The sequence below is a fragment of the Amycolatopsis sp. NPDC033938 genome (assembly GCF_055575975.1).
Map to the genome: position 1 here is coordinate 17976 of NZ_JBVIRO010000027.1, position 57671 is coordinate 75646.

The 57671-nt window shown below is 69.4% G+C and carries 40 protein-coding genes and 1 pseudogene; 16 read left to right on the forward strand and 25 right to left on the reverse strand.

Going from position 1 to position 57671, the window contains the following annotated elements:
• Positions 1-130: 130 nt before the first annotated feature.
• The 4 genes from ACZ5ZX_RS38480 to ACZ5ZX_RS38495 form a co-directional block, all read right to left on the reverse strand.
• A complete protein-coding gene (locus ACZ5ZX_RS38480; RefSeq protein WP_465506922.1) occupies positions 131-2014 on the reverse strand; it encodes a serine/threonine-protein kinase in 1884 nt (627 codons plus the stop codon).
• A 47-nt stretch (positions 2015-2061) separates the two neighbouring features.
• Entirely contained in the window at positions 2062-4296 is a 2235-nt protein-coding gene (locus tag ACZ5ZX_RS38485; RefSeq protein ID WP_465506923.1) for a heavy metal translocating P-type ATPase, read from the reverse strand.
• A 148-nt stretch (positions 4297-4444) separates the two neighbouring features.
• Positions 4445-5566, reverse strand: coding sequence for a DUF6801 domain-containing protein (locus tag ACZ5ZX_RS38490; RefSeq protein WP_465506924.1), 1122 nt, complete (start codon positions 5564-5566; stop codon positions 4445-4447).
• Between the two features lie 67 nt (positions 5567-5633).
• Positions 5634-6863, reverse strand: coding sequence for a DUF6801 domain-containing protein (locus tag ACZ5ZX_RS38495; protein WP_465506925.1), 1230 nt, complete (start codon positions 6861-6863; stop codon positions 5634-5636).
• Between the two features lie 497 nt (positions 6864-7360).
• Between ACZ5ZX_RS38495 and ACZ5ZX_RS38500 the strand changes: the two genes are divergently transcribed.
• The 3 genes from ACZ5ZX_RS38500 (at position 7361) to ACZ5ZX_RS38510 (ending at position 9673) form a co-directional block, all read left to right on the forward strand.
• Entirely contained in the window at positions 7361-7930 is a 570-nt protein-coding gene (locus ACZ5ZX_RS38500) for a hypothetical protein (protein ID WP_465506926.1), read from the forward strand.
• Between the two features lie 35 nt (positions 7931-7965).
• Complete coding sequence (locus ACZ5ZX_RS38505) at positions 7966-9180, forward strand: lipase family protein (RefSeq protein WP_465506927.1); 1215 nt, start codon at positions 7966-7968, stop codon at positions 9178-9180.
• Positions 9181-9256: 76 nt separating this feature from the next.
• A complete protein-coding gene (locus ACZ5ZX_RS38510) occupies positions 9257-9673 on the forward strand; it encodes a GtrA family protein (protein WP_465506976.1) in 417 nt (138 codons plus the stop codon).
• Between the two features lie 192 nt (positions 9674-9865).
• On the opposite strand, the gene ACZ5ZX_RS38515 is transcribed toward ACZ5ZX_RS38510, so the two are convergent.
• Positions 9866-11062, reverse strand: coding sequence for a PucR-like N-terminal domain-containing protein (locus tag ACZ5ZX_RS38515; RefSeq protein ID WP_465506928.1), 1197 nt, complete (start codon positions 11060-11062; stop codon positions 9866-9868).
• Between the two features lie 338 nt (positions 11063-11400).
• Here ACZ5ZX_RS38515 and ACZ5ZX_RS38520 point away from each other — a divergent pair, with 338 nt between their 5' ends.
• The 4 genes from ACZ5ZX_RS38520 (at position 11401) to ACZ5ZX_RS38535 (ending at position 16788) form a co-directional block, all read left to right on the forward strand.
• The gene (locus tag ACZ5ZX_RS38520; RefSeq protein ID WP_465506977.1) at positions 11401-12588 is read left to right on the forward strand and encodes a PucR-like N-terminal domain-containing protein; all 1188 of its coding nucleotides are present in this window, start codon (positions 11401-11403) and stop codon (positions 12586-12588) included.
• Between the two features lie 382 nt (positions 12589-12970).
• Positions 12971-13981, forward strand: coding sequence for an alpha/beta fold hydrolase (locus ACZ5ZX_RS38525; protein WP_465506929.1), 1011 nt, complete (start codon positions 12971-12973; stop codon positions 13979-13981).
• Positions 13982-14320: 339 nt separating this feature from the next.
• On the forward strand, positions 14321-15511 hold the full coding sequence (locus ACZ5ZX_RS38530) for a PucR-like N-terminal domain-containing protein (protein ID WP_465506978.1): 1191 nt from the start codon (positions 14321-14323) through the stop codon (positions 15509-15511).
• Positions 15512-15543: 32 nt separating this feature from the next.
• On the forward strand, positions 15544-16788 hold the full coding sequence (locus ACZ5ZX_RS38535) for a PucR family transcriptional regulator (RefSeq protein WP_465506930.1): 1245 nt from the start codon (positions 15544-15546) through the stop codon (positions 16786-16788).
• Positions 16789-17380: 592 nt separating this feature from the next.
• On the opposite strand, the gene ACZ5ZX_RS38540 is transcribed toward ACZ5ZX_RS38535, so the two are convergent.
• From ACZ5ZX_RS38540 to ACZ5ZX_RS38595, 12 genes are all read right to left on the reverse strand, one after another.
• Positions 17381-18037: a hypothetical protein gene (locus ACZ5ZX_RS38540; protein ID WP_465506931.1), complete on the reverse strand. Its 657-nt coding sequence runs from the start codon at positions 18035-18037 to the stop codon at positions 17381-17383.
• 11 nt (positions 18038-18048) lie between these two features.
• Positions 18049-18552: a hypothetical protein gene (locus ACZ5ZX_RS38545; protein WP_465506932.1), complete on the reverse strand. Its 504-nt coding sequence runs from the start codon at positions 18550-18552 to the stop codon at positions 18049-18051.
• A 5-nt stretch (positions 18553-18557) separates the two neighbouring features.
• Positions 18558-19658, reverse strand: a complete 1101-nt coding sequence (locus ACZ5ZX_RS38550; RefSeq protein ID WP_465506933.1) for an MCE family protein — start codon at positions 19656-19658, stop codon at positions 18558-18560.
• Positions 19658-20641, reverse strand: a complete 984-nt coding sequence (locus ACZ5ZX_RS38555; protein ID WP_465506934.1) for an MCE family protein — start codon at positions 20639-20641, stop codon at positions 19658-19660. Before ACZ5ZX_RS38555 ends, ACZ5ZX_RS38550 begins: the two co-directional genes overlap by 1 nt.
• Positions 20638-21642: an MCE family protein gene (locus ACZ5ZX_RS38560; RefSeq protein ID WP_465506935.1), complete on the reverse strand. Its 1005-nt coding sequence runs from the start codon at positions 21640-21642 to the stop codon at positions 20638-20640. Before ACZ5ZX_RS38560 ends, ACZ5ZX_RS38555 begins: the two co-directional genes overlap by 4 nt.
• Positions 21642-22652, reverse strand: a complete 1011-nt coding sequence (locus ACZ5ZX_RS38565) for an MCE family protein (protein WP_465506936.1) — start codon at positions 22650-22652, stop codon at positions 21642-21644. The genes ACZ5ZX_RS38560 and ACZ5ZX_RS38565 overlap by 1 nt, the downstream gene beginning before the upstream one ends.
• A complete protein-coding gene (locus ACZ5ZX_RS38570) occupies positions 22649-23662 on the reverse strand; it encodes an MCE family protein (protein ID WP_465506937.1) in 1014 nt (337 codons plus the stop codon). The genes ACZ5ZX_RS38565 and ACZ5ZX_RS38570 overlap by 4 nt, the downstream gene beginning before the upstream one ends.
• A complete protein-coding gene (locus ACZ5ZX_RS38575) occupies positions 23659-24882 on the reverse strand; it encodes an MCE family protein (protein WP_465506938.1) in 1224 nt (407 codons plus the stop codon). The genes ACZ5ZX_RS38570 and ACZ5ZX_RS38575 overlap by 4 nt, the downstream gene beginning before the upstream one ends.
• Complete coding sequence (locus ACZ5ZX_RS38580) at positions 24879-25718, reverse strand: MlaE family ABC transporter permease (protein WP_007033208.1); 840 nt, start codon at positions 25716-25718, stop codon at positions 24879-24881. Before ACZ5ZX_RS38580 ends, ACZ5ZX_RS38575 begins: the two co-directional genes overlap by 4 nt.
• Before the next feature lie 4 nt (positions 25719-25722).
• Positions 25723-26526 (reverse strand): MlaE family ABC transporter permease, encoded by an 804-nt coding sequence (locus ACZ5ZX_RS38585; RefSeq protein WP_465506939.1) that lies wholly within the window; start codon positions 26524-26526, stop codon positions 25723-25725.
• A 2-nt stretch (positions 26527-26528) separates the two neighbouring features.
• Positions 26529-27305 (reverse strand): hypothetical protein, encoded by a 777-nt coding sequence (locus tag ACZ5ZX_RS38590; protein WP_465506940.1) that lies wholly within the window; start codon positions 27303-27305, stop codon positions 26529-26531.
• Positions 27306-27507: 202 nt separating this feature from the next.
• The gene (locus ACZ5ZX_RS38595; RefSeq protein WP_465506941.1) at positions 27508-29103 is read right to left on the reverse strand and encodes a DUF6801 domain-containing protein; all 1596 of its coding nucleotides are present in this window, start codon (positions 29101-29103) and stop codon (positions 27508-27510) included.
• 356 nt (positions 29104-29459) lie between these two features.
• On the opposite strand from ACZ5ZX_RS38595, the gene ACZ5ZX_RS38600 reads away from it, so the two are divergent.
• Positions 29460-30404 (forward strand): ATP-binding cassette domain-containing protein, encoded by a 945-nt coding sequence (locus ACZ5ZX_RS38600; RefSeq protein WP_465506942.1) that lies wholly within the window; start codon positions 29460-29462, stop codon positions 30402-30404.
• The gene (locus tag ACZ5ZX_RS38605; protein ID WP_465506943.1) at positions 30401-31252 is read left to right on the forward strand and encodes an ABC transporter permease; all 852 of its coding nucleotides are present in this window, start codon (positions 30401-30403) and stop codon (positions 31250-31252) included. Before ACZ5ZX_RS38600 ends, ACZ5ZX_RS38605 begins: the two co-directional genes overlap by 4 nt.
• A 763-nt stretch (positions 31253-32015) precedes the next feature.
• On the opposite strand, the gene ACZ5ZX_RS38610 is transcribed toward ACZ5ZX_RS38605, so the two are convergent.
• The 5 genes from ACZ5ZX_RS38610 to ACZ5ZX_RS38630 are packed head-to-tail and all read right to left on the reverse strand — an operon-like array spanning position 32016 to position 44632.
• Complete coding sequence (locus ACZ5ZX_RS38610) at positions 32016-33146, reverse strand: glycosyltransferase (protein ID WP_465506944.1); 1131 nt, start codon at positions 33144-33146, stop codon at positions 32016-32018.
• Positions 33143-33928, reverse strand: coding sequence for an alpha/beta fold hydrolase (locus ACZ5ZX_RS38615; RefSeq protein WP_465506945.1), 786 nt, complete (start codon positions 33926-33928; stop codon positions 33143-33145). Before ACZ5ZX_RS38615 ends, ACZ5ZX_RS38610 begins: the two co-directional genes overlap by 4 nt.
• A gap of 4 nt (positions 33929-33932) precedes the next feature.
• Positions 33933-34232 (reverse strand): phosphopantetheine-binding protein, encoded by a 300-nt coding sequence (locus ACZ5ZX_RS38620; RefSeq protein ID WP_465506946.1) that lies wholly within the window; start codon positions 34230-34232, stop codon positions 33933-33935.
• 15 nt (positions 34233-34247) lie between these two features.
• Positions 34248-38303: a beta-ketoacyl synthase N-terminal-like domain-containing protein gene (locus tag ACZ5ZX_RS38625; RefSeq protein WP_465506947.1), complete on the reverse strand. Its 4056-nt coding sequence runs from the start codon at positions 38301-38303 to the stop codon at positions 34248-34250.
• An 8-nt stretch (positions 38304-38311) separates the two neighbouring features.
• Positions 38312-44632, reverse strand: a complete 6321-nt coding sequence (locus tag ACZ5ZX_RS38630; RefSeq protein ID WP_465506948.1) for an SDR family oxidoreductase — start codon at positions 44630-44632, stop codon at positions 38312-38314.
• Between the two features lie 302 nt (positions 44633-44934).
• Between ACZ5ZX_RS38630 and ACZ5ZX_RS38635 the strand changes: the two genes are divergently transcribed.
• The 3 genes and pseudogenes from ACZ5ZX_RS38635 to vanA all read left to right on the forward strand — a co-directional run bounded on the left by ACZ5ZX_RS38635 (position 44935) and on the right by vanA (position 48068).
• A complete protein-coding gene (locus ACZ5ZX_RS38635; protein ID WP_465506949.1) occupies positions 44935-45735 on the forward strand; it encodes an SDR family oxidoreductase in 801 nt (266 codons plus the stop codon).
• Between the two features lie 2 nt (positions 45736-45737).
• Positions 45738-46703, forward strand: a complete 966-nt coding sequence (locus ACZ5ZX_RS38640) for an aldo/keto reductase (RefSeq protein WP_465506950.1) — start codon at positions 45738-45740, stop codon at positions 46701-46703.
• 331 nt (positions 46704-47034) lie between these two features.
• Positions 47035-48068 (forward strand): annotated as a pseudogene (vanA, locus tag ACZ5ZX_RS38645) (D-alanine--(R)-lactate ligase).
• Positions 48069-48191: 123 nt separating this feature from the next.
• On the opposite strand, the gene ACZ5ZX_RS38650 reads toward vanA, so the two are convergent.
• Positions 48192-49610, reverse strand: a complete 1419-nt coding sequence (locus ACZ5ZX_RS38650) for an FAD-dependent monooxygenase (RefSeq protein WP_465506951.1) — start codon at positions 49608-49610, stop codon at positions 48192-48194.
• 81 nt (positions 49611-49691) lie between these two features.
• On the opposite strand from ACZ5ZX_RS38650, the gene ACZ5ZX_RS38655 reads away from it, so the two are divergent.
• The gene (locus tag ACZ5ZX_RS38655; protein ID WP_465506952.1) at positions 49692-50357 is read left to right on the forward strand and encodes a TetR/AcrR family transcriptional regulator C-terminal domain-containing protein; all 666 of its coding nucleotides are present in this window, start codon (positions 49692-49694) and stop codon (positions 50355-50357) included.
• On the opposite strand, the gene ACZ5ZX_RS38660 is transcribed toward ACZ5ZX_RS38655, so the two are convergent.
• The gene (locus ACZ5ZX_RS38660) at positions 50320-50940 is read right to left on the reverse strand and encodes a TetR/AcrR family transcriptional regulator (RefSeq protein ID WP_465506953.1); all 621 of its coding nucleotides are present in this window, start codon (positions 50938-50940) and stop codon (positions 50320-50322) included. The two genes, ACZ5ZX_RS38655 and ACZ5ZX_RS38660, sit on opposite strands and share 38 nt — an antisense overlap.
• A 115-nt stretch (positions 50941-51055) precedes the next feature.
• Here ACZ5ZX_RS38660 and ACZ5ZX_RS38665 point away from each other — a divergent pair, with 115 nt between their 5' ends.
• On the forward strand, positions 51056-52255 hold the full coding sequence (locus tag ACZ5ZX_RS38665; RefSeq protein ID WP_465506954.1) for an oxygenase MpaB family protein: 1200 nt from the start codon (positions 51056-51058) through the stop codon (positions 52253-52255).
• On the opposite strand, the gene ACZ5ZX_RS38670 is transcribed toward ACZ5ZX_RS38665, so the two are convergent.
• Positions 52256-55096: a helix-turn-helix transcriptional regulator gene (locus tag ACZ5ZX_RS38670; protein ID WP_465506955.1), complete on the reverse strand. Its 2841-nt coding sequence runs from the start codon at positions 55094-55096 to the stop codon at positions 52256-52258. It abuts the gene before it with no gap.
• A 74-nt stretch (positions 55097-55170) separates the two neighbouring features.
• Here ACZ5ZX_RS38670 and ACZ5ZX_RS38675 point away from each other — a divergent pair, with 74 nt between their 5' ends.
• The gene (locus tag ACZ5ZX_RS38675; RefSeq protein ID WP_465506956.1) at positions 55171-56337 is read left to right on the forward strand and encodes an MFS transporter; all 1167 of its coding nucleotides are present in this window, start codon (positions 55171-55173) and stop codon (positions 56335-56337) included.
• Positions 56334-57671 carry a M20/M25/M40 family metallo-hydrolase gene (locus ACZ5ZX_RS38680; RefSeq protein WP_465506957.1) on the forward strand — a complete coding sequence of 446 codons (1338 nt, stop codon included), beginning with the start codon at positions 56334-56336 and terminating at the stop codon, positions 57669-57671. Before ACZ5ZX_RS38675 ends, ACZ5ZX_RS38680 begins: the two co-directional genes overlap by 4 nt.

Sequence of the window (57671 nt, forward strand, 5' to 3'; positions counted from 1 at the left end):
TTTTGGTTCTTTGTTGGTGGGGGGGGGCGGGGGGCGGGGGGGGGGGGGGGGGGGTGGGGGTTGTGGGGGTTTGGGGTTTACCCCCTTAACGCCCACACACGACCAACCGGACCGGCTCGCCATCCCGGCCCTACGGTTTCGGAAGTTTCTGGATGAGCACTCCGGCGAAGTTCTTCGCCTTCTCGCAGGCCAGTTCGGCGTTCGTCTCCGCGCCGCTGGTGCCGACGGTCAGTTCGACGTTCTCCCCGACCCGGTCATTGATCGACCGATGCAGCCAGATCAGCGAGCAGGTGGAGCGGGCGGCGCCGTCGTCCGACCTCGCCAGATACACCTTGGTACCGCCGATATCCAGGGTGGCGGTGGTCGCGTAAGCCGAGTACGTCGCCTCCGTCGGCGGGGCTCCCCGCCCGAAGCTCAACCGGACACTGCCCGTCGCGTCGTACCGGCATTCGTGCAGATGCTCGCGGACGGTCTCCACCACCGGGCCGATGAGCCGGTCCACGGTCGCGGGGCCGACCAGCGCGCACGGGTCCAGCGGCGCCAGCGTGCCCGCCGCGAGATCGTGCTCGTGACCACCGGCCCGGATCCGCTTGACCGCGTCGGCGAGGGCCGCCTTGGCCACCGAGCAAGCCTCGTCCTTTGTGGACAACGAGTCCGCGCGGGCGGTGAGATTGGTGTGCAGCAGCCCGGTGACGGGGACCGCCACCTCACACGAGCTACCGGACCCTTTGACGGCCAGAGGAAGCCCCTCCAGTTCGCCGCCCGCTTCGGCTTGGAAGAGGTCGCCGGCGATCCGCAGGTCCAGCCACTTGCCGGCGGACGAGGAATACGTGCACCAATCGAACTGGGTGCCGTTCTTCGTGCTCAGCTTGCCGAAACCGGGTATCTCGCGGCCTTCGAGCACCTTGCACAGGTCCACCTTGCGCAGGTTGTCCGGGCCGAGCGGATCCGGGTTGACCGGGGTGGCGACGGGCTCGTCCGGCGGCGGTGACGCACTCGGTGCCGCGACGGCGGGAGGCGGATCGTCCTTGTTCAGCGAAACCGCGGCGACGACGCCACCGGCAAGCAGCACGACGGCGGCCGCGGCGGCCCCCGCGTAGAGGCCACGACGGGACCGCTTCGGTGGGGGCGGGTTCAGCAACCGTCGGACTTCGGCCTGCTGCCTCTCGATGAGGTGTGGCACCACCGGCGGCCAGGGACTGGTCGTCGGCGGGATCGGGCCCAGTCGCTCCAGCACCCAGGCGGGGGACGGCCGGTCCGCCGGGTTCTTCGCCAGGCACGGCTCGGCGAGCTGCCGGACTTCCGGGGCGAGCCGACGCAGATCGGGCTGGACGTGCACGACGTTGTAGAGCGTGTGCGGCGTGGACGTACCCGTGAACGGGCTGGTCCCGCTCGCGGCCATGACGAGCAGGGCGCCGAACGCGAACATGTCGCTCGCCGGGGTCAGTGGCTTGCCTTCGGCCTGCTCCGGCGACATGAACCCGGGCGAGCCGATGACCGCGCCGGTGTGCGTGAGCTCCGAGTCGCCCTCGGCGGCGCGGGCGATGCCGAAGTCGATCACCCGGGGGCCGTCACCGGTGAGGATGACGTTGCTCGGCTTCAGATCCCGGTGGATCAGCCCGGCGCGGTGGATGTCGCCGAGCGCCAGCGCGAGCCCCGCGGCGAGATACCGGATCGACGTCGGCGGCAGCGGACCGCCGGCGGCGACCGCTTCGGCCAGCGACGGCCCCGGTACGAACACCGAGGCCAGCCACGGTGTCGGCGCGTGCGGATCCGCGTCCATCACCGGAGCGGTGTACGCGCCGGACACCAGGCGCGACGTGGCGACCTCGCGGCGGAACCGTTCGCGGAAGCCGGGATCGTGCGCGAAACCCGGATGGACCTGCTTGATCGCGACCAGCCGTCCGTCGGCGGAGACGCCGAGCAGCACCCGGCCCATCCCGCCTTCCCCGAGCGCGGCGAACACCCGGTAACGCCCCACGCCGGTGGGTTCGCCGGTGTTCAACGGCTTCACGAAAGGCCCCCTTGTCCGGGGCGATGGTACAAAACCACCGGTAAGTGTCACTCAGCGCGTCGGTCCACCCGGCCGAAGTCCTTCAGTCGGAGGCTGTTGGACACCACGAGCACGGACGACAGCGACATCGCCGCCCCGGCGATCAGCGGGTTCAGCAGTCCCAGCGCGGCCAGCGGGATCGCGGCGACGTTGTAGCCGAACGCCCAGGCCAGGTTTCCCCGGATGACGCGCAGAGTGCGGTCGGCGAGCCGGATGGCGTCGGGGACCACCCGCAGGTCTTCGCGGACCAGCACGATGTCGGCCGAACGCAGCGCGATGTCGCTGCCCTGTGCCATCGCCATCCCGAGATCCGCGGTGGCCAGCGCCGGACCGTCGTTGATCCCGTCGCCGACCATCGCCACCCGCGCGCCTCCCGCCCGCAGTTCGTCGATGACCTCGGCCTTCTCCGCGGGCAGGACCCCGGCGCGGACGTCGGAGATGCCGACCTCGTCCGCGACCGCGCGGGCGGTGGCCTCGTTGTCACCGGTGAGCAGGACGGTCCGCAGACCGAGCGCGTGCAGGGCGTCGACAGCGGCCCGCGCCGACGGCTTGACGACGTCGCGGATCACCAGCCGCCCCGCGATCCGGCCGTCCACCGCGACCAGGATCGCCGTCGCTCCGTCCCCTTCGGCGGCCGCGAACTCGTCCGGGACGCCGATCCCCCGCTCGGCCAGCAACCGCGTGTTGCCGACGAGGACTTCGTGCTCCTCGACCTCGCCCCGCGCACCGAGTCCCGGCAGCGCGCCGAACCGCTCCACCGGCGGCAGATCGGGAAGTTCGGCCAGTGCGGCGGTGACGACGGCGGCCGCGATGGCGTGCTCCGAACCGGCCTCCACCGCGCCGGCGAACCGCAGCACCTCCGCCGTGGTGAACCCGTCCGCGGGACGGCAGGCGAGCACGGTCATCTTTCCGGTGGTGACGGTGCCGGTCTTGTCCAGCACCACGGTGTCCACCGAACGGCCGGCTTCGAGCGCGTCGGGGCCCTTGATGAGAATGCCCAGCTGGGCGCCGCGGCCGACCCCCGCCATGAGCGCCGTCGGCGTCGCCAGCCCGAGCGCGCACGGACAGGCGATGATGAGGACGGCGACGGCCGCCGCGAAACCGTCGCGAGCGGATGCGCCGCTGAGCAGCCACCCCGTCAGCGTCAGCGCGGCCACGCCGAGCACCACGGGGACGAAGACCGCGCAGATCCGGTCGACCAGTCGTTGCACGGCGGCCTTCCTGGCCTGCGCGCGTTCGGCCAGCGCGGTCATCTGCGCCAGCTGGGTGTGCGCGCCGACCGCGGTCGCCCGCACCACCAGCCTGCCGTCCCGGTTCACCGAGGCCCCGACGACCCGGTCACCCGCACCGGCCTCCGCGGGCACGGGCTCGCCGGTCACCGCGCTGACGTCCACTGTAGACAGTCCACTCTCGACGACGCCGTCCGCGGCGATCGACTCCCCCGGTTTCACCACGAACAGGTCTCCGGTGACCAGCTCGCCGATCGGGACCATCCGCTCGGCTCCGTCACGCAGTACCCGGACGTCCTTGGCCGCCAAGGCGTCCAGTGCCGCGAGCAGCCCGGCCGCGCTCCGCCGCGACCGGCTTTCGAAGTACCGGCCCGCCAGCAGGAAGGTGGTCACCCCGGCGGCGACGTCGAGGTAGATCGCGTCCGCGCCCGCCGCCGTGGGACCGAAGCCGATCCAGTAGCCGGGTTCGGCGCCGCCGTCGAAGGCCGACCAAGCGGACCACGCGAACGAAGCGAGGACACCGAGCGAAACCAGAGTGTCCATACTGGACGAACGGTGCCGGAGGTTCCGCAGCGTGGCGCGATGGAACGGCAGCGCGGACCAGAACACCACCGGAACGGCCAGAACCAGGCAGAGCAGTTCCCAGCCGGGGAACTGCAGCCGCGGCACCAGCGCCAGGGTGATCGACAGATTCCCCAGCGGGATCGCCAGGAGGGCGGCCACGACCAGCCGCCGGCGCAGATCGCGGACCCGCGCGAAGCCGGTGTCCGGATCCTCTTCGCCGCGGAGCTCCGCCGTGTAGCCCGCTTTGCGGACCCGTTCGATCAGGACGTCCTCGGCCAGCGCCTCGGGCACCTGCACGGTGGCACGTTCGGTCGCGTAGTTCACCGACGCGCGGACGCCGTCCAGTTTGTTCAGTGTGCGTTCCACCCGCGCCGAGCAGGCGGCGCAGGTCATCCCCGACACGGTCAGTTTCACCGTGCGGACGGCGGCCTCCGGCGCGGAAATCGTCATTTCGTGGCACTCCCAGGGATTCACCAGTGGTTCCGGTGGTGGTGGAACAGGTGTCCCGAGAGGTGACGCGAAGCAGATTACCGCCGCCGGGAACCGGGCCCGCCGTCGGCCCGACTACTGCGGTGGTGGTGGAAACAGGTGTCCTGGGTCAGGGCGTGCGCGGGGTCAGCACGAGATCGAACGTGTTGCCCTCGCCTTGGACGAACGTGCTCAGGTACGGGGTGAACGCACCGCAGCCGGTCAACGGCGCGAGCGCGTAGCCGCCGGTGAGCGCGCCGCCGCCCGCCATCGTGAAACCGTCCCCGGTACGCAGTTCCGCCGTCGACGGGCTCGACGTCCGGCAGCCGGGGCCGCTGCTGACAGGCATGCCGAGGAGGGTGACGAGCGGCAGCACGGTGATGAACCGCGGCCGGGCGACGAAGCCCGTTCCGGTGAGGTCGCCGCCTTGCGGTCCGTCGGCGACGAACTCGAGATCGGCCATGCCCGGCACGAAACCGAACAGCCGGAAGTCGGTGTGCGCCTTGTCGAACACCGGAGCGCCGGAGAAGACCGTGGTCGAGGTGGCGCTCAGGTCGAACGCGCCGGTCAGCGGCGCGGTGGCGCCCAGTGCCTTGACCGCCGTCTTCCCGGTGACGGCGTAGTGGCGTCCCGCGGGGGTTCCGCCGAGGTCGAAGGAGAGCAAGACCGCGTCCTGCCCGGGGTCGAGTGTGCAGTCCGAGGTGAACGAACCGATCCCGGTGAAGGAGCCATCGGCCTTCTTCGGGGTCAACCGGGTGGTGAAGTCACCGATGGTGAGCGTGGTCTTGCCCGGCTTCGCCAGCGTCACCGTGGGAACGGAACCCGTCGCCACCGTGCTGAACGAGCCGGACGGCGGGAGGTCGGTCTTGGCGACGTTCAGCGGGATGCGCACCGGGAGCGGGTTCGCGTCACCGTTGACAAGCGTGACGCCCGCCGCCGCGGTGCCTTCGACGGTGGCGGCGCCGACGAGGTTGAGGCCACGCGCCGCCTTGTCCGGCACGGTGACCGTGATGGTCAGGCCGGAGGTGGTGAGCGTGCCACCGGGCGCCGTCGGGACTTCGAAGTCGGCCTTGATCACCGCGTCGAGCTTCTGCAGCCCGATCAGCGGGAACGGACAGGTGAACGACAGCTTCTTCTCGACCGGTGTGCCCGCCGCCGCGCTGTGGACCGCCACGAACACCAGGCAACAGGCGGTGAGCAGGACGATGAGGCCCGACGCGAGCAGCATCCGGACGTTGATGCGAAAGGGCATGGTCGCCTTCCCTGTGACGGCACGGCACCGGCCCCGCCGCGGGAGGCGACGGGGCCGGCTTGCCTGGTTACTTCTTGGTGAGGTTCAGATCGAGCGTGTTGCCGTCGCTCTTGGCGAACATGCTGATCATGTCGTTGAACGAACCGCAGTTCTGCAGCGCCGACAGCGAGTAGGTGCCGGTCAGCTTCCCGCCCTTGAGCAGGTCGAAGTCCGGTCCGGTGGTCATCTCGCTGGTGGACGGGCTGACCGTGCCGCACTTCGGGTCACTGCTGATCGGGATCCCGAAGACCTGCACGCTCGGCAGGAACACGTTGAACTTGATGTGCGCCTTGAAACCGGTGCCGACGAGCTCACCGGTCTGCTTGCCGACCTGCTCGACCTTGATCTCCGAACGGCCGTCGACGAACCCGAACAGCTTGAACTGGGTGGACGACGGGTCGAGCTTCAGGTCGCCGGTGAAGGTCTTCGAAGCGAGATCCACGTCCGCGTCGAAGCCGCCGTTGATCGGCGCCGTGCTGCCGAGCGCCTTCAGCGAGGTCTGGCCCTTGATGCCGAAGGCGTACTTGATCCCGCCACCACCGGGGGTGGTGGTAGCCGGCGGGGTCGTCGTGGAGCTCGGCGGCGGGGTGGTGCTGGACGGCGGCGGGGTGGTGGTGGTCGTCCCGGTGGGGGTCGGACCGTCACCGATCTTGATCGTGGCCAGCGTGTTGTTCTGGCCCGGATCCTGCGTGCACGGCGCGTCGATCGTGCCGTCCGGGGTGATCCCGGTGACCGAACCGTCGGCCTTGCGCGGGGTGACCTTCAACTGCAGGTCGCCCACGGTGATCTTCGCCTCGCCGGGCTGGTTGAAGGTCAGCGAAGGCGTCTTGCCCGCCGCGTTGACCGTCATCTCGCCCGAGGTGGGGATGTTCTGCTTGGCGATGTCGTTGGGCACCTTGACCGGGAGGTTGAGTCCCGGCGCCGCCACGGTCGCCGCCGCGATGGCCTGACCTTCCAGCGTGGTCGCGCCGATCAGGTTCAGCCCGCTGACCGTGTCCGCGTTGATCGTGGAGACGGCCTTGATGTCGAACGTGCCGGTCGGCTGCCCGGTCTTGACCGAAAGCGGCAGATCGGTGTTGATCACCACCTTCAGCGACTGGGAACCCACGAGCGGGAAATTGCAGTGGTAGTTGAGCGGGAGCGAAATCGGGTCGGCGGCACTGGACTGTGCCCCGACCACGAGTACCGCGGTGGCAAGCCCCACGGCACCGGCCGCGGCGGCGGCGACCGCCTTCTTGGTTCCTCTACGGTGACTCACGATCGTCCTTCCGTGGTATCAACGATGATACGAAACGGCGTACAATTCCCCAGAGCAATGAATATCGGCCCGAGAGAATTCTCCGGGTAGCGACGATGTCTGACGGATCGCAACCGAACAGTAAACTAACGACGCTTCCACACCGCTATCAAGGGCTTCCCCGGAAAAGTTGACGCGTCGCCGGTAAATTGTCACCCTGGCACGGTGCGCCCGTCCGGTTCCTAGTAGCGGCACATGGGTTTCCCCAGCACAGAGCCACTTGAGGCGGTCGCGAGAACTGCTGACGCGGGTGACAATCGCACCGGACGAAACTATCTCACGCATGCCAATCAGCGCTTTCCCTGCTTCTCTCGCCCGGTGCCCTGCTTGCCTGACGGAATCATTCGTGAGTAACCTCGCGGTTCAGCAAGCCGGTCACCGCAGACTGCGCGGATTCCCGCTCCTCGTGCCGCGGCCGGCCCTCTTTCGCCGAATTCGACGGGGAAACCATGAAGAGAATGCGCCGCACGGCAGCGAGAATCGCTTTCGCCACCGTCTCCGTGACCGCCTCGGCGGTCCTGCTGAGCGCCTGCGGGTCCGACGATCCCGCCGACGCCGGCCGTCACGCCGACCCCGCCGCGCTCGCCTGGGCGGACAAGGTGTGCTCCGGAGTCGCGGCAGGCTCGGCGAAGCTGTCCCAGCCGCCCGCGTTCGACCCCGACAACCCGCAGGGGGCGAAAACCGCCATGGTGGGCTTCCTGAACTCGCTCACCGTGGCGCTCGACGACATGGCGGGCGGGATCCGCAACGCCGGTGTGCCGCCGGTCCCGGATGGACAGTCCGCCGTGGACAAGGCGACCACCACGCTGGACGAGACCAAGTCGAAGGTGACGGCCACCCTGGCGAAGATGCGGGATGCGAAGGTCACCGACAAGGCCAGCCTGGAAAAGGTCGTCGCCGACGCCGACACCACGATGAGCGGGTTGAGCGAGCCGGAGGGCCCGATCAAGCATCTGCGCGCCAACTCGGAACTGAACCTCGCCTTCACCGAATCCTCGACCTGCCGCCAGGTCTACGGCATGTCGTGAGTGATCCCCGACCCGCGCTCTCTGGAGGCCCGGCCGTGCCGATCTCGTTCCCCCGCCCCTCCCGCCGGACGCTCGCCGCCGCGCTGGCGATCGTCCTGTCCGCCGGTGTGCTGACCGCGCTGAGCGTGACGCCGGCGAACTCCGCCGCCACCGCGGCGTCCGACGACTCGTTCTACACCCCGCCGTCCCCGCTCCCGGCGGGCAAGCCGGGTGACATCATCCGCTCACGCGTCTCCAAAGCGGGACCGCGTAAGGATTCCGTCAACGCGTGGCAGGTGATGTACCTGTCCACCGACGCCCTCGGGCGGCCGGACGCGGTGACCGGGACGGTGCTGGTGCCGAAGAACGCCGATCCGGCGAAGGCACCGATCGTCTCTTTCGCCGCGGGCACCCACGGCCCGGCGTTCGACTGCACGCCGTCGAAGATGATCGACATCGGCGCGTTCTACGAACAGTCCGGTCTCGACGACCTGCTCGACGCCGGGTACGCCGTCGCGCTCACCGACTACGAGGGCTACCGCCAGGATCCGAAGACGACCTACGTGGTCGGGCGTTCGGAAGGCCCCGCGGTGATCGACGCGGTCCGCGCCGCGCAACGCCTGCCGGAGGCGAAACTGTCCGCCGACGCGAAGGTGCTCTTCCGTGGGTACTCGCAGGGTGGCGGGGCCGCGGCCTGGGCAGCCGAACTGCAGCCGACCTACGCCCCGGAGGTGAACCTCGCCGGCGTCGCCGCCGGTGGTGTCCCCGCCGACCTCGTCCAGGTCACCCTGCAGCTCGACGGGAAGTTCGGCTTCGGCGTCTTCGCCTACGCCCTCGTCGGCCTGGACAACGCCTACCCCGAGCTGAAACTGGATTCGTTCCTCAGCGACAACGGCCGCGCGAAACTGGCGGAGATGCAGAAGAGCGCGTGCACGTTCGAACTGCTCACCACCTACGCGAACCAGAAGATCGCCGACTACACGACCAGCGCGGGCTACGTGCGGCCGGAATGGGTCAAGCGGCTCAACGAGAACAAGCTCGGCGGCACCCCGATCAAGGCCCCGCTGTTCCTCTATCACGCCACCGGCGACCAGCTCGTGCAGTTCGCGCAGGCCGACGCACTGCACAAGACCTACTGCGCCGCCGGGGTCAAGACGACCTGGAAGACCTTCGACACCGACCACATCACGGCGGTCTACACCGGTAACGCGGACGTGCTCGCCTTCCTCAAGGACCGGGTCGCGGGCATCCCGGCGACGTCGAACTGCTGAGCCCGCGGTGCTCAGAACCGCCCCTGAGTCCTTTGTGGACGAAGCGGCGCCCGGCGGTGCGCGGAAGCGGCGCGAGCTGCTTCGTTTCGCCACCGTCGGGCTCGCCGCGTTCGGCCTCACCCTGGGGACGAACTACGGGCTGAAACTCACCGTCCTGCACACCAAACCGGTCACGGCGCTGGCCATCGCGACCGTCGTCGCGACGGCCTTCGCCTACCTGCTCTCGCGGCGGTGGGCGTTCCAAACCCGCGGCGGCAGGCCTCGCCTGCACGAGGCGGCGTTGTTCTTCGCCGTCAACGCGATCGCCGTGGCGATCAACCTGTGCCCGCCGCTGATCTCGCGGTACGTCCTGCGGCTGGAAGTCCCCGAAGTCGGCCTTCTGGCACAGGAGATCGCCGACTTCGTCAGCGGGATGCTGATCGGCACCGCGGCGGGTTCGGCGTTCCGCTGGTGGGGCTACCGCCGCTGGGTGTTCCCGGTGGCGGACGCCTGACCCGCGGGGTGGTGTGTGGATCGTGAGGCGATGCGCCCCCTTCATCAACGAGCCACCGCCACCCAAGGGACCCTGTCAGCCAACTCTGTGTCCGATCAGGCCTGCATGTGCGGTTTCGAGTTGGGGTCGTGAGTGCTGATTAGGGTTAGAACCCCACTTGGCACTCACGACCCCCTCGGGTACCACGCCCGGTCAGACGTCGGCCGGACGCAACCGTTCCGCGCGCAACGCCAGCTCGATCCGCAGCCGCTGATCCGGGTCGTCCAGCCGCTCGCCGAACAACTCCGTGAGCCGCCGCAGGCGAGCCCGCACCGTCTGCGGGTGCACGGCCAGCTGCCGGGCGATCTCGGGCGCGCTCCCCCGCGTCTGCACCTGCGTGAGCAGGGTCGCCGCCAGCTCGTCGTGCTGCCTCGGCGCCAGCCCCGACAACGGTTCCAGCGCCTCTCCGGCCAGCCTGTCCAGCAGGAACTCGTCGGCGAGCAACAGCAACGTGGTGATGTGCTCCTCGCACCACAGCACCGGGCCCACCGTGGTGATCATCCCCCGCTGGGCCAGTTCGGAGGCACGGCGGGCGATCCGGAACGACTCGCCCGCCTGCGCCACCGGGACGGACACCCCGACCGTGGCCGACCAGCCGGAAGGCAGTTCCCGCAGACCGCCGAGATCGGCTTCGGGGCAGGCCACCAGCGCACCGGGCGCGTCCGAGACGAGGTCGGCGGGCACCGCCGAAGGCAGCAGAACCGAGGGGAACGCGGGCGCTCCGGGCGCGGCGGTGAAGACGACCGCGGTGATCCGGACCGGGATCCGCCAGCCGATCGCGACGGCGAGCGCGCCGACGTCGGCCTGGGTGTACCCCGCGCCGCCGGTCAGCAGCCGGAACAGCCTGGCCCGCTGCTCGGCGGGTCCGGTGGCCTCGGCCTGTGCCGCGTTGTAGCCCTCGGTCAGCGCCATCGTCACTTCGACGACGTCGCCGAACAAGCATTCCGCCGCGCCGTAGAGGACGTCGCCGGACAGCCGCAACTGGCGGCCGGCCGTGACGATCGAACGCCACAGCACCCGGCTCGAGACCCGGAACGCCGCCTGCGCGGCCTCACGGCTGAGCCCTTGCCGGAACGCGAGCCTGCCCTGTTCGCGAAAGTCCGCCAAGAGGTCGTTCTGCAGCAGTTCGGGGACGCCGACCCGGTCGATGGCGCGTTCGACGCTGCGCCGGGTCAGCTCGACGGCCGCGGCACGGGCGTCGCTGTCGCTGAAAACTTCGGCGCATTCGGCGATTTCGGCCGCCACGGCGTCGACGCAGTGCCCGGCGATCGCCGGGATCCGCGGCCGGACGGCGTCGCCGAGTTCCCTCGGCAGGCGTGCCCACAACGAACCAACGGGCTGCCAGCTCACGTGTTTCTTCCCCCGCTCGGAAGTTTGCCGACGATTCCGGGCACCCATTCCCTTTCGTCCGCGCGCCACCGGCGCACTCGAATGCACGGAGCGTAGGACCGGCGCCACATCCGTGTCAAAAGCCGCCACACCGAAACGCCGTCCGTGGGACGGGCGCGACTTTCCGTTGACAATTCAACGTCACATTCGTGGTACACGTCGCCTGCCGACCGAGTAGAAACACTCCCGGCACCGTTCCCGTCGATCCGACGCGGTCGTGCAAAGGGATTCACGTTTCCCGTCGCCCCGGTTCGCCGAAAGCAAAGGGGGTCTTCGTGGTCGAGTACCGCAGTTTCCGCATGCTGGCGACGTTGCCGCGTTCGCTCGGCGAAGAACTGCGTCCGTATACCGGTCACGCCGCGGCCGCGATGATCAAGGAGGTGCAGCGGTCGGTCGCCGTGTACGCACGGCCGTTGCGCGGCGTCTTCGGCCGCGTCCTGGTCGTTTCCTGCGAACGGGCGGTGCGGCACTACGTCGACTGCATCGGCGATCCGATGGTCCCGCACGACCGCTGGATCGACTTCTACCGCCTGCGCGGGCGGAGCGAGTTCACCGAAGGCCGCGGCCTGGAACCGTTGCACGACAGCGCGACGATCGGCGCCCGTGCGGCATGGCGCGCGATGCGGCCCATCGTGCGCGGGCTCGGTGTCGGTCCCGACATCGTCGCGCTCGCGGCGGAGTCCGTGTTCGTCTACGTCGACGAACTCTGCGCCACGACGATCGAGGGTTACCAGGAGGCCGAAGCCAAGGCCGCGGGCGCCGCCCCGCTCCGGCGCCGTCGTCTGCTCGAACTGATCGCGCAGGCACCGGAAGGGTCCGCGTCCAGTATCGCGAGCCTGGCGAACGGGGCCGGGTGGCGGGTCCCGCGAACCGCGGCCATGGTCGCGCTCCAGCGCGCTCCGGGCGCCGGCGAATTCCCCGCCCACCTCCTGGACGAAGACGTGCTGCGCGACCTCGACACCGCCGAGCCGTACCTGCTCACCGCGGATCCCGACACCGATCTCGCGTCGCTGCACGGCGCGCTCGACGGCTGGCGTGTGGCGATCTCTCCCGTCGTACCACTCACCGACGCCCCGGCCGCCCTGCGCACCGCACGCCGCGCGTTACTGCTGACCAGCGAAGACGCTCCCGGGCCGATCATCTGGTGCCGGGATCATCTCGCCACGCTGTGGCTGCTCGCCGAGGATTTCCTCGGCGCCGAACTGGCCAAGCAGAGTCTCGACCCGTTCACGTCGCTGAGCGAGAAGCAGCAGGAGCGGCTCGGCGAAACCCTGTTGGCGTGGCTGGAGACCCGCGGCGGGGCACCGGAGATCGCGCACCGGCTGGGCGTGCATCCGCAGACCGTGCGGAACCGCTTGCGGCAACTGGAAGAACTGTTCGGCGACCGGCTCAAGGACGCCGACGACCGGCTGGGCATGCAACTCGCGCTGCGCGCCCAGCGGCTCATGCGCGCCCACCGCCGCGACGAAGGTGGACCAGGGAGCTGACCCGCCGGACCCGCCGTTCCGGTGGCCGTACGGTGGGAAGCACCCAGCGCAAACCGCGGCGGGCGCGTTTCACCCTCGGCTGGTCCAGGTGGAAGTCCGCCCGGCAGGCCATCAGTGAACGGCCGCCGATCCGGCACGGGGCATCGTCGCATCCATGCTTTTCTCCGTGGTTACGGGTGTTTACGGATGCTTTCCTGAATACCGGTGTGGTCGGAAAATGTCGATGCTCGAATGTTCCGGTCGGCCGGTTTTAGCATCCGACTCGGGGTCCGCGCCGACATTCTTGTCACCCTGGACGCAATAGCCGGACGTGTCCAGCGACACGCTGACGAACCCGGCATTCCTCACGTTATTTTGACGCCTGACAACGGAAAGGCGGGACATGACCCTCGAAGCGCGCACACTGACCCTGCACGGGCAGGAAATCCGGCTGCGGGAATACCTGCCGTCCACAACGGACGAGGAAGGCGAGCCGCTCGTGCTGCTGCACGGGATCTCGGGAAGCGGACAGACCTGGGTCCCCTTGCTCGACCACTTCGAGCGGACCGGATTCGGCCGCCGGGTCCTCGTCCCCGATCTTCCCGGCCACGGTGATTCCGGGGCACCCCGGGCCGACTACGGCCTCGGCGCGATGGCCAGCGTGGTCCGTGACGTCCTCGCCCTCACCGGGAATCGTCGCGCGACCATCGCCGGGCACTCCCTCGGCGGCGGGATCGCGATGCAGTTCGCCTACCAGTTCCCGGAGATGTGCGCCCGGCTGGTGCTCGTGGGCAGCGCCGGACTCGGCCCCCAGGTGACCGCGGTGCTGCGCGCGACCGCTCTGCCGGGCGCCAAGGCCACCCTCTCCGCCGCCGTCAACCCGGCCACCGTCGCGATCGCCCGCGGCATCGCCGCCGCCTGCCGCGGTCTCGGCGGGAAACTCGCTCCGGAGACGCGGGAGCTGACAAGGCATCTTTCGTCACTGTCCGACACCGGACGGCGGCGCGCGTTCCTCTTCATCGCCCGCAGCCTGATCGATCTCCGCGGCCAGCGCGCCAGTGCCGTCGACAAGCTTTATCTCGCCGAGCAGGTGCCGACGCTGGTCGTCTGGGGCGCGCACGACCCGCTCATCCCGGTCGAACACGGCCGAAAGACGGCCGAACTGCTGCCGGGTAGCCGCTTGACGGTGTTCGAAAATGCGAAACACTTTCCACATGTAGCCGACCCGGCCCGGTTCGGCGCGGAGCTCGAACGCTTCCTCGACGAGACGGAACCCGCCCGGCTGACCCTCGAAGAGGTCGTCGCGGTCCTCGTTCAGGCGAGCGAGGCGGCGAACGGGGTCGAAAACCGCGCGGCGACCCCGCGGGAGGCCCCGGAAAAGTTGTCACCTGGGCCCCATCTCAGGCGCGCCTAAATGTCACCCTCCGCCGGATCGGACCACCCGTTCGGGTGTAGTCCATCCAGGTGGCCGATCCGGGCCCCGCCAGCCGTTGACACTCCTCACGGCCGGATTTTATGTTGCGTGAGCCACAAAATCTGGATCGGCTTCACCGTTGAAGAGGCTGATTTTGTTGCTAACAAGGATAAAAACATGACCGACTTGGATACCGGGTTCTCGCGGCACGATCTGCGGACCGCACGGCCTGACCCCGACGTGCGTCATCCCGCCACCCCGCACCGCCAGCCACCGGGTCCGGTCCAGCGACCGCGCGCCTTCACGCCGGCACCGAGAACCCCTGTGGAGAACCGACCTGTGCGCAGCACCGGTGCGAATGGACTGTGGGCGTCACTGCCGAGGGAACTGGGCGAGCGGTTCCGGCCGCGCGCCGACCCCTTGGCCCGAGCCATCCTTCAGGAGGTACAGCGAGCCGTCCCCGAATACGCGCAGCCACTGGAAGGCGCGTTCGGACAGACCATCACGCAGGGTATCCGGCAGGCCATCCTGCACTGCCTCGACACCATCGGTCAGGGGACGGCCTCACTCGACAAGTGGTCGGCGGTCTTCCGTCACCTCGGGAAGGTCGAGTTCAAGGAAGGCCGCAGTCTCGACTGCCTGCAGACGGCCTACCGCGTCGGCGGTCGCGTCGCCTGGCGGCACGTTTCGGAATTCGGGCAGGCGATCGGAGCGGACGCCGATCTCCTCTGCACCGCGGCCGAAGCGATTTTCGCTTACGTGGACGAGATTTCCGCACTGTCCATCGAGGGCTACACGGCCGCGCAGGAGCGGGCCGCCGGCACCAGGGCCAGACGCAGGCGCAGGCTGCTCGAACTCATGCTCTCCGATCCGCCCTCCTCACCGCAGTCGATCGCGTCCCACGCCGCCAACGCCCAGTGGGCGCTGCCCGCCGAGGTCACGGTCGTCGCGCTCGAACGCCGGAACGGCCCTCTCGACACCGACAGCGCGGACTTGGACGCCGACGTCCTGGTCGACTTCGAGGGCCCCAAGCCCTGTCTGGTCACCGGCGACCCCGACAAACACCTGAAGGATCTCGCCGAACGGCTTCCCGGCTGGCGGGCGGTGATCGGACCTGCCGTGCGGCTCACCGAAGCGCCGCGTTCCCTGCTGTGGGCCCGCCGTACGCTGCGGCTGGTCCAGCGCGGGGTCCTGCCGGACAATCCGGTCACCTGGTACAGCGATCACCTGTCGACCCTGTGGCTGCTCGCCGACGAGTTCCTGGTCCGTGAGCTCTGCACGCGCAGCCTCGCCCCGTTCAACGACCTGACGCCGAAGCAGCGGGCGCGGCTCGGGGAGACGTTGCTGATCTGGTTGCAGTCCCGGGGCAGCGCTCCCGAGATCGCGAAGAAACTCAAGGTCCACCCCCAGACCGTGCGGTACCGCATGCACCAGCTCATCGATCTCTTCGGCGACCGGTTGAACAACGCCGACGACCGGCTCGACATGGAGATCGCCCTGCGTGCGGAGGCCTTACTCGCCGAGGACTGATCAGCGTTTCCCACTCACAACGAGGTGACGAGGTGACCCGACCGCAGGATGGTCGCAGCGGGGTCGAGGCGACGTACGGCCCGCTCCTCACGCCCGCTCGGCCGGGTGGGTCGAGCGGGCGTCCGGTCCAGCTCTGGGCCCTGCTGCCGAGAGAGCTGGCGACGGTGTTCCGTCCGGTGCTTGCCGACGTGGCCGGGGAGGTGGTCCGCGAGATCCAGCGGACCATCCCCGACTACGCGCGGCCGCTGGACGGCGCGTTCGGGAAAGCGCTCAAGACCGGCGTCCAGATGGCGTTCCTGCAGTTCCTGGAGCGGATCGGGAACCCGGAAGCGCCGTCGGAAGACCGCCGGAGCGTGTTCCTGAGCCTGGGCGTCCAGGAGTTCCACCAGGGCCGCAACGTCGACGTCCTCCAGGCCGCGTACCGGGTCGGGGCCAGGGTGACCTGGCGACGGGTGGCCGAAGCGGGTCGGCGCACGGGTGTGCCTTCGGCGACGCTGTGCCTGCTCGCGGAAGCCATCTTCGCCTACATCGACGAACTCTCGGCGCTGTCGGTCGAGGGGCACGCGGAGGCGCGCGAGAAGGCCGCCGGCGCGCTGGAGCGTCGGCGGCACCGGTTGATGGAGCTCCTGCTCACCGAACCGCCGTCACCGCCCGACGTCGTCAAACACGCGGCCGACCTCGCGCGCTGGCAGTTGCCCGAGCTCCTCGTCGCCGTCGCCCTCGACCAGCCGTCGGAAGAAGTTCCGGCGGCTGCTTCGAGCGCGCTGGCGGACTTCGAGAGCAGTTCGCCCTGTCTGTTGCTTCCCGCTCCGGAACCGGACGAACGGGAACGATTCGCCGAATCCCTGGCAGGATGGCGAGCCGCGATCGGCCCCGCCGTCCCCCCGGCCTTCGCCGCACGCTCCCTGCGGGCCGCACGAGAGGCACTGCGGCTCGTCGAGTCGGGCGCGCTCGCCGACGAGCCCGTGACGTGGTGCGTCGACCACCTTTCGCGACTGTGGCTGCTCAAGGAACCGTTTCTGGCCGCCGAGCTGGTGCGGGAGCGGCTCGGGCCGCTGGCCGGGCTGACCGGGAAGCAGCACACGCGGCTGGCCGGGACCTTGCTGGCGTGGCTGGAGACCTGCGGGAACGTCCGCGAGGTGGCGGAACGGCTCGCGGTCCATCCGCAGACGGTGCGGTCACGCGCGCAGGAACTGGAGGCGCTGTTCGCCGACGGCCTGCGGGATCCGGAGCGGCGGTTCGAGATGATCCTGGCCCTGCGGGCGATCCCCTCCTGAAGCTACTCCTCACCCGACTCCGCGAAGGACGCTTTCCCCACATCGCACGCAGCGAAGGGCCCCTTCCCCGCGTCGCATGCGGCGAAGGACGCTTTCCGCTCCTGGAGCCACCGTGACCGCGGGCGTGGTCGTGCGTGGCGACCCGGGCGAGGTCGCGAGCGCCACGCTTGAGACGTTGATCGTCTCAGGTGAGGCGCTTGGGACACCGTGACGACCCGGCTGACCAGCGAGGCCCGCTCACGCGGAGTCGTGAGCGGTAATGACGGTTCTGGCCAAGGGTGTTTCAGGTACCTACGGCGGGTGGGTCCGGTGACGGCCGGGCCGTGAAGGACTCCTTGAGGGACCCAGAGTCCCTCAAAGTTCCCCTCACCCGCCCCGGACGACCATCACGAGCCTCAGCAGCACCACCAGTCACAACGGCTGCGCGTGAAGGACCCCTTCCCTCGGCTCAGCCGAGGAAACTCGACCTTCACACCTTCCCCAGTACATAATGGCCTCCTTCCTTGCGCCTAGCGCAAGGAAGGAGGCCATCATTACCACTCACGAGCACCCGGCGCACCCTCGCGTTTAGTCCTCTAAATGCGAGGGTGGGTCAGGCGGCGGCGAGGGCGGTCACTCGCCACTTCCCGTCGGAGCGTTCCGCGGTGACGCTCAGCTGGGCCGCACCCGTGCTCCGCTGTCCGTCGCCGCGCACGCCGGTCTGGTCGAGGAACACCAGCAGCGACGCCCGGTCGCCGTCGAGCACCTTGACACCCGACACCACCGGAGTCGAGGTCACGACCAGTTTCTGCGCCACGGCGAGATTCCGGACCTGGGCGAACAACTGGTCGTACTGCCCCAGCGCCGGGCCGGTCAGCACCTCTTTCGCTGCCTGTTCGCTTTTGGCCGGATCGTCGTAGCGGTAGGAAAAGACCGTGCCGAGTGCCTTGCCGACCTGGTCGCTCACCTCGGCGGTCGTGGCGACGTCGGTCAGCGCGGTGTTGTGGGTCAGCACCGCGGTGGCGTCCCGCGCCTCGATCGCGAACCACCCCGCGAGGCCCGCCATCACCAGCGCGACCGCGCCGAACACCACCGGAAGACGACGGCGCCGCACAGGCTCGGCGACCGCATCGGCGGAGTCAGGCTCAAGAACCTCATCGGTGGGTTCTGGCTCGGGAGCCTCGATGACACTCGTCCGGGCGCTCCCACCCATTTTCCCGGCCACCTTCACCGCGCGCCGTACCGGTTTGACGGTTCGTTTCGTCGACATCGCGTCCTCCGTCAGGGCTTTCCGGTGTCGGTCACCGGCACCTGGCCGAGCGACGTGACGCGCCACCCGTCCGGCGTCCGGTTCAGGCCGGCGCGGAACCGGTTGTGCTTGGTCACTGCTTCACCGCCGTCGGGCCGGACCTCGAGTTCGACCGACGCGATCACCTCGGCGGTCCCGCCGCCACTGTCCACTTCGGTCACCGCGGCGTCGACGACCCTGCCGGTGGTGACGGTCTTCGCCTGGCCGATCCGGGCCAGCCCGCCTTCCCGGTCCCGCGCCAGCTCGTCGTGCAAGGCGCCACCGGAGAGGTTCAGCCAGTTCTGGTAACCCTGATCGGCCTGCCGATAGTCCAAAGTGGTCAGTGCGGCGACCGCCTGCCTGCCCGCCTGCAACGCGTCCTCCCGGACCGTGGCCCGCGCGACGCCGTCGTCCCGGCTCGCGTCCCACCAGGAGTAGCCGAACCAGACGGCGAGTGCCGTGGCGACCACGGCGAGAACGGCGGCGAGTCTGGTCATGGGCTTCACCTTCCCGGCACGTTCTGCGAGCCACGCACGTTCGTCGGATTGCCCTTCGGCAAGGCACAGCGCGCGGCGGTGTTCAAGGGACGGGCCGAAGTGTCGAGTCCGTCGCGGTAGCCGGTGTTGTAGCCGGTCACGCACGGCGGCGGGTCGAAGAAGGTCAGCGAAAGGCCGACGTGCGCACCGTCCGGCCCCATGATCGCGTGTCCGGCCGCGACCGCTTTCGGCGCGGTGACCAGCAGTTGCTCGATGCCGTCCTGCCGTGATTCCAGCACGTCCGCGGTGGTCAGCAGATTCGCCAGCAGGACGCCGAGACTCGGCCCGGTCTCCCGCAGCACGGAACTGACCTCGTTCGCCGCCGCCGGGACGGCCGGGATCAGCCGGCGCAGATCCCCGTCGGAACTCTTCAGCGTCTCGGCGAGCAGTTTCGCGTTCGCGCCGAACGAGCGGATCGCGTCCGCCTGCGAGACCTGCGTGTCGAGCACGGTCTGCGCGTCGGTCACGAACCTGGTCAGCGGGCCGACGTGGGCGCTCGCCTCCTGGACGAACTCGATACCCCGCCCGACGAGCTGATCCAGCGCCGGCCCCGCGTCGGACGTCGCGTTGTACAGCTCGTCGACCACGGTCCGCAGCGCGGGCTGCGGCACCGAATTGGCGAACGAGTCCACACTGGACAGGACCACGTCCACCGGCAGCGGGATCTTCGTATCCGCCTCGGAGATCACCGAGCCGTCCCGCAACGTGGCGCCGTCACCGCGACGAGGCCGCAGGTCGACGTACTGCTCGCCGACGGCGGATCGGTTGGCGACGACCGCTTCGGTGTCCGCGGGCACTTCCGGGCCGCCCGGATCGATGTCGAGATCCACCTCCATCCCGGAGGCGGTCAGCCGCAGTTCGCCGACCCGGCCGATCGGCACGCCCCGGTAGGTGACCTCGGCGTTGCCGAAGATGCCGCCGCCGGTGGCGAACCGCGCTTTGACGGTGTAGCCGCGGTCGAGTACCAGCTTGTCCAGCCCCGCGTACGTCGCGCCGACATAGGCGACGCCGAGGACCGCGATGACCACGAAGACCACCAGCTGGGCGCGGACGAACCTGGTCAGCATCAGCGGCCACCACTGTTCTTGAAGGTCAGGAACGTGTTCAGGTAATCACCGCGGAGTGCGTCGAGCGCGGCGTCGGGGAACGGGAAGGTGAAGATCATCTCCATCGCCTTCGGCAGTTTGTCCCCCGACTCGGCCAGCTTCCGCAGCATCGGTTCGAGCGCCTTGAGATCCGCGACGAGGTCGTCCTTGCTGCGGTTCACCGTGTCGACCGCGACCGAGGTGAGCCCGTCCAGCGATTTCAGCATCCCGACCAGTGCCTGACGCTGCTGGTTCAGCACCTCGATGCCGGGGGTGAGCCCGTTCAGCGTCGCCTTGATCTCCTCGGTGTTCGAGTTCAGCGTCGCCGCGAGTTTGTTGACGCTCTCGATGGCGCGGGTGATCTCCGCCTTGTGCTCGTCGAGACCGCGCACGAACGTGTCCAAATTGGACAACAGGCTGCGGGCCGCGCTCTCCTTGCCGCCGAGCGCGTCGTTGAGTTCGCGGGTGATGTTCTGTACCTGCGCGACGCCTCCACCATTGAGCAGCAAGGAAAGCGCGCCGAAGACCTCCTCGATCTCCGGGGTCAGCGACGAACGCGCGAGCGGGATCACCGCGCCGTCGACCAGCCGCCCGCTCGGGGTCCCGTCGTCCGGCGGCGCGAGCTCGACGAACTTCTCGCCGAGAATGCTCGCCTGCCTCAGCCGCGCGACGGCGTTGGCAGGCAGGTTGACGTCCCCGCTGAGCAGCAGCCCGACCACCGCGCTGCGCCCGTCGGGCGCCAGCTCGACCGTCCGCACCTGGCCGACCGGGACGTCGTTCACCTTCACGCCGGACTGGGGAACGAGATCCAGCACGTTGGTGAAACTCGCCGTGACGTGGATCGGATGCTCGCCGAGCGCGGCGCCACCCGGCAGCGGGATATCGTAGACGTCGACACCGCTGCCGCAGCCGGTGGCGGCCAGCGTGACGACCAGTACGGCGGCGCAGGTGAGCCGGGACTTCATTTCGCCCCCGAGAATTCGGTGAGGTTCCCTCGGCCGTCGAGTGTCCCGGCGCCCTGGTTGTACGCGCCGAGCACGTTCGCCAGCGCGTTCGGGGCGGCGTCGAGCGCCTCGCCCAGCGAAGCCTTCTGCTGGCTGAGCACCTTGGTGATCTCGGCCAGTTTGTCCACATCGGACTTGACCTTGCCGCGGTTGTCCTTGATGAAACCCTGGACGACGCTGAGCGCCTCGGTGAGTTCGGTCATCGCTCCGGAGAACTGGTCCCGCTGATCGGCGAGGATCTTGCTGATCGAGGAGATCTGCTGGATCGCCTGTTTCACCTGGCCGTCGTTCGACGCGAGCATCGCGGTGAACTTGCTGATGTTGTCGACGGAATCGAACAGATCCTTCTTCGAGTCACTCGCCGTACGGGCGAATTCACCGAGGTTCTTGATCGCCTCGCCGAGTTTGCCGCCGTTGCCGTCGAGGTAGGCGGCGGCGTGGGTCAGTACGTCACTGACCGCGCCGTCCTTGTTGGCGCCCTTAGGCCCCAGCGCGGTCATCAGCTGGTTGAGGCTGCCGAGGAGTTCGTCGACCTCGACCGGGGTCACGGTGCGTTCGCGGGGGATCTTGGCGTCGGCACCCAGCTCCGGCCCGCCCACGTACACCGGGGTGAGCTGCACGTACCGGTCGGCGACCAGGCTCGGCGTGATCACCACGGCGCCGACGTCGGCGGGCAGTTTGACGTCCGGCCGGACGGACATGGTCACCTCGACGTTCGTCCCCTTCGGCTCGACCTTGGTCACCGAACCGATCGCGACCCCGAGCACCCGCACCTCGGAGTTCGGGTACACCCCGACCGTCGCGGTGAAGTATCCGGTCAGGACGCGGTCGGCCTGGCGGGTCAGCAGCGGCCAGGCCGCCGTCACGAGCAGCCCGGCGACGACGGCGAGCGCGAGCCGCCGTGACCAGGCCCGCCGACGGGCCTGTCCCCCGAGATCGGCCAGCGTGAAGTGGCGCCCCATCAGCGTCCCCCGTTCCTCGAAGGCAGGCAGCTGCCCGGTGTACCGCCGGTCGGGACGAGCCCGCAGATGTAGGTGTCGATCCAGCGGCCGTTGCCGACCGCGTTGCCGAGCAGCCGGTAGAACGGCCCGGCCAGCCGCAGGCTTTCACTGAGCTTGTCCTGGTTGCGCTGCAGCACGGTGGCGACGCGATCGAGCTGGTCGAGCGCGGGCCCCAGTGTCTTCTGGTTGTCCGCGACGAGCCCCTTGAGCTGCACCGACAGGTTCTTCACCCCGCTGAACAGCTTCGCGATCGCGTCCTTGCGCGCGTTCAGTTCCGTGAGCAGTGTGTTGCCGTCGCGGATGAGCGCCTCGATCTGCTGTGTGCGGCCGCCGAGGGTCTGGGACACCTTGTTCGTGTTCTGGAACAGTTTCACCAGTTCCTCGTCGCGGGAGGCGAGTGTCTTGGACAGCGCGGTAATGCCGTCGAAGGCCGTCCGGACGTCCTGAGGTGTGGAGGCGCCGAGTGTTTCCGACAGCGTCCCGAACGCTTTCGCCAGCTGGTCGGTGTCGATCGCGCCGACGGTGTTCGCGAGATCGTTGAACACCGTGGTGACGTCGTAGGGCGAACTGGTGCGCTGCACCGGGATCGGTTCGTCCGGATCGAGTTCCGCGTTGCCGACCGGGTCGATGACCAGGTTCTTCTGTCCCAGCAACGTCTTGATCTTGATCGCGGCGGTGGTGCGGTTGCCGATCCAGGTGTCCTTGACCCGGAACAGGACCTTGACGCGTCCGCCTTCGAGGAGGACGTCGGAGACCTCACCGACCTTCACGCCGGCCACCCGGACCTCGTCGTTGCGTTTGAGCCCGGCGGCTTCGGTGAACTCCGCCGCGTACGTGGTGCCGCCGCCGACCAGCGGGAGGTCGTCGGAGAAGAAGGTCGCCGAGCCCGCCACGGCCATCAGCAACGCCGTGATGGCCCCGACGACGATCGGGTTGCGGCTGCGGAAGGGTTTGATCCTCGGTGCTTTCACCGGCACCGTCCCTGGGTCAGCGGGATGCCGACCGGCGGGCCGCCCGGGGCGGGCCGCGCGTCGGATTTGACCGAGCACAGGTAGAAGTTGAACCACGAACCGTAGGAGACCATCGCGCCCATGCGGTCCAGCTTCTTCGGGAGGTTCGCCAGGAACTGCTCGAACACCGGGGTGTTGTCGGCCAGGTTCTTCGACAGGTCACCGAGGGTGGTGATACTCGCCTTCAGCGGCGCGCGGCCGTCCTGGAGCAGGCCCGCGGTGGCCGTGGTGAGTTCCCCGAGCCCGCCGATCGCCTGCCCGATGGGCTTCGCGTCCGTGGCGAGTCCGGAGACCAGCTGGGCGGTGACGTCGACGAGTTTGTCGAACTGGTCGCCCTGTGAGTTGAGCGTGTCGAGCACGGTGTTGAGGTTCCCGACCACCTGGCCGATCACCTCGTCCTTGCCCGCCAAGGTTTTCGTGAGCGACCCGGTGTGCTCGATCAGGCTGTCGATGGTGCTCCCCTCGCCCTGCAGTACCTGGACGATCTCGAACGACAACTGGTTCACGTCGTTCGGTGACAGCGCCTGGAACAGCGGTTTGAACCCGTTGAACAACGCCGTCAGGTCCAGCGCCGGACGCGTCCGCTCCGGCGGGATCAGCGCCCCTTGTTCGAGCACGGGCGGGCCGTCGGGGCCGGGGTCGATCGAGATGTACCGCTGACCGACGAGGTTGCGGTACCGGATGGTGACCGTGGCGCCCGCGCTGAGGCGGCGTTTGCTCTCGATCGAGAACCGCACGTCCGCCAGGCGGCGTTCGACCACGCCGACGGACTCCACCTGGCCGATGCGGACCCCCGACATCCGGACCTCGTCACCGGGGTTGACCGACGTCGCGTCCGTGAACCTGGCCGTGTAGCCGACCGTCGTGCCGACGCTGGAGTTCGCGATGGTGATGGCCAGGACGCCGGTCGCCACCGCGGTGATGACGAAGAAGATCAGACCCTTGATCGCCGGGCCCGCGACACTCCTCATCGGACGGTCACCTCCGTTCCGCGCAACGCCGGGCCCACGAGCACGCTGCTCCAGTCCGGGACCTCGGCCGGCTTCATCCCGAGCGACGGCGCCAGTATCTCGGCGACCAGCCCTCGCTCCCCCTTCGAATTTGCCGGGCCGAGGTCCCCATCGGCGGCGAACGACACCGCCGCCGAAGATCCACCCCCGCCGTAACACCGCGGCCCGCCCTTCTGGTCGAACCGCGGATCGTCCCGGCCCGGCACGTACTTGTCCCTCGGCTCGTGAACGGACAGCGTCACGTGCAACCCCGGCTCCCCGGTTCCCTTGCCCAAGGCCTTCTCCATCACCGGCTTGAGCCTGTTCACCGCGTCGAAGAGACAGGGGAACTCGGGCGAGTACCGCGAGAGCAGTTCCAGCGTCGGCCTGCTCTTCACGCTGACGCCGATGATGTTCTCCTTGTTCTGCACCAGGAACTTGTTCAGATCGCCGCTCGCGGTGGTGACGCTGGTGTACAGCTTGTCGAGGTCCGCGCGAGTGTCCACAATGGTCTTCGCCGTCGTGGAGAGATCCGAGAGCGCCTTGAGGATGTCCGGCGCGGCCCCGGTGTAGAGGTCGGCCACGTCGGCGGCACGGCTGACGTCGGCCTTGAACCGCGGCATCAGCGGGTTCACCTGGCCGAGGAGGTCGTTGAGCTGGACGACGCTGTCCCCCAACGACTTCCCGCGATTGTCGAGCGCGAGCGAGATGGCGCCGAGTGAACTGTTGAGCTTCTGCGGCTGCACCGCGCGCAACAGGGGCAGCAGATCGCCGAGCACCCGTTCCAGCTCGATCGCGTTGGCCGAGTGGTCCTGGGTGATGACGTCGCCGTCCCGCAGCGAGCCACCCGCGGGCCGATCGGGCAGGACGAGGTTGACGTAGCGCTCGCCGAACACCGTCTTCGGCAGCAGGCGGGCCGAAACGTTCCTCGGCAGCTGATCGATTTTCGCCGGGTCGATGGCGAGGTCGATCTCGGCGCCGTCCGCACTGCCCCGGACCGCCCGGACCTCGCCGAACGGCACACCGCGGACCTTCACCTCGGCGGGCGGGGCCAGCTGGTTGCCGACCCGGTCGGTCTTGAGCGTGACCAGTTCCGCGCGGTCGAAGTCCTTGTTGAAGATGGCGACGGCCAGCCAGCCGAGCAGTACCAGGATGACGAGGAAGATCACCCCGGCGAACTGCGTCCGTGCCCGCGTGCTCATCCGGACACCTTCACCGTCGTGGTCGCGCCCCAGATCGCCAGGCTGAGGAACAGGTCCAGCACGCTGATCAGCACGATCGACGTCCGCACCGCGCGGCCGACGGCGACCCCGACCCCGGCCGGTCCGCCCGCGGCGCGGTAGCCGTAGAAGCAGTGCGTGAGGATGACGCCGACACTGAACACCAGTACCTTGCCGAACGACCACAGGACGTCTTCAGGCGGCAAGAACAGGGAAAAGTAGTGATCGTAGGTCCCGCCGGACTGTCCGAAGAAGACGACCGTCGTCACCCGCGAGCCGAGGTAGGAGATCAGCAGGCCGATCACGTAGAGCGGGATGATCGCGATGAACCCGGCCACGATCCGGGTGGTGACCAGGTACGGCATGCTGCGAACGGCCATCACTTCGAGCGCGTCGATCTCTTCGGAGATCCTCATGGCGCCCAGTTGCGCGGTGAAGCCGGCGCCGACCGTCGCGGACAACGCGAGCCCCGCCGACAGCGGTGCGATCTCCCTGGTGTTGAAGTACGCGGTGAGGAAACCGGTCATCGCGGAGATGTTGATCTGGTTGAGCGCGCTGAAACCCTGTAGCCCCACCGTGATCCCGGTGAACACGCACAGGCCGACCATCACGCCGACGGTGCCGCCGATCACGGCCAGCGCTCCGCTGCCGAAGGTCACCTCCGCGAGCAGGCGCACCACTTCGCGGAAGTAGCGGGTGACGGCCATCGGGATCGCCGCGAGCGCGCGGATGTAGAACAGCAGCTGGTCGCCCAGCTCGAAAAGACTGTTGCCGGGACGTTTGAACGCCTCGCGGGCCCGTTCGGGGACGCTGGTCACGGGATCAGGTTCCCTTCGCGGGGACGAGCTGCAGGTACAGCGCGGTCAGGACGGTGTTGACGAAGAACAGGAGCAGGAACGTGATCACCACCGACTGGTTGACGACGTCGCCGACGCCTTTGGGGCCACCTCTGGGGTTCAGCCCCCGGTAAGCCGCGACGACACCAGCGAGGAAACCGAAGATGAACGCCTTGATCGAGCTGATGACGAGGTCGGGCAGCTGGGCCAGCGCGTTGAAGCTGGCGAGGTACGCCCCCGGTGTCCCGCCCTGCACGATGACATTGAAGAAGTAGCCGCCGAGCACACCGACGACACTGACCAGACCGTTGAGCAGGACCGAAACCCCGATGGCTGCCTGCACCCGCGGGACGATGAGCCGGTGGATCGGCGAGACGCCGAGCACCTCCATCGCGTCGATCTCCTCGCGGATGGAGCGGGCGCCGAGATCCGCGCAGATCGCCGAACCGCCGGCACCGGCGATGATCAGCGTCGTCACGATCGGGCTGGCCTGCTGCACCACGGCGAGGACGCTCGCGGCGCCGTTGAACTGCTGCGCGCCGATCTGGCTGGTGAGCGAGCCGAGCTGCAGCGAGATGACCGCGCCGAACGGGATCGACACGAGGATCGCCGGCGTGATCGACACACTGGCGATGAACCAGAACTGCTGGATGAACTCGCGCACCTGCACGGGACGGCGGAACATCGCGAGGACGACATCGAGGCCCATGGCGCACATGCGGCCGAATTCGCGCAACCCGGCGGCGGCCTTCTCCGGGGCGCGGGCGAGCAGGGTGACGGGATTGGTCATCGTCAGGCTCCGCATCCGTTGGGCGGCGGCCCGGAACCCACACAGCGCAGCCGGAGATTGGTCACCAGGGTGTTGCCCGGCCCGGACACCAGGCCGGTGAGCAGCGGGCTCAGGTCCTCGCGCACGCCACAGCCGGTGAACGCCGGGGTGGCGAAGGTGCTGGTGGCCTTGACCGGCGGGGCGGGAAACCCGAGCGGCATGAGTGCCTTGATGTTCACCACGGCGGACTGCGCCGTCCGGCAGTTCGGGCCGACGTCGAGGACCTTGCCGTCCACTTTGACGTCGGACAGTTTGATGAACACCTTCGACGTGACGTCGGAATCACCGCACAGGTTCGTGCCGACGGCCTTGCAGTTGGTCGTGGCGCCGGTCCGCACCTCGACGGTGCCGGTGGCGTCGCCGTCCGGGACGAGTTCGACCGTGCCGGTGGCGGGCATGAACCGGAAGGAGACGAAATAGCTCGACGTCACCGGGATCGCGAGCTTGCCCGTGATCGGGACCTTGCCGGACAGGCCGAGCAGCGCGCCGTCGAACCGGCCCTGCGGGAACGTGATGTCCGAACCGAGTTTCGCGACGTGGCTCGTCGTGGGCTGCTGCTCGTCGCCGACGTAGAAACCGAACTTCAGCCCGGCCTGCGCGGCGGACGGCGCCTGTTCCGGCTCGGCCTGTTGCTGTGTTCGCGCCGGGTCGGCGGAGGCGGAAGCCAGTGAAAGCGCCCCCAGCCCCAGCACCGCCGGGAGCAGGAAGGCGCGCAGAACGCGCCCGGTCAGCACTGACATTCGGGCTTCCTCACTTCTGTTATTCCGGCCGAGCGGCCAACTTGTGCAGCACGCTACTGGCGGAAGATCAGGGAAACAAGCAATGGCAGGCGGCACCCGGAAAAAGGGGCCGGATTTGTCAAGGGGGTAACTGTTTTGGGTTTGGCCTCGTGAGTGGTAATGACGGTTCCAACCGGCATTACCACTCACGAGGCCGGTGGGCTCACTTCTTGGTGAGGTTCACCTCCAGGCTGTTCCCGTCGCCCGAAACCATGGCGCTGATCATCGGGGAGAGCAGACCGCAGCCGCGGAACAGCGGCAGCTTGTACTCCGCCGTCAGCTTGCCGCCCCTCATCGGGTTGAAGCCGTGCGCGGAAACCAACGGGATGTCAGCGGGCTGGGCCGTCTTGCACGTCGAGCTCGCCATGATCGGGAATCCGAACAACCGCACCGTGAGCAGTTTGACTTCGGCCTTCGCGGCGGCCTTGACCGCTCCGGCGTTGACGGTCCCCGTCAGGTCGCCGACCTGGTTGATCTTCACCGTCGCCGAGGCCGGGAAGAACCCGAGAAAGCGGAACTGCACCGAGGAAGGCGGCAGCGACAGCTGTCCGGTGAACTTGCCCGACTGGGCGTTCAGCTTCGCGGTGAACTCACCGGGCCCCAGCGGCAGTTTGGCGTTCAGGCCCGCGATGGTCGTCTTGCCCTTGACGCCGTAGGTGATCTGCGTGTCGCCCGGCGGCTGGGTCGTGGTCGGCACGGTGGTCGGGCTCGTCGGCTGCGTCGTCGGGGTCGGTTGCGTGGTCGGAGTCGGTTCCGTCGTCGAGGTCGGCTGGGTGGTCGGCGTCGGCTGGGTTGTCGAAGTCGGCGTCGGCTCAGTGGTCGGAGTGGGTTCCGTCGTCGAGGTCGGCTGCGTGGTCGAAGTCGGCGTGGGCTGAGTCGTCGGGGTCGGCTGCGTGGTCGGAGTCGGTTCCGTCGTCGAGGTCGGCTGAGTCGTCGGCTGGGTGGTCGAAGTCGGCGTCGGCTCGGTAGTCGGGGTCGGCTCCGTCGTGGACGTCGGCTGGCTGGTCGGCGTCGGCTGCGTCGTCGAAGTCGGCGTCGGCTCAGTGGTCGGCGTCGGCTCCGTCGTCGGCGTCGGCTGAGTGGTCGGCGTCGGCTCGGTGGTGGGCGTCGTCGGTGTGGTCGGCGTCGTCGTGCCACCGCCGGCGGGCTTGATCTCGAACGTCCCCAGCTGCTGGTTCTGTCCCGGCTGGACGACGCAGTCCGAGGTGAACGTGCCGAGGTCGGTCGGCTGTCCCTGCGCGTTCTTCGGGGTCATGGTGGTACTGAAGTTCCCGACCGTGACCGAAGCGGTGCCAGGGCTGGGGAACGTGACCGCGGGGGCCTTACCGCTCGTCTTGACATGGAAATCGCCGGACGCCGGCACCGGTGTGACCGGGATGGTCAGCGGCAGGCCGAGGTTCAGCGTCTTGTCGACCGGATATTTCAGCACCGCGGCGGCCTTGGCGCTGCCCTCGACGGTGGTGGCACCAACGAGGGCGAGTCCCGCGGTCGCGTCCGCCGGAACGGTGACGTCGACGTCGAACGTGATCGGAGTGGACGTCTTCCCGGCCACGGCGTCGTCCGGCAGGACGGTGTCGATCTTCACGACCAGGGTCTGGTCGCCGATCAACGGGAACGGGCAGGTGTACTTCAGCGTCAGCGACGCGGGCGCCGCCTCGCTCAAGCCGGCGCCGACGACGCCCAGGGTGGCCGCGACGGCGGCCACCGTACCGGCGGCCAAGGCTTGCACGGATCTTTTCGACTTCAGTGGGAACTTCACAACGGTCACTCCCGGGAATCGGAGAAATTGCGTGACACGACTGAAACAGCCACGTCACGGAAGCGGTAAATTACCTGTGCGCTTCGTCACCGGCAAGAAACCCGTATGCGGAACCCTTTCTTTGTCACTCCGGTCAGGCCGGGACCCGAATGGACTGGCATCGCGACCCGCCGGATCCCGTTTTTGTCACCCGGGTCATCAGGCGGCAGCCGAGAATTGTCACGCGTCAATTCTTGTGACGCGCCTGCGAGGCACCGGGACCGGAATTGTCACGCGCGTCCGGAGTCCGCGCCCGTTCATTGCGGCCGTGCCGGATATCTCGGTAGGTTCGGCGGACGTGACCCCAGGGAGTGGCGATGGAGCAGGCTGCCATCGAGGTGACCGGCCTCGCCAAGCGGTACGGTGAGGTGACGGCCCTCGCCGGTGTCAGCCTTCGCGTGGGCAGGGGCACCGTACTCGCCGTGCTCGGCCACAACGGTGCCGGGAAGACGACGCTGATCGACATTCTCAGCACCCGCGTCGAACCGAGCGGCGGCAGCGCCAAGGTGTGCGGTTTCGACGTCGTCCGCGCCGGGCATCACGTCCGGCGGCGGATCGGCGTCACCGGCCAGTTCGCCGCCGTCGACGACGCGCTGTCCGGTCGCGGCAATCTCGAACTCGTCGCCAGGCTGCTGGGCGCGAACCGGCGTCAAGCCAGGGCGCGGGCGGCCGAACTGCTCGCCATGTTCGGCCTCGACGACGCAGCCGACCGTCCCGCGCGGACGTACTCCGGTGGGATGCGCCGCCGGCTCGATCTGGCGGCGGGACTCGTCGGCTCCCCTGAAGTCCTCTTCCTCGACGAACCGACCACCGGCCTCGATCCGCTCAGCCGGGCGGGTCTTTGGGACGGCGTCGAACGCCTCGCCGCCAGGGGCACCACCGTCGTGCTCACCACGCAGTATCTCGAGGAGGCCGACCGGTTGGCCGATCACGTCGTCGTGCTGGGACTGGGCCATGTCACGGTTTCCGGTCGGCCGTCCGAGCTTAAGGCCCGCCTCGGCGACCGGACCGCGACCCTGACCTTCGGCACCGATCTCGCCGCCCGCCGGGCATTGTCCGCGCTGCACAGGCTCGGCATGCGCTGCACGCCTTCCGCGTCCGGGCTGGTCGTGAGCGTCGCCCTGTCCGGCCCCGCCGACATCACCGTGCTGGTCCGCGCGCTCGACGCGGCGGGCGCGCCGATGAAGGACCTCACCGTCGCCGAACCGACACTCGACGACGTCTACCTTTCCCTGCACCGGAATCCGGCGGTCCCGTCATGACCGAGGCACGGCACCGCGCGTCCTCGCCATTGATCCTGAGCGATCCGGCCACTTGGCCGCCCAGCACCTTCGCCACCCAGGTCCGCGTCCTCGCCGGACGTTCCCTGAGGACCGCGTTCGGCGACCGGCGGCTGGTGTTCTTCGGTCTGCTGCAACCGATCGTGCTGCTTCTGCTGTTCAGCCAGGTCTTCAACGGCGTCAGCACGCTGCCCGGTGTCGCGGCTTATCAGGGCTACGTGAACTTCTTGGTCCCTGCCACGCTGGTGAACATCGCGATGACGACGGCGATGAGTTCAGGCGCAGGTCTGCTCGCGGAGATCTACAGCGGTTTCACCGGACGTCTTCGCTGCCTGCCCATCACCCTGTCTTCGGTGCTGGTGGCCCGCACGATCTCCGACTCGGCCCGGCTCGCGGTGCAGTTGCTCGTGACCGCGCTCGCGAGTGTGGTACTGCTCGGTTTCCGGCCCACCGGCGGCGTTTTCGGGATCACCGCGGCACTTCTGCTCACCCTGGTGGTCGGCTGGTGCCTCAGCTGGATCTTCGTCGCCATCACCACCTGGCTGCGCAAAGCCGAAACCCTGCAGATGGCGTCCTTTGTGGTCATGTTCCCGCTGATGTTCTCCTCCAGCGCCTACATGCCGCTCGACACCATGCCCACCTGGCTGCGCGTGGTATCCGCGATCAACCCGCTCACCTACGCGATCGACGCGACGAGGGCGCTCGCGCTGGGACGTCCGTCGGGCTGGTCGATCCCGGTGTCACTCGGGATCGCCGCGGTGGCGGCACTGGCAGGCGGCTGGATCGCGGCACGGACCTTCCGGTCACCTCGGGAGACTCCGCCGCGGTGACGTCGTCGGTCCAGTGGGTCACCGCAGGCTTCAAGTGAGGAAGTCCGTGAAGGCCTCCTTCCCCACTCTCAAGGTCAGGGTTCCGGAAGAGTCGCATAAGTGCTGGTCGGCTGCACCTCTAGAGCGGGACAAGACGAACGCGTCGTGGTGGACACGGCGGGAGCGGGCCCACGCAAGGGGCCTCACCCGGGTCCGGACTGTCCATAAGGGACACTTTCCGAGACAAAAATGCCCGATTTGGGCATCTTGCACGGTTTCGCGAGGGGGTCGTGAGTGGCGTTTCGTGTTCTAGCCCGAATCGCCACTCACGACCCGGGCCGAGTGGGTGGTTTCGCGTGGCTGGATGGATGGCGCGTGTGATCAGACGGAGGACACGTGTGACTGGATGGATGACACGCGGGAGCGGCAGGTTTCGACACGTGTGCTCTCCGTTCACTCACGCGTGCCCTCCGTCGGATCACGCGTGTCGCCCGAGGGTAGGTACCTAAGACACCAGTGGCCCTCACCCGAATCGCCACTCACGCCATTCCTGCGAAACCTCACCTGTAGCCCCGCGGTGTCCAGAATCAGGCCTGCCCTACCTCGGCTCTCCGTTGATCAAGCTCTACCTCGACTTTGCCAGGACCCTGACGCTCAAGGTAGGGAAGGAGGCCTTCACGACGTGGGCCTGGACTGGCGGCGAAAAGCGTTAGCCCTCACCCTCAACCGTCGCGTCGCCGGTACGGGGCTCACGACCACCTCGGACCAGCGGCACCGAAAGCGCCTAAAGCACCGACTCCAGGTGGTCCACCGCGGTCACCACTCCCCCGGCCGCCGCGAACGAAGCCCGCACCCGCGCGGCCGCCGCGGCGTAGGCGGGCTCGGTCAGCACTTCGTCGATCGTGCGGCGGATGTCCGGCGCCTTCACGCGGTCGAAGCGCAGGCGCAACCCCGCCCCGACGGCCTCGACCTGCTGGGCCAGCATCGACTGATCGTCCCGGATCGGCGCGATCACCAGCGGCAGCCCGGACGCGAGACTTTCGCTGACGGTGTTGTGCCCGCCGTGGCAGATCACCGCCGCCGCCTTCCGCACCACCTCCGCCTGCGGGATCCGCTTGGCCAGCAGCACTTCGTCGCTGAACAGTTCACCGGTGGGATCGACGACCAGGCCTTGGACCTCGGGCATCGCGGCGAGGGCGCCGACGCATTCGGACAGGAAGCGGCGGCCGAGGGCGGCGTTGGCGGTGCCGAGGGTGGCGAGGACGAGCGGACGGCCGTCGAGCCGGTCCCACGAGAAGCCCACCGGAGGCGCGGGAGCCAGCGCCGGGCCGACGAAGCGGACCGTGTCCGCCTCGGCGATCGGTCCCGTCAGCGTCACGGTGGTGAACGCGAGTACGAGGTCCGGTGAAAAACGCAGGTCACCACACGACACCCGGTGCCGCGTCCGGAGGCCGTCCTGCAACCCGTCGACCCAGGCGGCGACCTTCGGCAGGGCACGCAGCGGATCGCCGAGTTCGGTCGACGTCGACGCCGAGGTCACCCACGGCACGGCACGGCGGCTCGCCACCAGGGCGCCCGCGAAGGCCTGCTGATCGGCGATCACGACGTCGGGCCGGAAATCGGCCACCGCCTTCTCGACGCCGGGGACCATCGCGTCGGCGAGCGGGACCAGGTACTGCTCCCACAGGAACTTCAGCGCCGCGAAGCCACGCAGACCCTCGGGACGACGTTCGACGGCGAACTCCAGCGCGTCCCCGGCCGCGTACACCCGGCCCGCCCGGCTCAGCTCGGACGTCGTGGGTTCCGGACCGCACCAGGCGACCTCGTGGCCGCGGCGCAGGAGTTCGGCCGCCACCGCGCGCAGCGGCGCCACATGCCCGGTCAGTGGCGGGACGACCAGCAGGAACCGGCTCATCCGTGCGGCCTCCCGTGCCGGGCGATCCAGTTCAGCAGCAGCTCTCGCACCTCCCGGTGCTGCTCGACGAGCACCGAATGCCCCTGGCCCTCGAACACGTGCAGCTCGCCTCGGGGCAACAAGGAGGTCAGCGCGGTGAGATCGTCGGCCTGATAGCCGTGACTGCCCAAAATGGACAGTACGGGGCAGTCGATCGCCGCCACCTGGTCCATGGTCAGCAACGGGCCGAGCGGGACCTCCTCGGCCATCGTCGTGGACATGATCCGCTCGGCCGCCATCCTGGCCAGCCGCCGGTGATGGGCGCTGTAGTTGGCCTCGATCCAGTCGAAACTCTCCTCGACCTTGAGGAATCGCACCGTGTGCTCGAGGATCTGCGCCATCTTTCCCGCCCACAGCTCGGTCGCGGGCTCCGACTCGATGCACACGATGCTGCGCACCCGATCCGGTTTCGCCACCGCGTAGCTGTAGGCCAGTGTGCCGCCGAAACTGTTGCCCACCAAGTGAACCGGCCGATCGAGGTCGAGCTGCGACAGCAGATCGTCGAGGTCGGCGATGAAATCCGCGATCGTGTACCCGCGCTCGGGACGTTCGGTCTTGCCGTGGCCGCGCAGGTCGTAGCTGACCACGTCCACCCCGGCGGCGGCGACCGGCGGGGCCAGCGTCAGGTAGAAGCTCGCCAGGCTGTCGGTGCCCATGCCGTGCAGGAACACCACGGTCTCCGTGCCCCCGCCGGGGACGAGGTGCACGTTCGTGCGCAGACCGTTGACGGTCATCGTCGGCACCGCGTCAGCCCCGTTCGCCGAGGCGGGCGGCCACGTAGTCCGCGATGTCGCCGACCCGCAGTCCGATCACGTCGTCGAGATCCTTCTCCGCCAGGAACTCCGCGAGGTTGACGTCCGCGCCGAAGAACTCGGCGAGGATGCTCGCGAACGTCACCAGGTCGATGCTCTCCAGCTGGAGATCCTCGTGGAAGGTGGTCTCCGGGGTGATCTCGATGCCGAGGACGTCGGTGTCCCCGACCAGTTCCTTCAGCAATTCGGCCACGGTGCCGAAGACGGAAACCGGGCTCTGCTGTTCGATCGTCATGCTCTGCTCCTGTTCTTACCCGCGGTTCCAGGCCACCACGTGCCCCGGTATCCCAGCGAACTCCACCCCGGTGCCGATCTCCTCGCCCAGCCCGGTCAGCTCGCCCTCGGCACGGACCGCGATCCGGGGCGGCGGCCCCGACGCTTCCCGCACGAGGGCGACCGCGAGGTCCCCGGACTTCGCGAGAGCGACGGCCACGGCGAACTCCGGCAACGTCCTGCCGTGCTGTCCGGTCACCGTGGTCCCGTCCGCGCTCACGCGGATCTCCGCCGGGTAAACCCCTTCGACACCGTCCTCGGCGAGCCGCGCGCGGACCGCGTCCTTGATCGCGATCCGTTCCAGCAGCCAGCCACGCTGCCGTCGGGGCGCGCAGGCGGCGAACTCGGCGCGTTCCTCCGCACCGAGGTAGATGCCGGCGTAGATGTCGCGTGCGGCTGGGCTCGGCCACCGATCGGTCACGAGCGTCCAGGCGCCGTGGTGGTCCTCGGAAAGCCGGTGCCGGTCCGGGAAGGCGTAGACCCGGTGAGCGGGCCGGTCACACGGGAAACGGATGTCCCGCCACTGCTCGATCCGCGCCAGCACGGTGCCACCGGACACCAGTTCGGCGTCCATCTCCAGCACCTCCGGCCTCGGCAGCCGCACCCGGACCACGCACCGCAGCGAGGTGCCCGGCGCCGGTTCGGGTCCGTACCAGGTGATCCGGCCCATCGACGTCGGGAACGCCAGCAGCGCGTCCGCCTTCGTGGCCATCAGCCAGCAGCCCAGCAGCTGGCCGACGTTGTCCAGCAGCGCACCGGGCGCCGACGGCACGACGAGGTCGCCGCGGATATGCCGTTCCCCGAGCCCGATCAGCCGGACGAGGCCTTGATAGGAGGGACCGTGGAACATTTCGCGGCGCGAGTAGATCTCGGCGGCGCTCAGCGGAGGCGCGGTTTCCGGACCCGGCAAGGGAGACGGCCGGGGCGCCGTGGGATACCGCTCCGCGAGGTGGACGTCCATACTGGCGTGCGGTCCGATTTGGACGCTGATCCGGTCGCCCTCACGCGTCATCGACAACGGCACGCGCCGTGCCGGGGCTGCGATCAGCCAGCGCGAGAAGGCCGCGTTGCTCACACCGGTCGCGATCGTTCCCGGCCAGGCCCGTTCAGCCGCCCGGCAAGCCATGTCGACCAGCGTCGTCGCGGGAACGGTCGGCCGGAAGTCCGCCTCCTCCGGCCATCCGTCGCGCTGACGGAAGAACCGGTGGTCCACCAGATACGGCATCGTGGCCACCGATACGTCCACAGTGGACTGTACGGTGCCCCGCTCTTCCCGCCGCCTCGCCGCGTTGACGACGCTCGCCGCCGCCTGCCTGGTCTCGGCGAGCAGCGCGGTGAACTCCGCGACGATCGCCTCCGGCACACCGTCGGCCGGCTCGGGGACCTCACCGGCGCCTTCGAACATGCCCTTGACGTCGTCGGCGACCGAGAGCAACTTGCCCGCGGTGTCGATCCGGGTCCGGCGTGGCTCCAGCACGTCGAACGCGGGCCGTCCACCCTCCACCCAGACCGCGGTGGCGACCCGGCGCAGCTGGGCGAGGCCCGGCCGGGTGCCGGACGACGCCGCGACGACCAGATGCGGGCGTTCTCCCAGCGTGTCCGACACGAACGAGCCGACCTGACCGGCGCCCGCCTGCACGAACACGCGGGCGCCGTCGGCATAAAGCGCGTCGACGAGCTCACGGAACCGGACCTTGCGCACCAGATGGGCCAGGTACAGCTCACGGACCTCCACCGGATCCGCGGGATAGGGCCGCGCGGTCGTCGCCGACCAGACCGGGACCCGCGGCGCCTTCAGGTCCAGTTCCGCCGCGAGGCGGGTGAACGGTCCGAGCCGGGACCGCATCAGCGGGGTGTGGAACCCGGATCGGAAGGGCAGTGTCCTGGCCACGACGCCGTGCTGCGTGCACAGTTTGGCGAGCCGGTCCGCGGCAGCCGGATCGCCGCAGACGATCGTCTGCCGCGGCGCGTTCTCGTGCGAGATCATCAGTTCCGGCTCGGCTCCGAGCAGGGCGGCCGCCCGGTCCGCGGAACAGCCGAGTACCAGGAATTCGGCGTCGGGCAGGGTGAAACCGTGCGGCCAGTACCGGTTCAGCATGTCCTTTGTGGACTGGACGGGGTACATCCCGGCTGCCTGCATCGCGGTCCACTCGCCGACACTGTGCCCGGCGAGCGCGTCCGGGCTGATGGCGAGCCGCCGCAACGCGGTGTCCAGCAACAACCCGACCTGCGAAACACTCGACGCGCGGGCCAGCACACTCGTCGTCGACCACTCCGGTCGCTCCAGGCCGAAATGCCGGGCGACGTCGGCGCACCGTGGTTCCGCGTCGGCCTCCAGCCCCGGGTAGACGAACACGGTCTTCGCGCCGTCCTGTTCCAGCAACGGTGCGGTGGTGCACCAGATGTCGTTGGGTCCGTGCCAGGACTTGCCCTCGGCCGCGACCTTCGCGAGCACCTTCCGCGCGACTTCCAGCCGCTTTTCGGTGGGTCCGACGATCCCGACGCGGCAAGGGCCCTCGCCTCCGGATCGCGGATCCGGCCGGTCGAGCAGGGCACGCAGTTCGGCCGGGGTGGACGCCGCGAGCAGCAGGACCCGCTCGGGCTCCTCGGTCACTTTCGCCCGGCGCGGCCGCGCGGGTGCCGGGTCGGCCTCCTCCAGCACCACGTGTGCGTTGACGCCGCCGAAACCGAAGGCGTTGACCGCCGCCCGGCGTGGCACGTCGCCGGTGAACCACCGCTCTGCCCTGGTCAAGGTGCGGAACCGGGTCTTGTCCAGCAGCGGGCTCGGATCGGCGCAGTTCAAGGTCGGCGGCAGGACGGCGTGGTGCAGCGCGAGCGCGGCCTTGACCAGCCCGGCGGCCCCGGCGGTCGGCATGGTGTGCCCGATCATCGCCTTGACCGCCCCGATCGCGGCGCGGGGTCCCTCCGGCGGGCCGAACACCTCGGCGAGGGTGGCCAGTTCGGCCGCGTCCCCGGCCGGAGTCGCGGTACCGTGCGCCTCCAGCAGCCCGAGCGCGCCGGGCGCGGTGGGATCGAGACCCGCCGAGGCCCACGCCCGGCGCAACGCCAGGATCTGGCCCGCGACGGCCGGGCTGAGCAGGCTCGCGGCTTTGCCGTCGCTCGACGTGCCGGAACCACGCAGCACCGCGTAGACCCGGTCGCCGTCGCGGCGCGCGTCGTAGAACCGTTTCAGCACGACGATCGCGGTGCCCTCACCGATCAGCAGGCCGTCCGCGTCGCGAGAGAACGGGCTGATCCGCTGACTCGGGGACAGCGCGCCGAGCTGGGTGAACATCGACCAGAGCGTGTCGTCGTGGCAGTGGTGCACCCCGCCGGCCAGCACGACGTCGCACCGGCGCCGGGCGAGTTCGCCGATCGCCTGGTCCACGGCCAGCAGCGACGAGGCGCAGGCGGCGTCCACCGTGTACGCGGGGCCGCCGAAGTCCAGCCGGTTGGCCACCCGCGACGCGGCGAGGTTCGGCACCAGCCCGATCGCGGTGTCGGGACGGAACTCACCGAGCGGTTCCAGCAACGCGTCACGGAGCCTGTCGAGCATCTCCGGACTCGTCGACGGAAGGAGTTCCCGCACCGCGCCGGTGATCTGCCGGACCGACCGTACCCGCTGGTCGAACCGCTGCAGGCCGGGCGAGAGGTAGCCGCCCCTGCCGAGGATCACGCCAACGCGTTCGAGGTCACCCAGCCGCCGCAGACCACCGGCGTCGTCGACGGCGGAAGCGGCGACGGCCAGCGCGACCAGCTGGTCGGGCTCCATCCCGGCGAGCGAACTGGGCGCGATACCGAGCGACGTCGCGTCGAATTCGAGGCTGTCCGCGACGAACCCGCCGCGTCGCCCGTAGGTGCGGTCGGGCGTGCGGCCGTCACGAGCGTGAAAACTCGGATCCCAGCGGTGCGGCGGGATCTCGGTGATCGCGTCGGTCCCGGAAACGATGTTCTGCCAGTACTCGTCCACAGTGGACGCGCCGGGGAGGAAGACGCCCATCCCGACGATCGCGACCGGCTCCTGGTTCACCACGGCTTGATTCACCACAGTGACGCCGTGTACAGCACTGACCGGACGTCGGCCGGGCCGTAGGCCAGCTCGCGCAGGAGCGCGGCGGTGCCTTCGTCCGGATCGATCAACGCGACCTCCCGGCGTTCGTATTCACGCGCGAGTTCCGGCGACACCATGCCCGCGTGGTCGTCCGAGGGAGCCCACGGTCCCCAGTGGACGGTCAGCGCCCGGCAGCCGGTGCGCTCCGCCCACTGCTCGCCGAGGGTCTCCAGCGCGTCGTTGGCCGCCGCGTAGTCGGTCTGACCGCGGTTGCCGAGAACCGCGGCGATACTGCCGAAGAACGTGACGAATCCGGGCCGCACGCCGAAGTGCTCCAGTGCGTCGAGCAACGCGCGCGCACCGTCCACTTTGGTCCCGTAGACCGTGCGGAAGGAGTGCTCGTCCTTGTCCGCCATGAGCTTGTCGTCGATCACCCCGGCCGCGTGGACGACGCCGTCGATGCGGCCGTAGCGCGTGTGCAGATCCTTGACCACCTGCCGGACGGCGGTGGCGTCACGGACGTCCAGCGATCGGTAGGCCGCGGTAGCACCGGCCGCGCCGATCTGGTCGAGTGTCCTGGCGATCTCGCGCTGGGCCAGCAAGGTGCGCACCCGGCGTTCGATGTCGGCCACCGAGCCGCCACGCGCGGCCAATGCCGAACGCATTCCCTGCGCGTCACCTGGCAGGTCCTCGTCACCGGGTTCCGCGGGCCACGGCGTGCGCCCGGCCAATTCGATCCGGCAGCCGCTGGCCGCCAGCGCGACCGCCGCCCGCGCGGTGATCCCGCGAGCGCCGCCGATCATGAGCAGCACCGAGTCAGCGCCGAGCCCGAGTGCCTTGGTCTCCCCGCCGTCCGGGCCCGCGCCCGCGTAGGCGATCGAGCCGAGGGAACCCGCCGACGGTTCGAAAGCGGCGCGACCGGCGGTGTCGTACCGCACGGCGGCCGGGCCCTCGGCGATCACCTCCTCCAGCACTATCCGCGCGAGGTCCACTGTGGACTCCAGTTCGACCAGTCTGGTCGGCTCGGTGCGTTCCCTCGCCGCGGCGCGGACCAGGCCGCGCAGTCCGGCGGTGTGCCCCGCCCCCGGGCGGGCCACCACGACCACCGCGCCGCTGGCTTCCTTGAGCAGCCCGAATACCTGCGCGACCGGTTCCTCGGCGTCCGACAACGGGTTCAGCACGATGACGACGTCGGCGGCGTCCCGCTCCCCCGCCGTCGCGCCGGCCTCGGTGAACACCGCGCGGACCGATTCGGCCAGCTCCTCCTGTCCGGGTTCGAAGCTCACCGCGATCGTCTTGCCGACGACCTTGGTGAGATCGGGTGCGCCGAGCGGGGCGGGCACCCTGCTCAGCAGGTACCGGCCGGGCGCGCGGCCCACCGGGGACTCGGCGGGTGCCGGGGGCACGGTGACCGGCGCCGAAGGTTCGAGCCACTTCCGCAGCCGCGCGGCCAGCGCGCTCGCCGTCCGGTCGCGGCTGAGCTGGTCCTGGGCGTCGTCGTGCACCCGTCCGGAGAGGCCGAGCTTCGCCAGCAGCGAGCCCGCGATTTCGGTGCGTTTGATGGAGTCGATGGAAAGATCCGCTTCGAGGTCGAGATCGGCGTCGATCATCTCGGCCGGATAGCCGGTGCGTTCACTGATCGCGCCGATCACGGTGGCGAGGACGTCCGTGACAGCGGCCTCGGCGAGGGGCTCCGGCTCCTCCGCGGGCGCGGCCACGACCGGTGCTTCGACCGGCGGGAGCAGGACCGGAGCGACCGGAGCCGACACCGGCGTCGCGGGAAGCGGCGCGGTGCCGAGGTACCCCAGCATCACGTCCCGTTGCGCCGCCAGCATCTCGCGGCTGGTGCGGAGGAATTCGACGACGGCCTGGTCACGACCGGGCGCGGGCTGGTTCATGGTCGTCCTCGGGATTCGTCGGGCGGGCACGAGCCCATGGGCGGGGACCTCGCCGCCGGGCGCGCGGACGGTCTGGCCGTCCACGGTCCAAGCGGGCGTGGGAAGCGGTCCGACGCGGACGCGGCCGCGGAAGAGCCGCTCGGTGCGGACATCGACGCCGGTGAGCGCCAGCCGGGCGAGCGCGGTGAGGAACCCGCGCAGACCGGGGCCGCCGGGATCACACGCGACCACGGTATGCGGCCGGTCGCCGAGGATCTCCTTGACGAGCCGGGAAAGCACCTGTCCAGGGCCGGCCTCGACGAACGTGCGCGCACCCGCGGCGTACATGTCCTCGATCAGCTCGACGAACCGCACCGGCGCCCCGATCTGGGCGGCCAGTTCGGTACGCACCTTTCCGGGCGCGTACGGTCCGGCGGTGCGGTTCGACCACACCGGCGAGGCGGGGTCGCCGATCTCGGCGTTGTCGAGGTCGACGGCGAACACGTCACTCGCCCCGGCCACCAGCGGGCTGTGGAAGGCACAGGCGACGGGAATCCGTTTGGCCGCGATCCCACGCTCCCGCAGTTCGCGGACCGCGTCTTCGACCGCCGCTGTCGGTCCGGAAAGGACGGTCTGCGCGGGAGCGTTGTGGTTGGCCAGCACGACATCGGCCCGATCGAGGACGGTGGCCAGTTCTTCACGGGACGCCTTCACCGCGGCCATCGCCCCGGGATCGGCGCCGGCGACTTCGGCGATCGAGCGGGCCCTTGCCCGGCTGAGCGCCACCAGGGTCGGGGTGTCGAAGGCACCGGCGACCGACAACGCGGCCAGCTCACCGTAGCTGTGCCCGGCCAGCAGATCCGGCTGGACGCCGAGGTCGGCGAGCAGACGGCAGACGGCCGATTCGACGAGCCCGAGCGCGGGCTGCGCGACACGCGTGTCCTTGAGCGCCTCGTCCTGCGCCGCCCGGGTCTCCTCGCCGAACGCGCGAGGCGGGAACGTGGTCGCGGCGACGTCGGGCGCGAGCCGCAGGACGTCGGCCAGCTCGGGGAAGTGCACGAACAGCTCCGCCAGCATGCCGGTCCGCTGGCTGCCCTGTCCGGGGAACAGGAACGCGACCGCGCCGGATTCGGTGCCGTCGGCGGTGAGCCCGCCCCTGCCCTCGGCGGCCTCCCGCAGGTCCGCGAGGTCGCTCGCGACGACCGCGAGCCGCACCGGCCCGGAGTCGTTTCGCTCGGCGGCGAGCGCGGCGATCTCCCGCAGAGGACGACCTTCGTTCGCCGCCAGCAGGTCGCGCAGCGCGGCCCTGGCATCGTCCACATCGGATCCCCGGAGCAGGACCAGTTCCGCGTCCCAGTCTCGCGGCCCGTGCCGCCGGTCGGGCGGGACGCCCGGGGCCGCCAGCACCGCGTGGAAATTGGTCCCACCGAATCCGAACGCGCTCACTCCGGCGAACTCGCGGCCGCGCGGAACCGGCGACGGCCGGGCGCCGGTGGAGAAGGTGAAGGGACTGCTCTTGGCGTCCCAGGCGGGGTTCGGCCTGCTCAGATGCAGGGTGGGCGGCACGATCTCGTGCCACAGCGCCAGCGCCGCCTTCATCAGTCCCGCCAGCCCCGCGGCGCATTTCGTGTGCCCGATCTGGCTCTTCACCGAACCCAGCGCGCACGCGCCCGGTCCGGCACCGGCGTCGAGGAAGAACTCGGTGAGCGTGGTCAGTTCGGTGGCGTCGCCGACGACCGTCCCGGTGCCGTGCGCCTCCACCAGCGAAACGTCGGCCGGAGAGACCCCGGCGTCGCGGTATGCCCGTTCCAGCGCCCGGCGCTGCCCCTCGGGACGGGGCGCGGTGAGGCCGAGGGCCTTCCCGTCGCTGGCCGCGCCGACGCCCTTGACCACGGCGTAGACCCGGTCGCCGTCGCGTTCGGCGTCGGCCCGCCGCTTGAGCACGAGGCAAGCGACGCCCTCGCCGAGTGCGATCCCGTCTGCCGCCGCGTCGAACGGACGGCAGCGTCCCGTCGGCGACAACGCGCCCGCCGAGGTGAACATGAGGTAGTCGTTGATGCCGTTGTGCAGGTCGACCGCGCCGCACAGGACCATCTCGCTGGTGCCCGCCCGCAGTTCCTTCACCGCGAGGTCCAGCGCCGCCAGCGAAGATCCGCACGCGGCGTCCACGGTGTAGTTGGTGCCGCCGAGGTCGAGCCGGTTGGCGATCCGGCCGGAGATGACATTGGCGAGCGTGCCGGGGAACGAGTCTTCGGTCAGCTCCGGCAACTGCGTGAGCAGTTCCTCCGGGACCTCTTCGAGATAGCTCGGCAACAGCGCGCGCAGGACTCCGGCGTTCGCCAGGTCTCCCCCGGCTTCGGCGCCGAAGATGACGCTGGTGCGCTCGCGGTCGAAACCGCCGTCGCCGTAGCCCGCGTCTTCGAGGGCGCGCCGCGCCGTCCGCAGGGACACCAGCTGCGCCGGGTCGATGCTGCCCATCGACGTCGGGGGGATGCCGTAGGAAAGCGGGTCGAAGTCCACCGGCGGCAGGAAGCCGCCCCACTTCGACGTCGACTGACCAGCGTAGACCTCCTTGTCCCAGCGCTGATCCGGCACCTCGGTGACGGCGTCCGCGCCGCGCAGGATGGTGGACCAGAACGCCGGGAGATCGGGCGCGCCGGGGAACACACACGCCATGCCGACGATGGCGACGTCACCGTCCACAACGGACTCCTCGACGGGTGTGCCGGTGGCGAGCAGTTCCGCCGCGCCTTCGGTGACTTCACGGTGGAGGGCGGCGATGTCGGTGCGTTGTTCCCGCAGGACCGTGACCTGGCCCGCCATGTACATCCCCTCGGCGAGCTGACCGAGGGTGTCGACATCGACCAGCGCATCGCCTTCACGCCGGATCCCCTTGCTCGCGATCCGCAGCCGTCCGGTGTTCAGCTCCTCAAGCCGTTGCCATGCCTCCTGCGGCGGGACGCCGTCCGCGCGGAGCCCGGCCTTCAGCGCGGCGAACTCCTCGGTGTACGGGCTGGGCAGGCAGCGGGTGAGATGTCCGGGCGCGGTCTCCAGGGTGACCGTGGACGCGGCGTCGAGCACCCGGTCCTGGAAGACCCCGGTGATGGCGCCGTGCGTGACGGCTTCCTCGGTGAACAGGTACGCGGTGCCCATCAGGACGCCGACGCCGTCTTTCAAGGGTTCCGCCATCGCGGCGACCATGGCGGCGGACCTGGCGTCGTGGATCCCGCCCGCGAACAGCACTTCGACGTCGTCGGCGCCGTGTTCGCGCAGGACGTCCAGCTGCTGCTCCCACAGCACGAAACTCGACCGCGGGCCGACATGCCCGCCGCATTCGGCGCCCTCGAAAACGAACCTGCGGACCCCCGCGTCGAGGAACTGCTTCAGCAGGATCGGCGACGGCACGTGGAGGAAGGTCGCGATCCCCTCGGCTTCCAAGGCCTTGGCCTGCGCGGGTTTCCCGCCCGCGATCAGCACGCAGCGCGGGCGCGCGGCCCGGATCGCGGCGAGCTGTTCGGTGCGCAGGGCCTCCGGGACGAAGCCGAGGATGCCCGCTCCCCACGGCCGTTCACCGAGCGCCTCGGCGGTGCGGCCGAGCAGTTCGGTGGTCTTGGCGCCGTTCGCGGTCGCCACCGCGACGAACGGGAACCCGTCATGGGCGGCGACGGCGGCGGCGAAACCGGGCTGGTCGCTCACCCGCGTCATCGGCCCCTGCACGACCGGGAGGCGAGTCCCCAGCGTCCGGCAGAGTCGGGCGCCCTGCTCCGCGGGGTTCGCCGAGGGTGGCACGGCGAGCGAACGCACGACCGAGCGGACAGCGCTTTCCGCGTCCTCGAACCGGTTCGCGAACAGTGTCGCGAGCCCGTCGTCGGCCCTGGCCAGTTCGATCCGGGCCGCCGCGGGCACGTCGGCCTCCGGGAACAGGCCGAGTCCATCGAGCACCACCCCGGCCGCGCCACCGGCGATCGCGGCCACCGCCGTCCGCGCTCCGATGCCGCCGAACGCCCATACCGGGACGTTTTCGCCGAACCGCTCCAGCAGGCGCTGCAGCAGGACGAACGTGGTGAGATCCGAGCCGCCGGCCTCGGCGCCCTTGGCGACCAGACCGGAGGCGCCGGCGTCGAGCATCCGGACGGCCTGCTCGACGCCGGTCACCTCGGCCAGTACGGGAACCTCGGCCCGGCCCTGCCAAACCGCCCCTTCGGCGAGCAGGACGAGCCCCGCGCCGCTTTCCCGCACCTCTTCCGGCCGCACGCGGCGGCCCGCCGGGATCCGGACCCCGAACGGAAAGCCTCTGTCCACTATGGACCCGGTCGGGCCGAGGTCCAGGATGCCGAGCCCGCCACCCCTGGCGACGGCGGCCGCCAGCCCCGGATCCGGCCGACCGAGCGGGTTGACGCCGAGTACCCGCGTGCGCGCCGTCGCATGACTCACCGGCGGACCTCCTGTTCGGCTTGGCTGGGTCGAACCTCGCCGGGTTCGGCGATCTTCAGCGGGATTCCCAAGAAATAACCTACTTGCCGCAGAGAGCGCAATACTCTCCTAAGAGAAGTCGAAAAACAAGGGATCGCATGCTAAAGTCCGGCGCCGGAAACAAATAAGTCGACATGGTCACAGCAGGCCGCTGACCTGCACTTTTATCACCTCGACTCCAGGTTTCGGCGCCGCATTGCTCACCGGCATTACAAAACAGAAGAATTGTCATCGCCAGCAGAACGAATAACCATGGAGCGCATGTGGAAGTGACAGGACGAGTCGTCGTGCTGACCGGCGCGGCACACGGTATCGGCGCCGCCATGGCCCGGCGGTTCGCCGCCGAAGGCGCCGCCGGAGTGGTGGTCTCCGACCTCGACCTCGACGCGGCCGAGAAGGTCGTCGCCGGGATCACCGCCTCGGGCGGTGCCGCGATCGCCCGTCATGCCGACGCGGCGTCCAAAGAGGACTTGAAGATGCTGGTGAACGAAGCGCGCACGGCGTTCGGTCCGGTGGACCTGTTCTGCTCCAACGCCGGCGCCGCGTTCGGGACGGGCGTGCACGCCGCCGACGAGCAGTGGTCCCGGTCGTGGGCGATCAACGTCATGCAGCATGTGCACGCGGCACAGGTCGCGCTGCCCGCGATGCTGAGCCGGGGTCAGGGATACCTGCTGATCACGGCTTCGGGAGCGGGTCTGCTCGGCACCCCCGGCGACGCGCCGTACTCGGTGACCAAACACGCGGCCGTGGGCCTCGCCGAATGGCTGGCCATCACCTACCGGCCGCGTGGCGTGCGGGTCAGCGCGCTGTGCCCGCTCGGGGTGCGGACCGCGTTGCTGGAGCCGGGGATCGCCGCCGGTCATCCCGCCGCGCTGGCGATCGCCGCCGCGGCGCCGCTGCTGGAACCGGAGGACGTCGCGGAGTCCGTCGTGCATGGTCTGGCGTCGGAGGAATTCCTGATCCTGCCGCATGAATCGGTGCGGGAGACCTACGCGCGCAAGGCCGCGGGTCTCGACGAATGGATCGACCGCACCATCCTCGAAACCGGCGCGCTGAAGAGGTGACCATGGACTACCGCAGGCTCGGCGCGAGCGGGCTGTCCGTCAGTGAGCTCTCCTACGGCAACTGGCTCACCCATCCCGACGGCGCGGAGTGCGTCGAGGCCGCGCTGGACGCGGGCGTCACGACGTTCCACACCGCCGCGGCCTGGGACGGCGGCGCCGCCGAAGAGAACCTCGCCGCCGCACTGGCCCCCGCCCGCCGCGACGATCTCGTCCTGTGCACCGGCGTGTTCTGGCCGGAGGGCCCTGGCGTGAACGACGCCGGCCTCAGCCGCAAACACCTGACCAGATCGCTGCACGGTTCACTCCGGCGGCTGAGCACCGACTACATCGACGTCTACCAGTTGCTGCGGTTCGACTACCGCACCCCACTGGAGGAGACGTTCCTCGCGCTGTCGGATCTGGTGCGGCAGGGCAAGATCCTCTACGCGGGCACCGCGGAATGGACGGCCGAACAGTTACTGGAGGCCAAGCCCATCGCCGACCGGCTCGGCGTCCCGCTCATCGCCAACCAGCCGCACTACTCGATGCTCTGGCGGGTCGCCGAGGCACAGGTGATGCCGGTGTGCGAACGCGCGGGCATCGGCCAGTTCGCGTCGGTCCCGCTCGCACAGGGCGTGCTGACCGGCAAATACCGGCCCGGCGAGATCCCGCCGGACTCACGGGCCGCGAAGTCGCCTGAGGCCCGGCCGCTGCTTCTGCCGGACCTGATCGACCGCGTCGGCATGCTGCGCGGTGTCGCCGACGAGGCCGGGCTGACCATGGCACAACTGGCGATCGCGTGGACGTTGCAGCACAACACCGTCGCCTCGGTGGTGACCGGGGCGAGCAGTGCCGCGCAGGTGACCGAGAACGCGAAGGCGTCCGGAGTGGTGCTGGAACTGGACGTGCTGACCCAGATCGATCAGCTGCTGGGGAGCTTCGTGCAGACGGATCCGCGGCTGACCTGGTCACCACCCGCGACCAGGTAGGCCAGCCGGGTCGCGAGTGGCGGCCTGGCCGTGAAGGCCCCCTTCCCCAGTACATGATGGCCCCCTTCCTTGCGTCTAGCGCAAGGAAGGGGGCCATCATGTACTTCACCGCGAGCAAAGAGCACCGGAAGCGCCGGATGTCCTGCGGTCAAGGAATCGGGACGTTGAGTGTCCTGATTCCTTCACCGTCGCGGGGCTGCACGCACCGGTGACGGAGCTTGATCAACGGAGGATTGGGACACTCAACCCCAGCTGACCACCGATCACGCGCTGCACGATATTGTGGAAAACAAGCTCCTTAACTGCCTGAATTTCGAAAATGGGAGGCATCATGGCCAGGTTGAAGCTCGGCATCTTGTTCGGCGGTTCGGGCGAGGAGCACCTCGTCTCCGTCAAGTCGGCGCGTGAGGTGGCCAAGAGCCTCGATACGGCCAAGTACGAACCGTTCTGGATCGGCATCACCCGCGACGGCGCGTGGAAGCTCTGCGACGGCCCGGATGGGGACTGGGAAAGCGGCGACTGCCGCCCGGTCGTGGTGTCGCCGGACCGGAGCACCCGCGGCTTGCTGGTGTTGGACGAGGGTAAGTACGACTCGATCGGCCTGGATGTCGTGCTGCCCGTGCTGCATGGCAAGTTCGGTGAAGACGGCGCGATGCAAGGCCTGCTGGAACTTTCTGGCATCCCTATGTCGGCTGCGATATCCCGAGTTCCGCAGTGTGTATGGACAAATCGCTGACCTACACCGTGGTCAGCAACGCCGGAATCGCCACCCCGAAATTCTGGATCGTCAACTCCGACGCGGATGTCGACCCCGACCAGCTCAACTACCCCGTTTTTGTGAAGCCGGCCCGGTCCGGTTCCGCCTTCGGGATCAGCAAGGTGTCCAGCAAGGAAGAACTGTCCGCAGCGCTGACCGCTGCCCGGGAATACGACGCGAAGGTGCTGATCGAGGAAGCAGTGGTCGGCAGCGAGGTCGGTAGCTCCATCCTGGGTAATGGTTCGGAGTTGCTGATCGGCGAGCTGGACCGGGTGGTGCTCACGCACGGATTCTTCAAGATTCACCAGGAAGCCTCGCCGGAAACCGGCTCCGAGAACTCCTCGTTCATTTGCCCCGCCGATATCTCCGACGAGTCGCGCGATCTGGTGAAGGAAACCGCGAAGGCCATTTACCGCGCGCTGGGCTGCCGCGGTCTGGCTCGGGTGGACCTGTTCGTCAAGGAAGACGGCAGCGTAGTGCTCAACGAGGTGAACACCCTGCCGGGGTTGACCTCCTACAGCCGTTACCCGCGGATGATGAAGGCCGCCGGCTTCTCGCTGACCGAGGTGATCGATCGGCTGGTGTCGTTGGCGCTGGCCGACAAGTGACCATGCACGAGAATTTCACCTTCGTTGACGAGCTGGTCACGGGAATTCGCTGGGACGCTCAGCTCAAAGTCCCTGATCTTCCGTTGATCAAGACAAATCCTCCACACCCGACCGCTGCAGGCACTACCCCGCGACCAGCGTGAGCGCCTCCGACAGTCCAGCCACCTCACCATCCGACGCCGCCCAAGCGACGTACCCGTCCGGCCGCATCACGAAGTCGGGACCGGCGTCCGACTCGACGACCCGGACCCGATCGGCGCGGCCGTTCACGACATCGCGGATCCGAGCGGAGCCCACCAGAAGCGGACGGCCTTCCCGCTCCACCACCGGCAGCGGGGCGAAGCGGCCGACGAGCGGATGGGCGGAGTCCGGCGCGTAGTCGATGTCGGTCCCGTTGCCCATCGCGATGAAATGCCGTTTGGCCGCCGGGATCTCCAAGGTCTCCGCCAGTACCTCGCGGAGCGCGGCCACCTGCGGGCCGGGACGCATCAGGGCGACCTGGGCCCGGGTGTTGCGCAGCACGCGCTCACCGACGGGATGCCGTTCCGCGGTGTAAGTGTCCAATAAGGACTCCGGCGCCGCTCCCCGGACGACCAGACCCAGTTTCCAGCCGAGGTTCATCGCGTCCTGGAGGCCGAGGTTCAAGCCCTGGCCGCCGATCGGCGAATGCACATGCGCGGCGTCGCCCGCCAGGAGCACTCGTCCCTGCCGGTAGGTGGCCGCTTGACGTGTGTTGTCACTGAAGCGGATTCCGCCGTCCAGCCTGGCGATCTTCACGTCGATTCCGCTGACACGGCTGATGCTCGCCCGCATCTCCTCCACCGTCAATGGCGCGTCGCGATCCCCCGGCCCGCCCTCGAACTCCATGGTGGTGATCTCGCCCGGGACCAGCGAAAGGTTCACCATCCCGCCGGGGCCGTGCATGGCCGACTTCACCGCGCCAGGATCGGCGAGTTCGACCGAAGCGACCCGCCCGGTCATCGTCGCGTCCGTACCGGGGAACGCGATCCCGGACCGCTTCCGCACGACACTGCGGCCGCCGTCGCAACCCACCAGGTACGCGGCCCGCTCGGAACGGCCATCGGCGAGCACGGCCCGGACCGCCGATTCTTCCTGGACGACGTCGACGACGTCACTGCCTGGACGGACACGGACCCCGAGCCCCGTCGCCCACTCGGCGAGGATCCGTTCCAGCACATGCTGTTTGAGAATGAACCCACCGGCCGCCCCCGGCGCGACCTCGTCCTCGACGAGCGGCAGACCGGCGAAATGCCCCCTGGCACGATTGCCCTTCATCTGGCGCGAAAGCCCGCGGACGGCTTGGAACATCTCGGCCTGCGCCGCCGAGAACGCCTCGGTCAGGCCGCGCATCCGCAAGGACTGCGAGGTCCGGCCGTTGAGACCACGCAACCCGAAACTCCGATTCCGGCGGACGGACCCGTCAGCCGCCTCCAGTACGAGCGGGTCCGCTCCCGCCAGCCGAAGCTCACCGGCCAGCAGCAGGCCGACCGGTCCCCCGCCCACGATGATCACGTCGTTCACGACACCCCCGTATTTACAGCGTAAATGTACACTGTAAATATGATAGATACACCGTAAACCTGTCAAGCGAGAGGCGCCGAGATGACGCGAAGAGAACCGTTGAACCGGGAGAAGGTCCTGGACGCGGCGCTCGCCTTGGCCGCCGAAGAGGGCCTCAAAGGACTCTCGATGCGCAAGCTCGCCAAGACACTCGGCGTCGAAGCGATGGCGCTGTACAACCACGTCCGGAACAAGACCGACATCCTCGACGGCATCGCGGAACGCGTCTACAGCGGGATCGAACGGGCCGACCCCGCCGCACCATGGCCGGACCGGGTACGGGTCACCGTGCTCAACCTCTACCGCGCGCTCGCCCGGCATCCGGTCGTGCCGATGGCGCTGGTCACCGACGAGGCCACGCCGAACTCGCTGCGCGCCCTGCAACCGATCGAGGATCTCGTCGGCGCGCTGTACGAAGCCGGTTTCGACGACGACGGGGTCCGCCAGACGCTCGGCGCCCTGAACAGCCTCGTGTTCGGTTCCCTGCTACTGACGACCGCCGGCTTCGCCACGGAACGACGCGGCGAAGCCGAACAGGAGCAGATGGACCACTATCTCCGGCGGATCGACCCGGCGGTCCTGCCGAACTTCAGCCGCGCGCTGCCAGCGCTCGCGACCGTCGATCCGGAGCGCGACTTCGCCAGGGCCTTGGACATCCTGATCGACGGCCTCACTTCGGCCGCAGCATCGGGACCAGGAACCGCCTAGCCACTTCACGGACCTGTTCGTCGTCGTCGAGATCGATGACATGACTCGGGGTGACCAGGAAGGAGGCGGAGACCCGGGTCATCAGTTCGGCGACGAGTTCGACATCGACGTCTTCCGAGACGTTGCCGGCGTGCTGCTCGCGGCGGAGCTGCCCCGCGACGAACCGCTGCACCGCCGCCAGGGTGTGCCCGCCGTCGCTGACCATCGACGGGACGAGCACGTCGGGCTCGACGGTCATCAGCCCGCCGATCAGCGGGTTGTGCCGGATCGCCCGCAGTGCGCTGGCGAAACCGAGCACGACCCGGTCCGCGGCCGATTCGGCGTGCTGGATGTCGAGCAGGAACTGGTCGAAGTAGCGCCGGAACTCGCGGCGTACCACCTGCTCGACCAAAGCGTCCTTGGTGGCGAAGCGGCGGTAGGCGGTGATCCGGGAGACACCGGCCCGGCGGGCGACGTCCTCCATCGTGGACCGCCGGATCCCCATCCGGCAGAACTGGTCGTAGGCGGCGTCGAGGAGCCGGAGCGCGATCTCGTCGCCTTCCTCGGCGCGTTCGAGCGCGTCGGTGAGCGCGCGCTCCAGCAAAGAATCCGGGTCTGGCGTCTTCGCGATGATTGTGCTCTCCTTGAGATACGCGGTTGCACACTTTGTATCACAGTATCAATCCGCAGGTCCGGGACTCAAGGAGGAGTACTGGCGCATGACCGAACTCAATCGACGCAAGATGCTGATCGTCAGTGGCGGAGCGACTCTGCTGGGGGCCATGGGGCTGGCTCAGCCCGCCTGGGCGTGGAGTCCGAGCGGTTCGGTGGCCGGAACGGGGGCGGGCACCGATCCGAAATGGGTGTGGGACGCCGAAGCGGATCCGGTGGTCGCCGCGGTCCTCGACCGGGGGCAGGTGGCACAGGTCAACCAGGCGCTGCGAACCTGGACCAGGAACGACCAGCCGACGCCGTCCGGGCTACCGCCGGAGCTGCGGGAGTTCGTCGAGCACGCACGAGCGCTGCCCTCGTGGGCCGATCAGTCCAAATTGGACAAGGCGGCGGATTTCATGAAGGTCAGCGGGCGGTTCGTCAACCTGCTGAACGGCCTCGGCGGCGGGATGCTGAGCACCGCCATCCCGAACGAGGCAAGGGCGGTCTACTACTCCAAGGGCGGCGCGGACATGAAGGACCGCGTCGCGAAGACGGCCAAGCTCGGCTACGACGTCGGTTCGCTCAACGCCTACCGGCCAGACGGCCAGATGATCGTCTCCGCGGTGAAGACCCGCCTGGTGCACGCCGCCGTCCGGCATCTGCTGCCGCAATCCCCGCACTGGCAGCAGGGAATCCCGATCAGCCAGAACGACATGCTGGTCACCTGGCACACCCTGCCGACCTACACGATGCGCAAGCTGACCGAGTGGCGCGTCGCGGTCTCCCCCGCGCATTCCGCCGCCTACCTGCACAGCTGGCAGGTGACCGGCCACATGCTGGGGATCAGCGACGAGTACCTGCCCTCGACATGGGACGCGGCGTACGCGCAATCCACGCAGGTGCTTGACCCGGCGATGGGACCGACCCGCGAGGGCGTCGAACTCACCGACATCCTCCTCGACATGCTCGCCGAGCAGACCAGTCCCGGCGGCGCCGACCGGCCGATGGTCAACGCGCTGGCGCGGTACATCGTCGGCGACCGGGTCTCCGAGTGGAACGGGATCCCGCGCGAACCGGTCTGGGATCCGCTGATCGGCACCGCGTTCCGGGCGCTGGTGGCGTTCCACGAGAAGCTCATCCCGCTGCCGCTGGTGCCACCGGTCGCCTGGGTGCTGGACGAGGCGATCCGGCAGTACATCCGGCTGTGGCTCTCGGGAGGCAGGCCGGTGCACATCGAGATCCCCGACATGAACCGCCCTTCCTGATCAGCCGGTGGCAGGCAGCAGGTTGAGCCGGTGGGCCGCCGTCGCGGCCTGGACCCGACCGGAAACGTCCAATTTGGACAAGATGTTCGAGACGTGGGTGCTGACGGTCTTCGCGGAAATGTAGAGCTCGACGGCGATCTGGCGGTTGGTCCGTCCTTCGGCGAGCAGTCGCAGCACCTCGATTTCCCGCCCGGTGAGGCCATGGCGGTCGAGCGCGGACTCTTCGGGTTCGGCCAAGGAGACACGAAGGGCCGTCGCCAACCGGGCGATCTCGGCGCTCAACGGGACGGCGCCGAGCCGGTCGGCGTGCGCGGCGGCGCGGCGGAGACGAGTGGCCGCGTCGTCGTGGGCGCCGGTCTCGATGGCGGCTGTCGCCGCCGCCAGCAATCCCCGTGCCTCGGGGTAGGGCTCCCCCAGCTCCGCCCAGGCCGCGGCGGCCCGATCCCAGGCGGCCTGTCCGGGATCGGTGAGCGCGAGGAAGGTGAGCCGGTGCGCCTCTTGCACCGGGCCGATCGTCGGGACCGTGTCGGCCAACGACCGCAACCGGGGACGGAATTCGGGCAGGTGGGCTCCGGCCACCAGCACCGGCCACAGATACCGTGGGCTCTCCTCGATGTCCGGCAAGGTCAACGTTTCGGTCACCAGCGCGGCGGCCTCGGCGTGCCGGTGCCCAGCCAGTTTCAGGTCGATGTTCAGCCGGGCGAGCGGCAGCAGGTCTTGCGTATCGGGATAGCCGCGGGTGAACACCTCGCGTGCGTACGCGGACGCTGTCTCCGCTCCGGCGAGATCCCCTCTGGCCAGCCGGATCGTGCCGTGCAGGACCAGCAGATAGGCGTCGAGGCCGGGGATCGGCGGGTGACCGAGCGCGTTTTCGATCGTCTCGGCGGCTTCGTCCCAGTCGCCGACGGCGATCAACGCTTCGGCGAGGTTCGCCGCGTGGATCGGGCCCGCCGTCCGCACCAGACCGGCCGCCGTGCACACGGCGAGACCGGACCGGGCCACCGTCGCCGCCGCCGCGTGCCTCCCTTCGCCTTGCAGTACATCGGCTTCGCGGCGCAAGACGTGCAGGAGTGCGACGTCGTCGGCGTGTTTTCGCGCGGTCGTGCCCGCTTCTCGCAGCTTCGGCAATTGCGTGTCGAGATCGCCTGTTCTGGCGTGGGAGTAGGCCAGGTCGGCCGTCGCCATCACCTCGGCGCGGACATCGCCGAAGCGCCGGGCGGCGGTGATCGCCGCCTCGGCGACCAGCCGCCCCTCGGCCTCGCACGGCACTGTCAGCAGACGACGGGAAAGGGTCGCCAGTGCCGTCGCCGCCGTCGGATCCGTTTCGGGGATCAGTGCGGCGGCGGCACGCAGGTCCTCGAGTCCGCCGGGCTGTCCGAGCGCGTGCCGCAGCTCTCCCCGGCACATCAGCAACCGGCCCGCCCCGCCCGGCTCGGCCGTGGCGTCGATCTCGGCGAGCAGGGGCTCGAGGAAGGCGAGGGCGCGGGTCACGTCGCCTGCCGAGGTGGCCGCGTCCACCGCCATGCCGAGCACGTCACGGCGTCCGGCACCGACCTGGTCTTCCGCGGTGGGCACGAGCCTCCACAGCCGCAGTACTTCGGTGAGCAAGTGCAGCTGCTCGGCATAAGCCAGTGACCGCCCGGCCGCCGCTGCGGCGCGCCAAGCCGCGGTCAGCGCTCTGGCGGGATGTTTGTCGGCGACCGCCGCCCAGTGGACGGCGAGCTGCGCGCCCGCCTTTCCCGGCAACGCGAGCGACGGATCACGTTCGAGGGCTTCGGCGTAACGCACATGCAGCCGGGCGCGCTCCGCGGGGAGCAGATCGTCCTGGACGACCTCGCGGACCAACGCGTGCCGGAACCGGTAGCCCTCGCCGCTCACCCCGATCAGGTTCGCCGCGACGGCGGGGCGCAGCGCGGCCGTCAGCGCCGTCTCGTCGAGCCCGGTGACCGTCGCGAGCAGCTCATGTCCGATGTGGACAGTGCAGACCGACGCCGCGCGCACGACCTCTTGACTCGGCGCGGGCAAGCGTGTCAGCGGGGCGATCAGCAGCTGAAGGATCGACTGCGGCACTACGGGACCACGCTGATCACGACAACTCAGCAAAGCCTCGACGAACAGCGGATTGCCCTCGCTCCGCGCGAAGACCTCGTCGCCGAGATCGACATCCGGCTCGTGACCGAGCAACTCACGCAGCTGCGCTGTCACCCCTCGCCTGGACAGCGGGTGGAGGTCGAGCCTCCGGACCCAGCCGATCCTGGCCAGCTCCGACGGCAACAGCCGCCCGTGGTGAGTGCGGTCGAGATCGGTCCGGTAAGTGAGCAGGATGAGCACGGCAGGCACCGCCCGCTGGTTCCCGACGAGGAACAGGAGCAGTTCCCGGGTCGACCGGTCCGCCCAATGGACGTCCTCGACCAGCAGCACCGTGGGCCCCTCCTCGGCCAGGGACTGCACCAGGGACAGCAGCTGTTCGAACAGGCGTGCCTTGGCCAGCTCCGTGTCCCCGGCGGGTGGTGATCCCAGCACGGGCAGCAGCCGTCCGAGTTCGCCCGCCACGCCGCCGGGCAGCCGCTGGAGAACCCCGGCGACACCGATCTCACCGACCAGGTCACGCAGCATCGAGGTGAACGGCGCGAAGGGGAGACCGTTCTCTCCGAGGTCGAGGCAACCGCCGGACAGCACTCGCGCCGCGTCGCCGAGCGTCGCCGCGAACTCGCCGACCAGGCTCGACTTCCCCACTCCCGCGTCGGCGGCGATCAGGACGGTGGCCGGCGCGCCCGCGCCTGCCTGGTCGAAGGCGGCACGCAGCCCAGCCAGTTCCCGATCCCGTTCCACGAGCGCCATGGGCCGAAGTCTAAGGACCCGAATAGGTCACCTGCCCGATGCCGGACCGCGTCCGGGCACCGCAGGCTGGCGCCATGATCGGCGACTCCCTGGACAGGACGACCTCACCACGGGTGAGCAGGCAGCTGGTGATGCTGCTGATAGCCGCCTTCGGCGCGCTCAGCGGGTTCTACCTGCTGGTGTCGGTGGTCCCGGTGTACACGGCGGAATCGGGCGGCGGCGGACTCGGCGCCGGGCTCGCCACCGGCGCGATGATGCTGTCCACGGTGCTGACCGAACTGGCCGTGCCGCGACTGCTGGCCCGGCTCGGCTACCGCGCCGTGTTCGCTCTCGGCCTGGTTCTGCTCGGCGTGCCCGCACTCGTGTTGATCGCGTCGCCCGCCACCGCGCTGGTGCTGGCGGTCAGCCTGGTGCGTGGCGCCGGGCTCGGGATCGTGGTCGTCATCGGGAGCGCGCTCGCCGCGGAGCTGGCCCCGGCCCGGCGCCGCGCCGAAGGGCTCGCGCTCTACGGCGTCGTGGTCGGGGTGCCCGCGGTCGTGGGACTGCCGGCCGGGATCTGGCTCAGCGAGCGGTTCGGGTTCACGGCGGTGTTCATCGCCGCCGCCGTGGTGGCGCTGGTGCCGCTGGCCGTCGTGTCGGCGCTGCCGTCGAAACCAGGCGACGCGACACCGGCGCATTCGATGCTGGGGGCCTTTCGAGTCCGCGGGCTCGCCCGGCCGACGGTGGCCTTCACCGCGATCACGTTCGGCGCGGGGGTGTTCGCGACTTTCCTCCCGCTGGCGGTGCCTGCCGAAGCACGCGGTACGGCGGCCATCGCGCTCCTCGTGCAGTCACTGACCATGTCGGCCGCCCGCTTCGCCGCCGGCCGGTTCGGGGACCGGCACGGCTCCGGGCGGCTGTTCGTTCCGTCCGTGCTCGTCTCGGCCGTCGGCGCGGCGTTGCTGCTGTCGACGGACAGTTCGCTCGCGATCGTCGCCGGGATGGCGTTGTTCGGTGCCGGATTCGGCGCGGCGCAGAACGTGACGCTGGCACTGATGATCGAGCGGGTCGACGCCGCCGAATACGGTCGCACGAGCGCGCTGTGGAACCTGGCCTACGACGCGGGATTCGGCATCGGCGCGGTCGCTTTCGGGCTGCTGACCGGACCGTTCGGCTACCTGACCGGGTTCGCGTTCACCGCCGCCGTGCTGCTCGCCGCGCTCGTCCCCGCGATACTCGACCGGAAGGAAGACAGGTCATGATCCATGTCGACAAGGCGCTGTCGACGGCGCGTGCCGCGCTCGACGCACTGGTGCGGGTCCCGTCGGTGAGCGCGGGATCCACCGACGACGTGCGACGCAGCGCCGAACTGACGGCCACACTGTTCCGCGACGCGGGTATGCCGGAGGTCGAAATCCTCGACGACATCCCGGGCGGCCTGCCCGCGGTACTGGCCAGATATCCGGCACCACCCGGGCAGCCGACCGTCCTGCTGTACGCCCACCACGACGTCCAGCCCGCCGGTAACCTCGCGCAGTGGAACAGCCGGCCGTTCGAGCCGACCGAGCGCGACGGACGGCTGTTCGGCAGGGGCACAGCCGACGACAAGTCCGGTATCGCGGCCCACCTCGCCGCGGTGCTCGCGCACGAGGGCAAGCCCCCGGTCGGCGTCACCGTGCTCGTCGAGGGAGAGGAGGAGATCTCTTCGCCGACACTCGGCGCCCTGCTCACCCGGTACCGCGACCGGCTCGCCGCCGACGTGATCGTACTCGCCGACTCGGAGAACCTGGAGCGCGGCACACCGGCGTTCACCACTTCCCTGCGCGGCACGGCCGCGTGCGTCGTCGAACTGCGCACGCTGGAGACCGGTGTGCACTCGGGTGGCTTCGGTGGCCCGGCACCCGACGCGCTCAGCGCGTTGTGCAGGCTGCTCGCCACCTTGCACGACGAACACGGTGACGTCGCCGTGGCAGGCCTCAAGACCGGATCCGTTCCCGAATACGGCTATCCGGTGCCGAGGTATCGCGCCGAGGCGGGTGTGCTCGACGGTGTCGAGCTACACGGCACGGGCTCCATCGCGGAGCGGCTGTGGGCCAAACCGGCGGTGGGTGTCCTCGCCATCGACGCGCCCCCTGTCGCGGACGCGTCGAACACCCTCATCCCGGTGGCCAAGGCCAAGGTCGGACTGCGGGTGGCCCCAGGCGACGACGCGGTCCGCGCCGCCGCGGCGCTCGCCGAGCACCTGACCACGTACACCCCGTGGGGCGCGCGGGTGTCGGTTTCGGTCACGGAGATCGCACAACCCCACCACGTCGACACCTCCCATCCCGCCTACGCGGCGGCCGGACGCGCCTACCGCGCGGCCTACGGCGAGGACGCGGTCCACATCGGCAGCGGAGGCAGCATCCCGTTCGTCGCGGAATTCGCCGCCGCGTTCCCCGCCGCCGCGATCCTGATCACCAGCGCGGGCGCGGACACGGACTCGAACCCGCACGGCGCCGACGAAAGCGTGCACCTCACGGAGTTCGGACGAGCTTGCCATGCGGAAGCCCTGCTGCTCACCGAACTCAGCCGCTCCCCTCGTGAGTGGCAATAA

Coding starts and splice junctions, on each gene's coding strand:
- ACZ5ZX_RS38485 (WP_465506923.1), bottom strand. CDS start 4,296: ATGACGATTTCCGCGCCGGAGGCCGCCGTCCGCACGGTGAAACTGACC.
- ACZ5ZX_RS38490 (WP_465506924.1), bottom strand. CDS start 5,566: ATGCCCTTTCGCATCAACGTCCGGATGCTGCTCGCGTCGGGCCTCATC.
- ACZ5ZX_RS38500 (WP_465506926.1), top strand. CDS start 7,361: ATGCGCCGCACGGCAGCGAGAATCGCTTTCGCCACCGTCTCCGTGACC.
- ACZ5ZX_RS38520 (WP_465506977.1), top strand. CDS start 11,401: ATGCTGGCGACGTTGCCGCGTTCGCTCGGCGAAGAACTGCGTCCGTAT.
- ACZ5ZX_RS38525 (WP_465506929.1), top strand. CDS start 12,971: ATGACCCTCGAAGCGCGCACACTGACCCTGCACGGGCAGGAAATCCGG.
- ACZ5ZX_RS38540 (WP_465506931.1), bottom strand. CDS start 18,037: ATGTCGACGAAACGAACCGTCAAACCGGTACGGCGCGCGGTGAAGGTG.
- ACZ5ZX_RS38545 (WP_465506932.1), bottom strand. CDS start 18,552: ATGACCAGACTCGCCGCCGTTCTCGCCGTGGTCGCCACGGCACTCGCC.
- ACZ5ZX_RS38550 (WP_465506933.1), bottom strand. CDS start 19,658: ATGCTGACCAGGTTCGTCCGCGCCCAGCTGGTGGTCTTCGTGGTCATC.
- ACZ5ZX_RS38555 (WP_465506934.1), bottom strand. CDS start 20,641: ATGAAGTCCCGGCTCACCTGCGCCGCCGTACTGGTCGTCACGCTGGCC.
- ACZ5ZX_RS38560 (WP_465506935.1), bottom strand. CDS start 21,642: ATGGGGCGCCACTTCACGCTGGCCGATCTCGGGGGACAGGCCCGTCGG.
- ACZ5ZX_RS38570 (WP_465506937.1), bottom strand. CDS start 23,662: ATGAGGAGTGTCGCGGGCCCGGCGATCAAGGGTCTGATCTTCTTCGTC.
- ACZ5ZX_RS38575 (WP_465506938.1), bottom strand. CDS start 24,882: ATGAGCACGCGGGCACGGACGCAGTTCGCCGGGGTGATCTTCCTCGTC.
- ACZ5ZX_RS38585 (WP_465506939.1), bottom strand. CDS start 26,526: ATGACCAATCCCGTCACCCTGCTCGCCCGCGCCCCGGAGAAGGCCGCC.
- ACZ5ZX_RS38590 (WP_465506940.1), bottom strand. CDS start 27,305: ATGTCAGTGCTGACCGGGCGCGTTCTGCGCGCCTTCCTGCTCCCGGCG.
- ACZ5ZX_RS38600 (WP_465506942.1), top strand. CDS start 29,460: ATGGAGCAGGCTGCCATCGAGGTGACCGGCCTCGCCAAGCGGTACGGT.
- ACZ5ZX_RS38605 (WP_465506943.1), top strand. CDS start 30,401: ATGACCGAGGCACGGCACCGCGCGTCCTCGCCATTGATCCTGAGCGAT.
- ACZ5ZX_RS38610 (WP_465506944.1), bottom strand. CDS start 33,146: ATGAGCCGGTTCCTGCTGGTCGTCCCGCCACTGACCGGGCATGTGGCG.
- ACZ5ZX_RS38620 (WP_465506946.1), bottom strand. CDS start 34,232: ATGACGATCGAACAGCAGAGCCCGGTTTCCGTCTTCGGCACCGTGGCC.
- ACZ5ZX_RS38640 (WP_465506950.1), top strand. CDS start 45,738: ATGGACTACCGCAGGCTCGGCGCGAGCGGGCTGTCCGTCAGTGAGCTC.
- ACZ5ZX_RS38655 (WP_465506952.1), top strand. CDS start 49,692: ATGACGCGAAGAGAACCGTTGAACCGGGAGAAGGTCCTGGACGCGGCG.
- ACZ5ZX_RS38665 (WP_465506954.1), top strand. CDS start 51,056: ATGACCGAACTCAATCGACGCAAGATGCTGATCGTCAGTGGCGGAGCG.
- ACZ5ZX_RS38670 (WP_465506955.1), bottom strand. CDS start 55,096: ATGGCGCTCGTGGAACGGGATCGGGAACTGGCTGGGCTGCGTGCCGCC.
- ACZ5ZX_RS38675 (WP_465506956.1), top strand. CDS start 55,171: ATGATCGGCGACTCCCTGGACAGGACGACCTCACCACGGGTGAGCAGG.
- ACZ5ZX_RS38680 (WP_465506957.1), top strand. CDS start 56,334: ATGATCCATGTCGACAAGGCGCTGTCGACGGCGCGTGCCGCGCTCGAC.